Here is a 55,815-nt window from a genome sequence, read left to right as displayed (position 1 = left end):
CGGCTTGGTCGGGTAACGCGGCGGCGTCATGATCCGACACTAACGGTACCTGCAAGAAACAGCACAAGCCGGGCATATGCCGGCAATAGGCTGGGCCCGTGGACGACGAGCCGGAGCCGCGGACCCGGGACTGGCTACCCCGCACGGCGGCGCTGGTGCTCGGCACCCTCGCGCTGGCCAGCGCGTTCATCGCCGCCTACGTCGGCGCGCTGCACAAGCCGGACCCGAAGGACGTGCCGGTCGCTGTGGTCACCACCGACCAGCAGGCCCAGGCCGTGATGTCGGCCGTCCGCGCCCGCACCGACACCGTCAAACCCGTCGGGTACGACAGCCGGGCCCGCGCCGTCGACGGCCTGAACGACCGATCGGTGTACGCGGTGCTCAGCTCCGGCCCCGGCGGCCTCACCCTGGCCACGGCCAGCGCCGGCGCGCCCGCCGCCACGGAACTCGTCACCGACGTGTTCACGCAGGCCGCGCGGCAGGCCGGCATGCCGCTCCAGGTCACCGACGAGGTACCGGTCTCCGGCGGCGACCCGCGCGGCCTGGTCCCGTTCTACCTGGCGGTCGGCGTGGTGCTCGGCGGCTACCTGGCCTCCACGGCGCTCGGCATCTCGCTCGGCACCAGCCCGCGCGGGCTGCGTCAGGCCGGGTTGCGGATCGCCACCCTCGCGGTGCACTCCGTCCTGCTCGGCATCATCGGGGCAGTGCTGGTCGGCCCGGTGCTGGACGTGTTCCCGCACGACGTGGGAGCCATCGCGGTGGTCGGCGCGCTGGCCGCGTTCGCGGCCGGGACGGTCGCCGCGGCCGTGCAGGCGTGGCTCGGGCTGCTCGGCACCGGCATCGTCATCCTGCTGCTGGTGGTGCTGGGCAACCCCGGTTCCGGCGGCATCTACGCGCCCGAGTTCCTGCCCGCGTTCCTGCGCGGCATGCACCGCTGGAACGTGCCCGGGCTCGCCACCGACCTGCTCAAGTCGGCCGTCTACTTCGACTGGCGCGGCGGCGGGTGGGCGCTGACCGGGCTGCTGGTGTGGGTGGTCGCCGGCCTGGTCGGGCTGCTCACCGCGACGATGTTCCGGGCCCGCCGGCGGGCCGCGCCGACCGCTCCGGGACGGCACGCCGCCGCCCAGGGATGACCGGGCGGCCCGTCCCAGAGTGCAGATCATCACGTCGTCCCCCTCCTGCCGTCGGGGCGTACGCGGATACCATCCAGGGGAGTCGGACAGCGCTGTCCTTCGTCCTCGCGTAAGGAGCGCACCCGTGACCGACCAGCACGACCACGACGGCCCCGACGCCGCTCTCCGGGCCGACATCCGCCGCCTCGGCACGCTGCTCGGGCAGACCCTGGCCCGCCAGGAGGGTCGCCCGCTGCTCGACCTGGTCGAGGAGATCCGCGCCCAGGTCCGCTCCGACGCGCCGGCCGCGGCCCAACGCCTCGCCGGGCTCGACGTCACCACCGGCACGAAGCTGGCCCGTGCCTTCTCCACCTACTTCCACCTGGCCAACATCATCGAGCAGGTGCACCGCGCCCGCGACCTGCGCCGCCGCCGCGCCACCCACGGCGGCTGGCTGGACCAGGCCGCCAAGATGATCGCCGAGCGCGGCGTACCGGCCGAGGAGATCGCCGCCGCGGCCCGGCGGCTGGCCGTACGCCCGGTCTTCACCGCCCACCCCACCGAGGCGGCCCGCCGGTCCATCCTGTCCAAGCTGCGGGCGATCGCCGACGAACTGGACGCCGAGACCGCCAACGCGATCCTCTACGGCGCCAGCGACGAGGGCCCGGCCAACCGCCGCCTCGCCGAGCTGCTCGACCTCATGTGGCAGACCGACGAGCTGCGACTCGACCGGCCGGACCCGACCGACGAGGCCCGCAACGCCATCTACTACCTGCGCGACCTGCACGCCGAGGCCGCCCCGCAGGTCCTCGACGACCTCGCCGACACGCTGCGCACGCTCGGGGTGGAGACGTCACCGACGGCCCGCCCGCTCACGTTCGGCACCTGGATCGGCGGCGACCGCGACGGCAACCCGTTCGTCACCCCGACGGTCACCCGCGAGGTGCTGCGGATCCAGCACGAGCACGGCATCGAGGCCACCGAGAAGGCGATGGACGAGCTGATCAGCGAGGTCAGCGTCTCCCGCCGGCTGCGCGCCGTCTCGCTCGACCTCTCCGCCAGCCTGGCCAAGGACCTGGACGCGCTGCCCGAGGTGGCGCCCCGGTTCCGTCGGGTCAACGCCGAGGAGCCCTACCGGCTCAAGGCCCGGTGCGTGAAGGCGAAGCTGGCCAACACCCGGGAGCGGCTGCGCGCCGGCACCGGCCACGTGCCCGGGCGCGACTACCAGGGCGCGACCGAGCTGATCGCCGACCTGGAGCTGCTGCGCGCCTCGCTGGCCCGCAACTCCGGGCAGCTCACCGCCGTGGGGCGGCTGGCCTCCACCATCCGTACGCTCTCCGCGTTCGGGCTGCACCTGGCCACCATGGACATCCGGGAGCACGCCGAGAAGCACCACGAGGTGCTGGCGCAGCTCTACGAGGCGGTGGGCGAGGTGTCCGACTACCCGTCGCTGAGCCGGCTGGAGCGCACCAACCTGCTCGCCGACGAGCTGACCGGCCGCCGGCCGCTTTCCACCCAGGACAGCCCGCTCACCGAGTCGGCCCGCAAGACGTTCGACGTGTTCTCCGCGATTCGCGAGGCGCAGGACCGGTTCGGCCCCGAGGTCATCGAGTCGTACATCATCTCCATGACGCTGGGCGTGGACGACGTGCTCGCCGCCGTCGTGCTGGCCCGCGAGGCCGGCCTGGTCGACGTGCAGAGCGGGCGGGCCCGGGTCGGCATCGTGCCGCTGCTGGAGACGCCGGCCGAGCTGAACTCCGGCGGGGAGCTCCTCGACGAGCTGCTGTCGCTGCCGGCCTACCGGGCGCTGGTCGCGGCCCGGGGCGACGTGCAGGAGGTGATGCTGGGCTACTCCGACTCCAACAAGGAGGCCGGCATCACCACCAGCCAGTGGTCCATCCACCGGGCCCAGCGCGCGCTGCGCGACGTGGCCGCCCGGCACGGCGTACACCTTCGGCTGTTCCACGGTCGGGGCGGCACGGTCGGCCGGGGTGGCGGCCCGACCCACGAGGCGATCCTGGCCCAGCCCTACGGCACGCTGGACGGCGCGATCAAGGTGACCGAGCAGGGCGAGGTCATCTCCGACAAGTACACGCTGCCGGCGCTGGCCCGGGAGAACCTGGAGCTGACCGTGGCCGCCGTGCTCCAGGCCACGCTGCTGCACACCGCGCCCCGGCAGCCGGCCGAGATGCTGGAACGCTGGGACGCGGCGATGGACGTGGTGTCGGAGTCGGCGTTCCGGTCCTACCGGTCCCTGGTCGAGGACCCGGACCTGCCGGCCTACTTCTGGGCGTCCACCCCGACCGAGCTGCTCGGCGCGCTGAACATCGGCTCCCGGCCGGCGAAGCGGCCGAACACCGGCGCCGGCCTGTCCGGCCTGCGTGCCATCCCGTGGGTGTTCGGCTGGACGCAGACCCGGCAGATCGTGCCGGGCTGGTTCGGCGTCGGCTCCGGGCTGGCCGCCGCGCGGGAGGCGGGTCTGGCCGACGTGCTCGCCGAGATGAACCGCAACTGGCACTTCTTCCGCACGTTCCTGTCGAACGTCGAGATGATGCTGACCAAGACCGACCTGAGCATCGCCCGCCGCTACGTGGGGACCCTGGTCCCGAAGAAGCTGCACCCGATCTTCGCCAAGATCGAGGAGGAGTACGAGCTGACCAAGCGGGAGGTGCTGGCGGTGACCGCCTCGCCGGCCCTGCTGGAGAACTCGCCCGTCCTCCAGCGCACGCTCGCCGTGCGGGACACCTACCTGGAGCCGCTGCACCACCTTCAGGTGGCGTTGCTCCGGCAGTATCGCGAGTCCGGCGCGGCCGGGCGGGCGGTGGCGACCGCGCCGGGCGGCCGGCGCGCCCCGAACGACGGCACGGCGCTGGAGCGGGCGCTGCTGACCACGGTCAACGGGATCGCCGCTGGCATGCGCAACACCGGCTGAGGTGTAAGGAGGGGCCCCCGCTCAACGCATTCTGCATAGGCGGGGCCCCTTTTGACGCCTGGCTCCGGCTAGAAGTCTCCGCCGCCACCGAAGTCGCCACCACCGAAGTCGCCGCCGCCGAAGCCGCCGAAGTCCCCGCCGCCGCCGAAGTCCCCGCCGGCGTAGTCACCGCCGCCCTGGCCGCCGACGTCGCCCTGGCCGGTGAAGTCGCCGCCGCCCGGGTCGCCGTAGTCCTGGCCGTCGCCGAACCCGTCCTGGAAGCCCTCCTGGTAGCCGGAGTCGTAGCCGTAGCCCGGGTCGGCGAACGCGGGTGAGAAGAGCGCGTCCGCGATCAGCATGCCGCCGAGCACCCCGGCGCCCGCGCCCAGCGCGGTCTTCCACCACGGCGTGGAATACCAGCCGGCGGGCACCGGCCGGCCCTGCATGCGGCCGCCGGGGTAGTAGTAGGGCGTCCGGCTCCCCGGCTGCGGGCCGGCCCGGAACGTCTGACCCTGCACCGCGACCTCACGTTCCTTGGTGAGCATGCCGGCGCCGCGGGCGGCCGCCAGCGGCGGCAGCTCCGGACCCGGGTCGATGCCCATCGCCGTCCGCGCCGCCCGGATGTACGCCAACCCCTCCAGCGCGGTCTCCCGCGCGAGCGCGAACTGGTGCGTCGTACGCGCCTGCTCCAGCTGCGAGCCGGCCGCGTTGTAACGCTCACCCGCGTCGGCCAACGCCTGGCGGACCGCCGGCTCGTCACCGTGCAGATTCATCAGCTGGCCGCCGAGCCGCTCGTACCAGCGCTGCGCCTCGGCGCGGGCGTCCGCCAGCTCGTTCGCCCGCCGGGACCTGCTTCCCCACCGCCAGAACACCAGCGCACCTCCGAGCATCAGCACCAGGAACAGCCACAGGGCACCTTCCATGCCTCCGAACGTACCCACCGAGCGCACGTCGTACCCGTTTGGCAAGCTCTCAGGCATGAGCTTCTCGACGCTGGCCGTGGTGGTGCTCTGCCTCGCCGCGGGCGGCGCGGTCGGCTGGCTGGCGGCCCGGGCGCGCTCCGCGGCCGACGTGGCCCGGCTGGAGGCGACGCTGGCCGCCACCCGCGAGGGCGAGGGGCGGCTGGAGCAGTCCATGCGGGCGCTCAGCTACGAGGCGACCGCGCAGTCCCAGGAGGCGGTGGCGCGCGCGGTCGCGCCGCTGCACGACACGCTCCGCCGCTACGAGCAGCGCGTCGCCGAGCTGGAGCACGACCGGGTCGACGCGTACGCCGAGCTGCGCGAGCAGGTCCGCTCGATGAGCACGGTCTCCGGCGAGCTGCGCACCGAGACCAAGCAACTGGTCGCCGCGTTGCGTGCGCCCCAGGTGCGCGGCCGGTGGGGCGAGCACCAGCTCCGGCGGATCGTCGAGGCGGCCGGCATGCTGGAGCACTGCGACTTCGACGAGCAGGTCACCGCCGCCACCGACCACCAGGGCGTCCGCCCCGACCTGGTGGTGCGGCTGCACGGCGGGCGCTCGGTGGTGGTCGACGCGAAGGCGCCGTTCGACGCCTACCTGACCGCGATGGAGGCGCGCGACGAGCGCGGGCGGGACACCCAGCTCGACGCGCACGCCCGGCACCTGCGGGCGCACGTGGACAACCTGGCCGCCAAGTCCTACTGGGCCGCGTTCGACCAGACCCCCGATTTCGTGGTGCTGTTCGTGCCGGCCGACCCGTTCCTCGACGTCGCGTTGCAGCGCGACCCGGCGCTGCTGGAGCACGCGTTCGCCCGCAACGTGGTGCTGGCCACGCCGGCCACGCTGGTGGCGCTGCTGCGCACGGTCGCCTACTCGTGGCGGCAGGAGGCGCTGGCGCGCAACGCCGCGACCGTCCACTCGTTGGCCCGCGAGCTCTACACGCGGTTGTCCACGTTGGGTGACCACGTGGGCAAGCTGGGCAGTTCGTTGAGCGGGGCGGTGACGGCCTACAACCGGGCGGTCGGTTCGCTGGAGTCCCGGGTGTTGGTCAGCGCCCGCAAGCTGGCCGAGCTGGGCGTCTCCGGTGACGAGTTGGCCGCCCCGGCGCAGGTCGAGCTGGCGCCCCGGCAGCCGCAGGCGCCCGAGTTGCTGGGTGGTTCGTCCACATCGGCCGAACGGTCGGCGGATCCCGCCGTCCCACACGGCCGGTGTGACGATGACGGTCGATCCTTGTCACGGAGTGGTCACAAACACATCCCTGATAGTGACACGACTGGTCGTGACACGAAGGATCTGCGTCACACGCGCCCTGTCCCCTGAAGGGCCCTGTTCTCTGGAGGAAGAGAACGTGAGTCAACCCCGCAATCGGAGCCGGCGTCCCTCCGCCGCGCTCTTCGCCTCGGTCCTCGCGGCCGGGGCCATGACCGTCGGAGGTGGCGCCGCGACCGCGAGCGCGGCCCCCGCCGCTCCCCAGCCCTCGCCGCCGACCGCCGCGAAGGCCCTGGGCGCCCACGATGCCAAGCTGCTCGACGCGGCGGAGGCGAAGCACGCGCCCACCGTCACGATGATCATCGCGGCGAAGAAGGGTTCGGCCAAGAAAGTCGTCGACGGCCTCACCGGTCTCGGTGCCACCGTCAGCCAGCGGTACGACCAGGTCGGCTACGTGCTGGCCAAGGTGCCGACGGCCAAGGCCCTCAAGGCCGCCACGCTGCCCGGGGTCGCCGCCGTCGACCTCGACGAGACCATCAAGCTCCCCGATCCTGCGCCGGAGGCCGCCCCCAACGGCGCCAAGGCCGCCCAGCAGGGCGAGACGCTGGCCGGCCCCGGCGAGGACACCGGCGCGGTCAACCCGTACATGCCGACCAACGAGACCGGCGCGGAGGCGTTCAAGGCCGCCCACCCGGAGTGGGACGGCCGCGGCGTCACCATCGGCATCATGGACTCCGGTGTGGACCTCGACCAGCCGGCGCTCCAGAAGACCACCACCGGCGAGCGCAAGATCGTCGACTGGGTCACCGCGACCGACCCGCTGGAGGACGCGTCCTGGCGCCCGATGACCACACCGGCCGTCGGTCCGACGTTCACCACCACTTCCAGCACCGGGGTGGTGACCACCTGGACCGCTCCTGTCGGCACCTACCGCTTCGACCAGTTCAGCGAGTCGATCACCACGGGCAGCGACGCGGCAGGCGACGTCAACCGCGACGGTGACAAGACCGACACGTGGGGCATCCTCTACAACCCCACGAACGGCGACGTCCGCGTCGACGTGAACCAGAACCGCGACTTCACCGACGACGAGGTGATGCGGCCGTACAAGGAGAAGTTCCAGGTCGGCCACTTCGGCACGGACAACCCGGCCACTGCCGTGCGGGAGCAGATCCCGTTCGTGGTCGAGTACCGGCGCAACGTCAGGACCTCGAGCGGCCTGGTCGACTTCGTCAACATCGGCATCATCGAGAGCACCCACGGCACGCACGTCGCCGGCATCACCGCCGCCAACGACATGCTGGGCAACAGCGCCTTCGACGGTGCCGCCCCCGGCGCCAAGCTGGTCTCCGCCCGGGCCTGCTCCTGGGGCGGCGGCTGCACCGCCGCGGCGCTCACCACCGGCATGATCGACCTGGTGGTCAACCGCAGGGTCGACGTGGTCAACATGTCGATCGGCGGCCTGCCGGCGCTGAACGACGGCGCGAACGCCCGCGCCGTGCTCTACAACGATCTGATCAACACCTACGGTGTGCAGCTGTTCATCTCGGCCGGCAACTCCGGCCCGGGCCTGAACACGGTCGGCGACCCGTCGGTCGCCACCGACGTGGTCAGCGTCGCGGCGAACGTCAGCAAGGACACCTGGCTGGCCAACTACGGCTCGGTGGTCCGCAAGGACAACTGGCTGTTCAACTTCTCCTCCCGCGGCCCGCGTGAGGACGGCGGCTTCAAGCCGAACATCACCGCTCCCGGCTCGGCCATCTCCACCGCGCCGACCTGGCAGGCGGGCAACCCGGTGCCGGAGGCGGGCTACCCGCTGCCCCCGGGCTACCAGATGCTGAACGGCACCTCGATGGCCTCCCCGCAGGCCACCGGCGCCGCCGCGCTGCTGCTGTCGGCCGCGAAGGCGACCGGCACCGGGGTCACCCCGGCCGCGCTGCGCCGGGCCGTCTACACCTCGGCCAAGCCGATCGCGGACGTCCCGACGTACGCGCAGGGCTACGGCATGTTCAACGTGCCGGGCGCGTGGGACCTGCTCGCCAAGGGTGTGCAGACCCGCACCTACACCTCCGAGGCTGCGGTCTGCACCGAGCTGTCGCCGAACCTGACCCGCTACGACCGGGCCACCGGCACGTTCGTGCCGACCCCGAACGTCGGCACCGGCGTCTACAACCGCTGCGCCGCCGACCGGGGTGGCCAGAAGGTCAAGGAAGGCCGCCACTACGAGGTCAAGCTGACCCGGACCAGCGGCCCGAACAAGAGCATCAAGCACCTGGTCGACTTCCGTGGCAACGACGGCACCTGGACCTCCCCCAAGGAGGTGTGGCTGCCGTTGAACACGACCGTCACCGTCAAGGTGAAGGCCAAGCCGATGACCGCCGGCGCGCACGGCGCGATCATGACCGTCGACGACCCGGCCACCTCGGTGGTCGACTTCGAGGTCGCCACCGTCGTGGTCGCCTCGAACGCGGTTGCCGCCCCGACCTACTCGTACTCGGCCAACGGCTCGGTCCAGCGGAACGGGTTCAGGTCGTACTTCGTGACGGTTCCGCAGGGTACGGGCGCGCTCCAGGTCAACCTGGGCGGCATCGCCACCGGCTCGCAGACCCGGTTCATCGCCATCAACCCGTACGGCGTGCCGGTCGAAAGCACCGCGAGCACCGCCTGCTACACCAACTTCTCCGACGCCGCCGCCTGCAAGCCGCAGGAGCGGGACTACCAGAACCCGATCCCGGGTGTCTGGGAGATCGAGGTGGAGGCACGGCGCACGTCGCCGGCGCTGGACAACCCGTTCACGCTGCAGGCACGGGTGCAGGGTGTAAAGGTGGAACCGGCCGTGGTCCAGCTGCCGTCGGTCACCGCCGGCACGCCGACCGCGGTGAGCTGGAACCTGAAGAACACGTTCGGTCCGGTCCAGGTGACCGGCGTCGGCGGGCCGCTGTCCAGCGTCCGCGCCGAGCGGCCGACCATCACCGTCGGCACCACCCAGGAGTACACGGTGGAGATCCCGGCCGGGACCACCTCGTTCTCGGCCCGGATCGGCAACACCTCCGACCTCGGCGCCGACCTGGACCTGTTCGTCTTCCGGGGCGCCACCGAGGTGGGCCGGTCGGCCGACGGCGACTCGGAGGAGGCCGTCACCCTGACCAACCCGGTCGCCGGCACCTACCGGGTGGTCGTCGACGGCTACGCGGTCGCCGCGGGCGGCACGGCGTACGACTACCGTGACTCGTTCGCGTCGCCGGCGCTGGGCTCGCTCTCCGCGCCGAACACGCCGCTGTCCCTGGTCAACGGCGCCACCGCCACCCTGACCGGTTCGGTGACCGCCCTGTCCACCCCGTCCGCCGGGCGGGAGCTCTACGGCGACATGGCCGTCACCACCACCGAGGGCGCGGTCGTCGGCCGCGGTTCGGTGGAGATCAACGCGATCAACTGACCCGCTGGCACGACGGAGCCCCGTCCCCCGATCCGGGGGGCGGGGCTCCTGCCATGAGGCGGGGCGGCGGCGCGGCCGTCAGGCCGGCCGGGCGGACTCGACCACGAACGGGGTGCCCTGCTGGCAGGTGGTCATCATGCCCGGCTCGGGCCGGCCGGTGACCTCCACCTTGGCACCGGGCTTGAGCAGGTCGCGCGGGCCGCCGACCAGCAGGTGGTCGTCGAGCAGGAGGCAGTTCGGCTCGACCCCGGCGCGGATGGTGCCGCTGAGCATGGTGCCGCCGACGCCCGGCGGTGTCGACGCGCCGCCCTTCCAGGTCGGGTCCGGGCGGCTCGGGCTCGCGCTGGGCACGGGGTCGGGCTGGCTGGTCACCGGGGCGGCTCCCGTCGGGCTGGGGCCGGCGGGCTCGTCTCCCGGGCCGGCGCAGGCGGTCAGCGCGGCGGCGGCGAGCAGGGCTACGAGCACCGTCCGAGGGGTCTTCATGTCGGTTGGACGCGGTGGGCGGCTGATCCGTTCCCGGTCAGCCGCGGGCCGCGGCGGCCTTCATGTCGCGCTTGAGCTCCTGCGGCAGCGAGAAGGTCAGCCGCTCGTCCGCGGTGGTGATCTCCTCGACGTCGGCGAAGCCCCGCTCGGCGAGGTGCGCCAGCACCTCCTGGACCAGGTCGTCCGGCACGCTCGCGCCGGAGGTCAGGCCGACGGTGCGGGCCCCGGCCAGCCAGGCGTCGTCGATCTCGTGGGCGAAGTCGACGAGGTGGCCGGCGCGGGCGCCGGCGTCCAGCGCCACCTCGACCAGCCGGACCGAGTTCGAGGAGTTGCGCGAGCCGACGACGATCACCACATCGCACTCCGGGGCGATCTCCTTGACCACGTGCTGCCGGTTGGAGGTGGCGTAGCAGATGTCGTCGCTGGGCGGCGACTGGAGCAGCGGCAGCCGCTGCTTGAGCCGGGCCACCGTCTCCAGCGTCTCGTCGACCGACAGCGTGGTCTGGGAGAGCCAGACCACCTTCTCCGGGTCACGGACGGTGACCTGGTCGACGCTGTCCGGGCCGTCGACGAGCTGGATGTGCGCGGGTGCCTCCCCGGCGGTGCCGATGACCTCCTCGTGCCCCTCGTGGCCGATCAGCAGGATGTCGTAGTCCTGCTGGGCGAACCGCCGGGCCTCGTGGTGCACCTTGGTGACCAGCGGGCAGGTCGCGTCGATCGCCTTGAGCGAGCGCTCCTCGGCCTGGGCGTAGACCTCGGGGGCGACGCCGTGGGCGGAGAAGATCACGGTGGCGCCCTCCGGCACCTCCTCGTTCTCCTCCACGAAGATGGCGCCCTTGGCCTCCAGCGTCCGCACCACGTGCTTGTTGTGCACGATCTGCTTGCGGACGTAGATCGGCGCGCCGTAGAGCTTCAACGCCTCCTCGACGGTCTGAACCGCCCGGTCCACGCCCGCGCAGTAGCCGCGGGGCTTGGCCAGGAGCACGCGCTTGCCGGTCCGGGGAGTCGTCTGCGCATCAGTCACCCGACCATGGTACGTGCGCCGGCAGCGCCCTGCCCCGGGCTGTCGGCGCCGGGCCGTAGGGTGGGCGGGTGAGCGCGGGTGAGGTGGGGCGGAGCACATCCCAGGGGCAAAGCACGTCCCAGGAGCGGAGCACGTCCCAGGAGCGGAGCACGTCCGAGGAGCCGTGGCCGGTCCGGGTGGTCAGCCAGAAGGTCGGGGCCTGGATCGCCCGGCTCGGCTGGGTCTGGGTCGACGGTCAGGTGGCGCAGATCAGCCGCCGCCCCGGCGCCTCCACCGTCTTCCTCACCCTGCGTGACCCGTCGGCCGATCTCAGCCTGACCGTCACCACCAACCGTGACGTGCTCGACTCGGGCGCGCCGGAGCTGCGCGAGGGCGCCCGGGTGGTGCTGCACGCCAAGCCCGAGTTCTACGCCGCGCGGGGCACGCTCAGCCTGCGCGCCGACGAGATCCGCCAGGTCGGCCTGGGCGAGCTGCTGGCCCGGTTGGAGAAGCTGAAGAAGCTGCTGGCCGCCGAAGGGCTGTTCGACCGGTCCCGCAAGCGGCGGCTCCCGTTCCTGCCCGGCCGGGTGGGCCTGATCACCGGGCGGGCCTCGGCGGCCGAGCGCGACGTGCTGACCAACGCCCGGCGCCGCTGGCCGGCGGTCGAGTTCCGCACGGTCAACGTGGCGGTGCAGGGGCCGAGCGCGGTGCCCGACATCGTGGCCGCGCTCAAGGTGCTCGACGCCGACCCGGAGGTCGACGTGATCGTCATCGCCCGCGGCGGTGGCGGCCTGGAGGATCTGCTGCCCTTCTCGGACGAGGCGCTGTGCCGGGCGGTCTTCGCCTGCCGCACGCCGGTGGTCAGCGCGATCGGCCACGAGACCGACGCGCCGCTGCTCGACCACGTGGCCGACGTCCGCGCCTCCACGCCCACCGACGCGGCGAAACGGATCGTGCCCGATCTGACCGAGGAGGTCCGTCTCATCGGTCAGGCCCGCTCCCGCCTGGAACGGGCCGTGCGCCACCTCGTGGACCGGGAGCAGCACCGGATCGACCTGCTCCGCTCCCGTCCGGTGCTGGCCCGGCCGCAGGTGATGGTCGACCAGCGGGCCGTCGAGGTCACCGCGCTGCACGACCGCGCCGGCCGGTGCCTGGAGCACCGGCTGGGGGCCGCCACCGACGACCTGCGCCACACCCTGGCCCGGCTGCGTGCCCTCTCCCCGGCGGCCACGCTCGACCGCGGCTACGCCATCGTTCAGCGCGGCGACGGCCACGTGGTCCGCGCGGCGTCCGAGGTGGCCAAGGGCGATCCACTGCGGGTACGCCTCGCCGAGGGCGAGCTGACCGCCACCGTCGACGGCTGATGGAATGGGACCGATGACTGAAGCGACCAAGAACGAGCAGCTCAGCTACGAGCAGGCCCGCGCCGAACTGGCGTCGGTGGTGGAGCGGTTGGAGGCCGGCGGCACCTCGCTGGAGGAGTCGCTGGCCCTGTGGGAGCGGGGCGAGCAGCTGGCCGGCGTGTGCCAGCGCCTGCTGGACGGTGCCCGGGCCCGTATCGACGCCGCCCGGCAGCGCACCGAGGACTGACGCGACAGGCGGCCGGGCTCGACCGGCGACGAAACCCATGGCACCGGAAAGCCGTATACCTCAGAGGCACAAGAATGCCTCTGAGGTATACGGCAAAGAAGTGCTGTGCACTCGCGACGGGGGCGCCCGTCAGTTGAACAGGTTGTAGAGCGCCGGCGGCGCCTCGACGACCTGGTCGGCCGAGGGCTTCTGGGCCGCGGCGGCACTGCCGTAGTCGGTGTAGGTGATCTTCACGTCCTGGGCGGCGGTCTGACCGGCGGCCGGGATCTTGAGCACCAGCTCGCTGAGCCGACCCTGCGGGTCGACCTTGGCGGTGAACGGCACCGACTGCGCCTGCGCCCCGAGCGCGGTGATCACAGCGGGGTCGAGCGAGCCGGCCTCGGCCGCCTTCGACACGTCGACGGTGCCCTCGTACCCGCCGTCGCCGGTCTGCCGCACCTCGGTGACGCCCTGGGTGAGCACGGCGCTGCCGGCCGGGTCGACCTTCTCGAAGTCGAAGCCCAGCGACCGGTTGCCCTTGATCCGGCTCTGGTCGAGGTGCTGGTACTTGCCGGTGTTGATGTTCTTCACCCCGGGGATCTGGGCCGCGGCGGTGCCGCCCAGCTCCAGCTTGACCCAGCTGTCCGGCTTGGCGTGGATGAGGTCCAGCTTCATCATCAGGTCCGACGACGGGTCACCGATCGTCATCCGCATCTCGGCGCTCTGGCTGGGCTCGTGCACCTGCCCCTCGGCGGTGGAGCCGGCGCCCGTCATGGTGAACCGGAAGTTGCCGTCCCGGATCGCGTTGGTGGAGTCGAGCAGCGCCTGCTTGGCCGCGCTGTTGGACGCCGAGGCGCTGGGGGCGACGCTGCCGGAGGCGCTGGGGGTCGCGGAGGCGTCGGAGGTTCCGTTGCCGTTACATGCCGCCAGGCCGGGAATGAGCAGCGCCGCGGCGAACGCGGTGGCGCTGAAGCGTCGTATCTTCACGTCAACCTCTCCAGGTGGGTCGTCCGGGCTCGTGTCCCTTCTGTTCCCTGAAGCGGCGTTCCGCAATCCCGGTCACCCGAGGGGGGACGTCAGCGCAGCGAGGTGGCGAGCCGGCGCAGCTCGGTCTCCCCCGCGTCGCCGACCACGATCACCGTGCGGTTCGGCTCCAGCAGGACCAGCGCCTGCTCGTTGCCGCGGGCGGTGTACCGCTGCCAGCTCAACCCGTCGGGCAGGTCGACCGGGCCCTGCGGCTGCCCGTCGCTCAGTTCGGCCGGCAGCAGCTTCTCCGCCGGGACGTTGCTCTCCACGAGCTGCGCGCCCCGACCTTCGGGCGTCACGTATCCGATCCGCAGCGTCGCGCCGTCCGCGACGGTCTGGAAGCGGGCGTTGACCGTACGCCAGTCGTCGCCCAACCCGGTCGGTTGGGCGACCGGGAAGACGTTGGCCGACCGGGCCTGTTCCAGGGCGGGCGCCGGGTCGACGGTGACCGGCGAGTCACCGCCGAGGAAACCCCGGTAGAAGGCGATCAGCAGCGCGATCGGCACCAGCAGGATCAGCAGCGACAGCACCATGTCCTTCGGTGACCGCTCGGAGCGGGCCTTCTCCCGGCCCGGGGGCGGCGCCTGCCGCTCCCCCGCGTCCGCCACCGGCACGGGCGGCTCGACCAGCGCGGGCGGACCGTCCGGCGGCGTCTGGCCGGCGTCCGGGCGCACCGGCGGCTGGCCGCCGGGCGGGGTGGCGTCGAGCGGTACGCGATCGGCAGGCTGCGCGGGTTCCACCCGGCCATTGTCGCAGCCGCACGGGCGAGGTGATCCTGGCCTCCTCCGCCCCGCCGGGGCGGTGAACCTGAGATCGTGTGAGGATCAGCGACAAAACCGGCGGCGGCGACGGCCGCACTCCCGCCGGTCCACCCCGCAACGTCGCGAGGAGGAGGCCGCCATGACAACCACCAGGACGCGGACGCCCCAGGATCTCGACCGCAATCTCGCCCTCGATCTGGTCCGGGTCACCGAGGCCGCGGCCATGGCCGCAGGCCGTTGGGTCGGCCGGGGCGACAAGGAGGGCGGCGACGGCGCCGCCGTCGACGCCATGCGCAAGCTGATCAACTCGATCCCGATGCGCGGCGTCGTGGTGATCGGCGAGGGCGAGAAGGACAACGCCCCGATGCTCTTCAACGGTGAGGAGGTCGGCGACGGGACCGGCCCCGAGGTGGATGTGGCGGTCGACCCGATCGACGGCACCACCCTGATGAGCAAGGGCATGCCGAACGCGCTCGCGGTGCTCGCGGTCGCCGAGCGGGGCGCGATGTTCGACCCGAGCGCGGTCTTCTACATGGAGAAGCTGGCCGTCGGCCCGATGTACGCCGACGTGGTCGACATCAACGCCGGGGTGGCCGAGAACATCCGCCGGATCGCGAAGGTCAAGGGCACCGACACCGCCGACGTGACGGTCTGCGTGCTCGACCGGTCGCGCCACGACGACCTGGTGAAGCAGATCCGGCGGGCCGGCGCCGGCATCCGGCTGATCTCCGACGGTGACATCGCCGGCGCGATCGCGGCGGCCCGAGGCGAGTCGGACGTCGACGTGCTGATGGGCATCGGCGGCACTCCCGAGGGCATCACCGCGGCCTGCGCCCTCAAGTGCATGGGCGGCGTCATGCAGGCGAAGCTCTGGCCGAAGGACGAGCAGGAGCGGGAGAAAGCGCTGGCCGCCGGGCACGACCTGGACCGGGTGCTGTTCACCGACGACCTCGTCACCGGCGACAACTGTTTCTTCGTCGCCACCGGCGTCACCTCCGGTGACCTGCTGCGCGGGGTGCGGTACCGGGCCGGCGGGGCGTACACCCAGTCGATCGTGATGCGGTCGAAGAGCGGCACGATCCGGGTCATCGACTCGTACCACCGCCTGGAGAAGCTCGCTCTCTACTCGGCGGTCGACTTCGACGGGCGCCCGTTGGCCGAGCAGGAGTGACGACCGGGACGGCGGCGCCGCCGACGCTGTCGACCGGTCGGCGGATCGCCGGCGTCGGGCTGGCCACCGCCTCCGGCGTGCTGGTGGCCCTGCAGTCCCGGATCAACGGCGAGTTGGGCGTACGGCTGGCCGACGGGATCGCCGCCGCGGCGGTCTCGTTCGGCCTGGGGCTGCTGATCCTGCTGGTGCTGGTCCCCGCCACCCCCGGTGGCCGGCGGGGACTGGCCGCCCTGCGCGGCGCCCTGCGCACCGGCGCGCTGCGCCCCTGGCAGTGCCTCGGCGGGGTGTGCGGCGCGTTCCTGGTGGCGACCCAGGGGTTGACCATCGGCGCGCTCGGCGTGGCGGTGTTCACCGTCGCGGTGGTGGCCGGGCAGTCCGGCAGCAGCCTGCTGGTCGACCGCGCCGGCATCGGCCCGACCGGCCGGCGACCGGTCACCCCGAACCGGCTCGTCGGCGCGGTGCTCACCGTGCTGGCCGTGCTGCTGGCGGTGGGCGACCGGCTCGGCGACCCGGGCGCGCTGGCGCTGGCCCTGCTGCCGCTGGCCGCCGGCGTGGGCATCGCCTGGCAGCAGGCGGTGAACGGCCAGGTCCGGGCGGTGGCGGGCAGCGCGGTCATCGCGACGCTCGTCAACTTCACCGTCGGCACGGTGGCGCTGCTCGCCACGTTCGCGGTGGAGGTCGCCGTGCGGGGCCGGCCGGCCGGCGGCCTGCCGAGCGAGCCGTGGCTCTATCTGGGCGGCCCCATCGGCATCGTGTTCATCGCGCTGGCCGCCGCGCTCGTCCGGTTCACCGGGGTGCTGCTGCTCGGCCTGGCCACCATCGCCGGGCAGATCGTCGGCGCGGTGCTGCTGGACGTGGGGCTGCCGACCGCCGCCTCGCACCCGGGGGTGAACACCCTGCTCGGCGCCGCGCTGACCCTGGTGGCCGTCCTGGTCGCCGCCTTCGGTAAGGCGGGGCCCCCGCTCAACGCTTCCGGTAGAGGCGGGGCCCCCGCTTAACCACCCAGCCCCGCCTACCGTCCGGGGGCGGACGAGGCGGCGGGACGGCTGCGAAGGTCGGTGACGATCTCCTCGACGATCCGGTCCAGCGGGGTCGGGTCGATGCCGAGCGTGGCGGTGGCGGCGGTGGAGTCCAGCACGAACGGCCGGGCGAACTGGTGCGCCGTCTCGCGCACCTCCCGGGCGAACGGGTTGACCACGCCGGCCGCCCAGAGCACCGGGTAGGGCATCCGGGTCAGCCGCGGCGCGGGCGCGCCGGCCCGGGCCGACGCCAGGTCGGCCAGCTCGCGTACGGAGACCGCCGGCGCGCTGGGCACGTGCCAGGCCCGCCCCCAGGCCCGCGGGTCGGTCGCGGCGGCGACCAGGGTACGGGCGACGTCCGGGACGTACGTCCAGGTGTGCGGGGCGTCCCAGTCGACCGGGAGGAACACCCGCTGCCCGGCGAGCACCCGGGACAGCACCATCATGGCCAGCGAGGTGCCGCCGACGCCGATGTAGTCGGAGCCGCGTACCTCGGTGACCCGGGCCCGACCGGCGCGGTGCGCGGCCAGCGCGTCGGCCCACATCCGGTTGCGGACCCGGCCTTTGGTGCCGGTGGCGGCGAGCGGGGTCGCCTCGGTCATCGGCGCGTCGACCGGGCCGTAGCCGTAGAGGTTGCCGACGGTGGCGAGCACCGCGCCGCTGCGTTCGGCGGCGGTGAGCAGCGCGGCGGCCAGCGGCGGCCAGTCCGTCGCCCATCGGTGGTAGGCCGGGTTGGCGCAGTTGTGCAGCGCGACCGCGCCTTCGGTCAGCGCGGTGAGCCGGTCGGCGTCGCCGGCGTCCGCGGCGATCCGCTCGACCGCCGGGTGGTCCGGGCCGGTGCCGCGCCGGGTGACCACTCGCACCCGGTCGCCTCGCTCGGCGAGGAGGCGGGCGGTGGCGGTGCCGACGGGTCCGGCGCCGACGATCACGTGCAGGGCCATGGCTGGTCCACCTTTTCTGAAGCAGTAGTCCGAATGGAGAGCACCGCTCTCGAAGAAGAGCATGACTCAGGGAACGGTCGCCGTCAAGAGCAGTGCTCTCGCTTTTGATTGCTGCTCTCATTCGTGGCACAGTGAGGGCATGGTCGCTCCCTCGCTCCGCGCCCGGGTCCGCGCCGGCATGATCGAAGAGATCAAGGCGGTCGCCCGCCGCCACCTGGCCACCGACGGCGCCGACCTCTCGCTGCGCGCCGTCGCGCGGGACCTCGGCATGGTCTCCTCGGCGATCTACCGCTACTTCCCCAGCCGGGACGACCTGCTCACCGCGCTGATCCTGGAGGCGTACGACGCGCTCGGCGACGCGGTGGAGAGGGCCGACGCCGCCGCCGACCAGGACGACCTGCGCGGGCGCTGGCACGCCGCCTGCCGGGCGGCACGCACCTGGTCGCTGGCGCACCCCGCCGAGTACGCGCTGCTCTACGGCAGCCCGGTCCCCGGCTACGCGGCCCCGGACGACACGGTCGCGCCGGCCCAGCGTCCCCCGATGACGCTGATCGGCATCCTGCGCGACGGGGTGGACACCGGCCGCCTCGCCCCGCCGGACGCGGACCTGCCCGAGCCGCTCCGCGGCGACGTGGCCGACCTGGTCGACCAGACCGGCGTGGCGCTGCCGCCCGCGCTGATGGCGCGCGGGATGGCCGGCTGGACCCAGCTCTTCGGGCTGATCAGCTTCGAGCTGTTCGGCCGGATCAACCGGGCGTTGCCGCACCGCGACGAGTACTTCGACCACCAGATCGGCCTGATGGCCGACCTGCTCGGCCTGCCCTGACGGCGGTCAGCGGGCCGGGCCGGGCCACTGCCCCGCCGACGGCGGGTAGGGCGGATCCGCCGGGTGGGACGGGGGTGGCCAGTACGGCCAGGGCGCCTGCCAGGGCTCGATCAGCCGCGCCGCCCGCCAGCCGAGCACCAGCCCCGGCAACGTGGCCGGCAGGGTGAGCAGGACGGCGATCACGGCGTAAACCGGTCGGCCGTGGAGCCAGCCGGCGAGCGGCAGCGCGGTCAGCACCAGGGTGAGCGCGGCGGCCAGGAGCACCTCGGCGGTCCACCGGCCGGGGGCCCGCCGCGCCCAGTTCGGAATCAGCGCCAGCAACGTGCCGACCAGCAGCAGGAAGGCGCACCCGATGGCCGCCGTCGGCGCGAGGAGGTCGTCGGTGGTCCAGACCGGCAGCAGCGCCAGCGCGACGAGAGACAGCACCACCAGGAGCGGGGACGACAGCGACAGGCCGTAGCCGGTGGTGTGACCGGCCCGCATCCCCGACACGATCAGCACGAAGGCCGCCAGCGCGAACGCCAGCGTCACGGCCCGCAACGGGTCGTTGTGCCGATCCATCGGCGAGATGGTGTCCAGTGGCGGTGGGTTCGCCCCCCACTGCCCGCCGGTGAACCCGATCCGCTGCCACCGCCCGTCCGCGCCCCGCACCGCGAAGCCGTCCCGGCCGTTGGCGACCAGCACGACGTGCCCCCCGGCACCGATGTCCAGCACCGCCAGATCCTGACCGGCGATCCGTTCCCCGCGTGGTCCGGCCTCCTGGTAGCGGGCGTTCAGGAGGGCCCGCTGCTCCTCGGTGACCTGCCAGGACAGGTGCCAGTTCCGGCCGGCGTCGTCGCTGGCCTCCACCCGGATGCGGCCGGGCGTCAACCGGTAGCAGTGCTGCGGCGAAGCCGTCGAGCAGTCCTCCCGGGCGGGCGACGCCGGGTCTGCCGACCGGGACGTCAGGAGCGCCACCTCGCCGGCCGTGGCGTCCCGCCACGTCAGCCCGGCGTCCTCGCTGATCCGCCACTGCGAGGCGACGGGACGGCTGTCGGGCCCCCGGCTGTCCGCGATACCGGCCACGAGCCGGCCGTCGACCACGGCCGCGTCGACCGCGTCGGGAGAGTGGAGCGCGCTGGTGGCCGCCACCGCGAACGTCGCCGCCGGCAGCAGCACGAGCAGGCGGACCAGCCGGGCGGAGCGACGCCCCACCGGGTCGTGCCGGGCCTGGTGCCCCGCCCAGCCGGCCACCGCGAGCGCCGGCAGGGCGAGCAGGTCGGTCCGGTCGGCGCGGACCAACGACGGCCCGCTGACCATGCCCCAGAGGTCCGAGGCGGCCGTCGCGGCGTACCCGCTCGTCTTGACCACGGCGAACCCGACGCCGACCGAGCCGAGCGCGACCAAGGCGGCGACCCGGGCCCGCAGCCGGGGCGCGACCAGCGTGACCAGCACGGCCACCAGAGGCGGCGCGAGCACCAGACCGGCGACGTCGCTCAGCTTGCCGGTGACCGGCCCGGGCCACGCGGCCTTGAGCACGTGGTCGTTGAGCAGCAGGACGATCAGCGCGAGCACGGTCACCGGCTGGCCCAGCCAGGCCAGCGCCACCCGGGCGCCGTCGGGCGCGGTCGAGTCGGGACGGGTCATCCGTCCATCGTGGGCACCGACGGTCTCGGTGCGGCCACACGGTGGTGAGGATCCGGCCTCAGGTGCCGTCGGAGGAGTGGCCGGGGAAGAGGTGCGCGGTCGGGTCGATGGCGACCGCCGCGTTGTTGACCGCGGTCGCCGCCTCGCCGAAGCCGGTGGCGATCAGGCGGACCTTGCCCGGGTACTCGGTGATGTCGCCGGCCGCGAAAACCCGGGGCAGGTTGGTGGCCATCGCGCTGTCCACCAGGATGTGCCGCCGGTCGAGCTGGAGACCCCACTCGGCGAGCGGGCCCAGGTCGGCGGTGAAGCCGAGCGCGGCCACGACGGTGTCCACCGGCAGCGTCTCCGCGGCGCCGCCGCGTACGGTCAGCTCGGCGCCGGTGACGCGTTCCTCCCCGTACAGCCGGCTCACCTCGGCGTTGACCACGACCCGCACCGGCAGCTCGCGGACCCGCTCGACGGTCGCGGCGTGCGCGCGGAAGCGGTCCCGCCGGTGCGCCAGGGTCACCGACCGGGCCAGCGGGGCGAGCGTGGCCGCCCAGTCGAAGGCCGAGTCGCCGCCACCGACGATGAGCACGTGCCGGTCGGTCAGCTCGGTCGGCTGGGGCACGAAGTAGACGATCCCGGTGCCGGTGAAGCTCTCCGCCACCGGCAGCGGCCGGGGCGAGAAGCTGCCCAGCCCGCCGGTCACCACCACCGCGCCGCAGCCCAACTGCTCACCGCCGGCCAGCCCGAGCACCGGCCGCCCGTCGAGGTAGGACAGCTTCTCCGCGCGTACGCCGAGCAGGTATTCGGGATGGAACGGCGCGGCCTGGGCGACCAGGTTCGCGACCAGCTCCCGGCCCTTCACCGCGGGGAAGCCCGCGACGTCGAGGATCAGCTTCTCCGGGTACATCGCGGTGACCTGCCCGCCCGGCTCGGGCAGCGCGTCGATCACGGCCACCGAGAGCCCACGGAACCCGGCGTAGTAGGCGGCGAAGAGCCCGGCCGGGCCGGCACCGATCACGGCGACATCGACCTCGCGCATGGCGTACCGTCACTTTCCGCCCGGGGGTGGATCAACGTGTGCTGATGCCGACGGTAGGCGGACGGACGGCCGTGGGCAAGCACGTCCCGCTGATGGACGGACGCGTCGTCAGGGCAGGGTGACGGGCGGTGATCCGAGGCGGTCCGGTGCGCCGGTGTTGCCACGGCGGCGGAACAGGATCGCCGCGACCACGCCGCCGAGCAGCCCGAACAGGTGGCCCTGCCAGGAGATCCGCTCGTCGGTGGGGAGGATGCCCAACAGCTGCCAGCCGTAGAGCAGGCCGACCAGCAGCACGACGGCGAAGTTCCACCAGCTCCGCTCCACCACGCCCCGGGTGATCAGAATGCCGAGGTAGCCGAAGATCACCCCGCTCGCGCCGACCACCACGGAGGTGGGCGAGCCGGTGAACCACACGCCGAGGCCGCTGACCACGATGATCACCGCGGTGGACCAGAGGAACCGGCGGGTGCCGGCGGCCAGCACGAACGTGCCGAGCAGGATCAGCGGGATGCTGTTGCTGTAGAGGTGGTTCCAGCCGGCGTGCAGGAACGGCGAGAAGAAGACGCCGTCCAGGCCCTGGATCCGGTGCGGGATGATGCCGGCGGTGACGTCGAGGTTGAGTCGCAGGCCGACGTCGAGCGCCTCGATGAGGAACAGCACCGGCACGACCGCGCACATCGCGACGAAGGCCCGGCCGAGCGACGCGTAGAAGGCGTCGGTGCCGAACCGGTTGGGGTCTCCGCCGCGAGGGCTGTCCTGCCAGGTCACCCACCAAGAGCTATCAGTAAATGCGGCCGGCCGCCAGTCGGGGGCGAGACGACGGCGGCGGGACACGCGGATCTCCGCGCGTCCCGCCGTCGATCAGGCTGTCAGTACCAGCCTTCGCTCTGCGACTGCTGCCACGCGCCGCACGGGGTGTCGTAGCGGCCCTTGATGTAGCCGAGGCCCCACTTGATCTGGGTGGCGGGGTTGGTCCGCCAGTCGTCGGCCACCGAGCTCATCTTGCTGCCCGGCACGGCCTGCGGAATCCCGTACGCGCCGGAGCTGCTGTTGGAGGCCTTCGGGTTCCAGCCGCTCTCCTTGTTCCAGAGCTTGTCCAGACAGGGGAACTGGTCGATGCCGAAGCCCTTGTCGAGCATGATGGCGCAACCGACCTTCCGGTTGCCGCTGTACTCCGCGCACGAGGCGGGGATCGGCCCGTCGTACGGCTTGGCCTTGGTCTCGGCTGTCACCTTGGCCTCGGCCTCCGCCGCGTCCCGCTCCTTCTTGCGGTTCGCGGCTGCCTTCTCGGCCGCCTTGGCCCGTTCGGCGGCTTCCTTCGCCGCCGCCGCGGCACGCAGCTTGGCCTGGTATTCCGCGGCCCGCTGCTTCGACGACCGCAGGCGATGGTCGGCCTGCCGTTCGCGCTGGTAGGTGTATTCGGTCTGGTCGACCTGGCGGCCGACCTGCGCGGTCAGACCCTGCTGCTGGGTCTGACGATCCTCGCCCAGGTAGAAACCGCCGGCAACGCCCACGGAGAGCAGTGCGACAGCGGCCGTACGGGCGCCGAACCGGCTCCACAGCCGACTCACGAAGTTTCCCTTCGTCGGAGACAGGGACACGACACCATGCGTGGCCGGGGTCGGCCGCGCCCGGGTGCCGTGAGCGCCCCGCCCCGACGGTCTCGGCCGCCGCACCGGGCCTCGTGGCTCCCGCCGTCCGTGGCGGAGAATGCTCGACGAGCCGTCCGGTGCGTATGGGGCTCCAGGCACTGTCTCGGCACTGGAGTTGTCGGTGGCGCTCGATGGACACCATCGCGCACGGTGAGGCTGGTGGGAAACCGCGGAGGACAAAAGTGATCTGCGCCACATAAAGAATGCGCATGAATTAGGACAAATATCCGCCTCAGCTCGGGATGTCCTCCAGCAGGTCGGTGACCATCGCGGCGATCGGAGATCGCTCCGATCGGCTGAGGGTGACGTGCGCGAAGAGTGGATGCCCCTTCAGCGCCTCGATCACCGCGGTCACACCGTCGTGCCGGCCGACCCGGAGGTTGTCGCGTTGCGCCACGTCGTGGGTGAGCACCACCCGCGAGCCCTGGCCGATCCGGGAGAGCACGGTGAGCAGGACCCCTCGCTCCAACGACTGGGCCTCGTCGACGATGACGAACGCGTCGTGCAGGCTCCGACCCCGGATGTGGGTGAGCGGCAGCACCTCCAGCAGCCCGCGCGAGGTGACCTCATCCAGCACGTTCTCGTGCACCACCGCGCCCAGCGTGTCGAAGACGGCCTGGGCCCAGGGCGACATCTTCTCCGACTCCGAGCCGGGCAGATAGCCGAGTTCCTGGCCGCCGACCGCGTACAGCGGGCGGAAGACGATCACCTTCTTGTGCCGGCGGCGCTCCATCACCGCCTCCAGGCCGGCGCAGAGGGCCAGCGCCGACTTGCCGGTGCCGGCCCGGCCACCCATCGAGACGATACCGATCGACTCGTCCAGCAGCAGGTCGAGCGCGATCCGCTGCTCCGCCGAACGCCCGTGCAGGCCGAACGCCTCCCGGTCGCCACGGACCAGCCGCACCGTCTTGTCGGGCTGCACCCGGCCGAGCGCCGAACCCCGCGCCGAGTGCAGCACCAACCCGGTGTGGCAGGGCAGGCCCGCGGCGGCGTCGGAGTCCAGCGCGTCGCCCGCATACAGCCGGCCGATCTCCTCCTCGGCCAGCTCCAGCTCGGCCATCCCGGTCCAGGTCGGGTCGCTGGCCTGGCCGTGCCGGTACTCGTCCGCGCGCAGGCCGACCGACGCCGCCTTCACCCGCAGCGGCATGTCCTTGCTGACCAGGGTCACCTCACGCCCCTCGGCGGCGAGGTTGAGCGCCACCGAGAGGATCCGGGCGTCGTTCGACTCGTTGCGGAAGCCGGGCGGCAGCACGCCGTCGTCGGTGTGGTTGAGCTCCACCCGCAACGTGCCGCCCTGGTCGTTGGCGGGCACCGGCCGGTCCAGCCGGCCGTGCCGCACCCGCAGCTCGTCAAGCATGCGCAGCGACTGGCGGGCGAACCACCCGAGTTCGGGATGGTGCCGCTTGCCCTCCAACTCGGAGATGACCACCAGCGGCAGCACCACCTCGTGCTCGGCGAAGCGGTGGAACGCCGCCGAGTCGGAGAGCAGGACGGAGGTGTCCAGCACGAATGCCGGGCCCGCTGGTCGAGGCTCCTCGGTGGCGGCAGCGGCGGCGGTGCGCCGGCTGCGGGTGGTCCGACGGGCGGTGGCGGTCGCGGCCGGGGTCTGGTCGGCACCGGCGGGGGTACGGCGAGTGGTCACAGGCCTGCTCCGCGGATGGGCACCCGGCCACCCGAGTTCCGCCTCTTCCGGTGCCCGGCGGACACGGGGTCGGATGCGGGCCCCGTGCGCGAGGTCGCAGGTCCGGGCTGTCCGGCTGGCCCGGGAAAACCCCGCGCCATGCCTAGACGCTAATCCCCGTGGGCCCGCGCGGCTAGGGGTCCGGGTGGATCATCGATGAACACGTGAGAAAGCGGCCGGGATGCATGCCCCCTGCGCGCATCCCGGCCGGTCAGGTGGGGCCTCAGCCGGAACGGCGGACCAGGGTCCCGGCCCTCGGCCCGGCGGTCGCCGCGGTGAACGAGGACCCGGTGTACGTGGTGCCCGCGCGGACGGCCGGCCCACCGAGCTGAGCGGTCGCGGTGACCCGTACCGCCGGGGCGCCGGGCCGGGCGGTGACCGCGGCCGGCACGGCGGTGCCGTCGAACGGCGTGGTCGCCCGCCCGACCGACGTCACCACGGTCGGGGCGGGGCCGGACAGCGCCGAGGCGATGGCGGCCTGGGCGTCCCGACGCCGGCGGTTCCAGGCGCCCCGGTCGCCGTCGAAGTAGCCCTGCCGGTAGCCGAACCGGTAGCCGATCCGGTAGCTGAGCTGGCCGTGCAGCCGGCCGGCGGCGTAGCAGGTGGAGCCGAGCACCAGGACGAGGACGACGGCGAGAAAGGGGCTCATCGCTCGTCCGCCCCGGGTAGCGGGTCGACCACCAGCAGCCGCTCCAGGTCGTCGGTGCTGACCTCCTCGACCAACTCGACGCTGATCCGGCACCCGTCCAGGATCACCTCGGCGACGGACGCCCGGCGGATCTCGCCACCGGAGTCGTAGACGCGCACGCTCAGTTCGGGACAGCCGAGATGGGTACGCCAGGCGTCCCACTCCGCCCGGTCACCGACGCTCATCGAGAGGTAGCGGCAGCCTCGGGCGAGGTAGAGGCGCCACGGGGCGCTCAATCCGGCGGAGACTCCGTCCGCAATCAACCGGAACGCCTGGGCGCGGGTCGCGAGCTCGGTCACGAGACCCCCTCCGCAACCGCGGAGTGACGCATGTGAGCACTCGTCGTCTCAAACACGTGACACACCGTAAGTTGTCTCATGAGCGTGACAGTATCAGCTTTTCGTCCGTTTGCCGCCGTACTCGTGTCTATCTATTCTGCCCGGGTGACACCCCTCAGGAGCAGCTCTGGATCGTTTACCGGACAAGCCGGATCAGCGTCACGTCGGCGTGACAACAGCGTGCCGAGTCACCCTGGAACGACCGACTGGTCGTACCGTCACGGGGTGAGTGAGACGACCAATGCACGGAAGATCGCTTTCGCCACCTTCGTCCGGCGGGCGCTGGACGACGCCCGGGCCATGCGGGCCTGGAGCGGCACCGAGGTCTCCCGGCGCACCGGCGTCTCCCGCCAGACCATCAACCGCTGGGTCCGCGGCGACTGGGCCAGCGACCCCGAGGCCGAACGCGTGGTCGCGTTCTGCGAGGGGCTCGGGCTCGACCCGACCACCGGGTTCACGGCGCTCGGCTGGGACCGGGCGACCGGCCCCCGCGCCGCACCCACCCCGCCGCCGATGGACCCGGACGTCGAGGCGCTGCTGCGTCGGCTGGTCGACCCGAACGTGTCCGACGCGGAGAAGTTCCACATTCGAGAAACCATTCGTTACCTCGCATATCGCCCGACTCTTCCGGCGAATGTCCGGAATAGGGGTAAACAAGCCGGGTAGTTCCTCAGATGGCGAAAGAACGGAAGGTCAGTCCCGATCGTTTCGCCTCGGGGACGGACCGGACCCGCTAGCGTCCACGTTTGTACTGCTAAGGGCCGTCGTCGGCGGGGGGACGGAACACAGCCGAATCCAGCCCTGCGGGACAGAAGGAGGGGTCTGTCCATGACCCTGAAATGGTTGGCAGTCGTGGTCGCGGTGGTGTCGGTGACATCCTGCGTGACCGGCAACGTGGTGGTCGGCGTGCTGAACGGCGGGCAGCTTCCCCTGGTCGTCAATCTCCTCGCGCTCACCACGGCCGGCACAGCGGTGATCCTCGCCGTCGTCGCCGAGTTGCACGACCGGCTCAACGACCGGGTCAGCGCGCTCACCGAGTTCCTGGTGGCGCGGCTCAACGAGATCGAGGCGCACACCGGCGACCGGAACACCGGCTTCGTGGAGGGCTACCTGCTCAGTCACGGGCAGGAGGCGGCCGTGGTGCCGTTCGGGCGCCGGGGACGAGGAACCGCCGAACGCTGACTCCCACGTCGCCCCGACGTCACATCTCGGCCACGAATACGCCGCCCGGCGCGGGGTACGCTGTCGCGCGTGCCGCCGTTGAATCTGGGCAACCAGCAGCCGAAGACTCCGTTGGACGCCGAGCACGCCTGGCGTGCCACCGCCGCCCGCGCGGGTGACGTCGTGCTCTTCTTCGACTTCGACGGCACACTCGCGCCGGTCGACGACGACCCCACCGCGGTCCGGCCCGCGCCGAAGGTGCTGGCCGCGCTGGAGGCGCTCGCCCCACGCGTACGCCGGATCGCCATCGTCTCCGCGCGCCCGGTGGAGTTCCTCCGCGACCAACTGAGCGGCCTCGCCGGCGTCGACCTGTACGGGCTCTACGGCCTGGAGCACAGCCACTCCGGCGGCGAGACGGTCACCGAGCCGGCCGCCCTGCCCTGGGTGCCGACCATGGCCGAGCTGGCCGAACAGGCCGAGGCCGAGCTGCCGCCCGGCGCCCTGGTCGAGTTCAAGCGGCTCTCCGTCGCGCTGCACTGGCGTACCGCCCCGCAGCTCGGTGACGTGGTGCAGGAGTGGGGCCGGGCCCGCGCCGAACGGCTGGGCCTGCGCTGCCAGGCCGGTCGCATGGTGCTGGAGCTGAAGCCGCCGGTCGACCGGGACAAGGGCATGGTCATCGGCGAGACGGTCCGGGACGCCGGCGGCGCCTGGTATTTCGGCGACGACGTCTCCGACATCAAGGCGTTCGCCGCGCTGCGCGCCCGCGCCGCCACCGACCCCGACTTCCTCGGTGTCTGCGTGGCCGTCGCCAACCCGGAGACCGGGCACGAGGTGGCCGACGCCGCCGACCTCACGCTCGACTCCCCGGCCGCCCTCGGCGACTTCCTCACCGCCGCCCTGCCCCACCTGACCTGAGCCCCGCCGCCCTCCCGTCGGTCCTGCGCTCGCCACCCTCCTCGTTGATCTTGCGCTTACCGCCCCGACAAAGGGGGTGGAAGCCCCGTGCGCGGGGCCGAATCTGCAAGATCAGCGTGAGGGGCGGGCTCAGACGCCGTAGCGGCGTTGGCGGGTGGCGTAGGAGCGCAGGGCCCGGAGGAAGTCGACCTTGCGGAAGTCGGGCCAGTTCAGCTCGCAGAAGTAGAACTCCGAGTGCGCGCTCTGCCAGAGCATGAAGCCGGAGAGCCGCTGCTCGCCGCTGGTCCGGATGATCAGATCGGGGTCGGGCAGCCCCTTGGTGTAGAGATGCTCCGAGATGTGCTCGACGTCGATCGTGGTGGCCAACTCCTCGAGCGTGCCGCCCTGCGCCGCGTGCTCCAGCAGCAGCGAGCGGACCGCGTCGGCGATCTCGCGCCGGCCGCCGTACCCCACCGCGATGTTGACCTGGGCCCCGCCGTCGCGGTCCCGGGTGCGCTCCGCGGCGCCCTTCAACGCGGCCGCGTGCTGCGCCGGCAGCACGTCGAGCGCGCCCACCATGCGCAGTCGCCAGGGGTTGCCCTCCTCGGCCAGCTCGCTGGTGAGGTCCGCGATGATCTGGAGCAGCGGGTCCAGCTCGCCGGCCGGTCGGGAGAGATTGTCGGTGGAGAGCAGCCAGAGCGTGACGTGCCCGACGCCGGCCGCGTCGCACCAGCGGAGCAGCTCCTTGATCCGCTCGGCACCCATCCGGTGGCCGTCGTTCGGATCGACCAGGCCCATCTCCCGGGCCCACCTGCGGTTGCCGTCGCACATCACGCCGACGTGCGCGGGCACGGGCCGGCCCGCGAGCTTCGCCGTCAGCCGGCGCTCGTACACGGAGTAGAGGAGTTTCCGCAGAGTCATCACCTTGCAGGGTAGCGACCCGCGCGAGAGATCAGTGCCGCGGTGGCGCATCGCGGGACGGCCGGTCGTTTCCGGGCCGCCGCGGACGCGGCACACCGGCGGCGATCACGGCCAGCGTGCGCGCGTCCAGCCGGCCGTCGCCGAGCCCCAGCTCCACCACCGTCCGGTAGACCCGCTCGTCCCGGCCGGCCGCGCCGACCACCGCGTCCACCACCCACCGCCGCCGGGCCAGCCAGGCCGCCGCCGAGCTGTGCCGCAGGTGGGCGCCGAGCCGGTCGCGCAGCGCGGCCGCGTACCGGCGGGCCGCCTCGGCGGGCGCGCCGGCCGCCGCCGCCCCGGCCAGCGCGCCGGAGCGCAGCGCGTAGAAGATGCCCTCGCCGGTGAACGGGTTGATCAACGACAGCGCGTCGCCGGCCAGCACAATCCGGCCCCGGCCCGGCGTCGGCCGGTGGGTGGAGAGCGGCAGGTGGTGCGCCCGCAGGTCGGTCACCGTGGTCGGGTCGGTGCCGGGCAGCAGCGCGGCCATCCGGGCCAGCAGGTGCGCGCGGGTCAGCGGCTCGCCGCGCAGCACCTCCCCGTACCCGACGTTCGCGCGCCCGTCACCGATCGGGAAGGCCCAGGCGTACGCGGGCCAGCGCGCCGCCGAGGTGACGATGAGCTGCTCGGGCGGGCCGGGCGGCGCGGGCGCGTAGCCCCGGATGGCGAGCGCGAGGTGCCGGTCCGGGTTCACCGGGCAGCCGAGTGCCCGCCGCAGCACCGAACCGGCGCCGTCCGCCCCGACCACCGCCCGGGCGGCCAGTTCGCCGTCGAGCACCACCCGGTCGGCGGTCACCTCCACCCGGCGTACGGTGTGCCGCCGCAGTTCGGCCCCGCCCTCGACCGCGGCCCGGACCAGGCGCGCGTCGAACACCCGCCGAGGCACCGTGTAGGCGGGCCGGGGCAGGGTCCGGGCCACCGTGCCGCCGCCCGGCCCGACCAGGCGCAGCGCCGGCAGGGGCGGGTACCCGTCGACGGCGCCGGTCACCCCCAGCTCGGCGAGGACGTCCACCGCGTGCGCGGCGATGCCGTCCCCGCACGCCTTGTCGCGCGGGAAGTCGTACCGGTCGAGCAGCAGCACCCGCGCCGCCCCGGCCCGCCGGGCGCCGAGCGCCGCCGCCGCCCCGGCCGGCCCCGCCCCCACCACCACGACGTCCCACACCGCACCACCCACTGCCTCATCCTCCCCCCTGCCGCCGGTGATCAAGGGGTTTGCGTCGGGAGGCGCGCCCGCGGTGACGCGAACTCCTTGATCAGCGCGGTGAGGTGGGGTGGGTGGGCGGGTTGGCGGGGCGGGCGGCACGGTGCAGGGACCAGAGGCAGAGCGCGGCGGCGCTGACCAGGGGGGCGCCGTCGCGGATCAGGCCGTCGACGCCGAGCAGCCACCAGCAGAGCGGGAGGTCGAGCGCGAGCACGCCGAGCGTCACCACCACAAGCGCCCGGCGGGCCCAGCCCTTTCCGCGCAGCAGGAACGCGGTGCAGAACAGCACCGCGTAGCTGGCCGCGATGCCGGCGGCGAGCCAGCACAGCACCGCCGGCACGGCCGCGAGCCCGCCGTCCAGCAGCGAGCCGGTCGCCACCAGCGCCGGCACCAGCATCAGCGGGCTGTAGGTGAACGCCGCGACCCGGGCGGTGAGCAGCCACCCGTTCGCCTGCGGGCGCCTCGGCGTCACCTCGCGCCAGGAGATCGTCCCGCCCTCGACCACGAGACCCTTGCGGTGCCGGACCAGGTGGGCGCGGACCGTGTCGGAGCGGTAGAGCAGCACCACCACGGCGACGCAGAGCGCGGTGAGCGCGGCGAAGCCGAGCAGGCCGGGCAGCGCGGGCACGCCGGCCCGCGGCACGACCAAGCGGCCCACCGCGAAGATCGTGGTCACGGCCAGGATCAGCCCGAACGGCCGGGCCGCCACCCGGCCGGCGTTGACGTGCCCGATCAGCAACAGGAAGCCGAGCGACCGGAGCATCGCCCAGCCGGTGCGTACGGCGAGGCCGAACTCCTGCTCCGGTGCGTACCAGTAATTGAGCAGCTCGACCACGACGGTCGCCCCCGCCGTCACGGCGAGCAACGTGGTCAGCGCCCGGACGGCGGACGGCCGCCGGACCTCGACAGGTTCGGCGGCCGTCCTCATGGCATCCGGTCTTGCCCGGTGCGGGCAGTCGGCACACCTGCTACTTCTGCGGCTCCGCGTCCAGCCGGGCGCGCAGCGCGTCCAGCTCGGCCCAGAGCACGCCGGGGAGCTTGTCCCCGAACTTCTCGAACCACTCGGTGACCAGCGGAAGCTCCTTGCGCCACTCCTCCGGGTCGACCTTCAGGGCGATCCGGACGTCCTCCGGGGTCATGTCGAGGCCCTCGATGTCCAGCGCGTCCTGCGCCGGAACCATGCCGATCGGGGTCTCCACCGCCTCCGCCCGGCCCTCCAGCCGCTCGATGACCCACTTGAGCACGCGGGAGTTCTCGCCGAAGCCCGGCCAGAGGAAGCTGCCCTCGGCGTCCTTGCGGAACCAGTTCACGTAGTAGATCTTGGGCAGCTTGGCCTCGTCGCCGTCGGTGCCCTTGCCCATCTCGATCCAGTGCCGGAAGTAGTCACCGGCGTGGTAGCCGATGAACGGCAGCATGGCCATCGGGTCGCGGCGCACCACACCGACCGCCCCGGACGCGGCGGCGGTGGTCTCCGAGGAGAGCGTGGCGCCCATGTAGACGCCGTGCACCCAGTCCCGCGCCTCGGTGACCAGCGGAACCGTGTCCCGGCGCCGGCCGCCGAACAGGATCGCGTCGATCGGCACGCCGTTCGGGTCGAAGTAGTCGTCGGCCAGGATCGGGCACTGGGTGATCGGGGTGCAGAACCGGCTGTTCGCGTGCGAGGAGAGGTGCTCGCTCTCCGGCGTCCAGTCGTTGCCCTTCCAGTCGATCAGGTGCGCCGGCGGCTCACCCATGCCCTCCCACCAGATGTCGCCGTCGTCGGTGAGGGCCACGTTGGTGAAGACGGAGTTGCCGCGGTCGAGCGTCCGCATGGCGTTGGCGTTGGTCTTCCAGTCGGTGCCGGGCGCGACGCCGAACAGGCCGTACTCCGGGTTGATCGCGTAGAGGCGGCCGTCCTGACCGAACCGCATCCAGGCGATGTCGTCGCCGATGGTCTCGACCTTCCAGCCCGGGATGGTCGGCTCCAGCATGGCGAGGTTGGTCTTGCCGCAGGCCGACGGGAAGGCGCCGGCGATGTGGTAGACCTTGCCCTCGGGAGAGGTGATCTTGAGGATCAGCATGTGCTCGGCGAGCCAGCCCTCGTCGCGGCCCATGACGCTGGCGATCCGCAGCGAGTAGCACTTCTTGCCGAGCAGCGAGTTGCCGCCGTAGCCGGAGCCGTAGGACCAGATCTCCCGGCTCTCCGGGAAGTGCGAGATGTACTTGGTTTCGTTGCACGGCCAGGCCACGTCCTGCTGACCCGGGGCCAGCGGGGCGCCGATGGAGTGCAGCGCGTGCACGAAGTCGGCGTCGTCACCCATCGCCTCCAGGACCGCCGACCCCATCCGGGTCATGATCCGCATCGAGGCGACCACGTACGGGCTGTCGGTGATCTCGACGCCGAACATGGGGCTCTCCGCCTCGACCGGACCCATGCAGAACGGGATGACGTACATGGTGCGACCGCGCATGCTGCCGCGGTAGAGCTGCGTCATCGTCCGCTTCATCTCGGCCGGCGCCATCCAGTTGTTGGTGGGGCCGGCGTCCGCCTCGTCGACGGAGCAGATGAAGGTGCGCTCCTCGACCCGGGCGACGTCCGTCGGGTCCGTCCGCGCGTAGAACGAGTTGGGCTTCTTCTCGGGGTTCAGCCGGATCAGGGTGCCGTTCTCGACGAGCTCGTCGGTGAGGCGACGCCACTCCTCGTCGGACCCGTCCACCCAGACCACCCGCTCCGGGGTGGTCAGTTCCGCGACCTCACGAACCCAGGCGAGCAGTTTGGGGTGGGACGTCGGGGCCTGATCGATACCCCGAACAGCAGCCGGAGCAACCATGTCACATCTCCTTGTGGTCGACGCTGACCGATCTATGGGATGCACGAGTTCTGGCGAGCGAGTGCGCCGCCGTCGTGGAAACCTGGGATTGGGCTCAGCGTAAACCGGGCTGCCTCCCCAGTCAGTGGGACTGGTTGTGAAGAACTGCACAAGGTGCGGCCACGCTGCGGCATCGCGATCTGATACCCGCTTTCGCGCGCAGTTTCACGCAAATCCTGCGGTCAACCTCCCACGCCCCGGCCGACGGAAGCGCGATTCCGTGACCGGCTCCACACATTCGTACAGCCGGTTACGCTGTGCTCACGGATATCCGGAACGGACCACGTTCCGCCACCCGGCGGCCGATCCCGGCGGCCGGGCGTCGAAGTTGCGGTGAGCGACTCGCCGTTGCAGTCGGCCCGGGTTGGGCGTAACCGGTATTCTCGGCGAGTGGCCGCGACGATGACCGGGGACCAACCGGAGGCTCCGGAGACCCGTCGGGGTCCGATCGGAGCCCTGATCGACCGCTTCGGCCACCTCGTCCACGAGCTGAGCAAGTTCGCCACCGTCGGTGGTGTCGCCTTCCTCGTCGACTTCACGCTCTTCAACTACCTGTCGAGCGGTCGCGGCATGCCACCGCTGGTGGCGAAGACGATCTCCACCGTGATCGCGGCGACCGTCGCCTTCCTGGGCAACCGGTTCTGGACCTGGCGGCACCGGCAGCGCTCCCACCCCGCCCGCGAGTACGCGCTGTTCTTCTTCTTCAACGGGGTGGGTCTCGGCATCGCGGTGGCCTGCCTGGCGATCAGCCGCTACGGCCTCGGCGCGCTCTGGCCGCAGGTGTTCCAGACGCCGCTGGCCGACAACATCGCCAGCTTCGTCGTCGGCACCGGCCTGGGCACGCTGTTCCGGTTCTGGTCGTACCGACGGTTCGTCTTCGTCGAGGCGGGAACACTCCCCGTCTCGGCACCGAGCCACGACCGAGAGTCCGGGGCGTGACGCACCGCCCATCCCGATCCGCCGGGCCCAGCCGGCCCTGCCCACTGCCCTAAGGTGTTTCGCATGCCTGGAGTCCGTCTGCTGCCCGAGCGCTGGCAGAAGTTCATCCACGAGGCGCTCAAATTCGGCATCGTCGGCGGCATCAACACCGTCATCAATTACGCGGTGTTCAATGCGCTCGCACTCACGGTTTTCCGGGACGGCCAGCTCAAGGCGACCGTGATCGCGACCGTCGTCGCGACGATCACGTCGTATCTGATGAATCGGCACTGGACGTACCGGGATCGACCGAAAGCCGCGCTAAGGCGCGAATACATCCTTTTCTTCCTGTTCAACGGCGCGGGCCTGGTCATCGAACTCGGCGTCCTGGCCCTGGCCAAGTACGGCCTCGGCGTACACGGCCTGCTGGCCCTGAACGTGGCGAAGACGATAGGTGTCCTGCTGGCCACCCTGTTCCGCTTCTGGTCCTACCGGACGTTCGTCTTCCAGCCGGTGCCGAAGCACGCCGAGGAGACCTGGCACGCCGTCCCCCGCGACGAATGGGACAACGTCGCCGAGATGGACCCGGTGGCCGAGCTGGCCGAGTCCGTCAGCGAGCTGGAGGAGGAAGAGCCGCCCCTGGGCGCGAACCGCCCCGGGGGCGACTACACCCCGCCGCAGGGCCGTACGGCGCCGGCGGACGCCGCCCTGGGCGGCGCGCTCGGAGCCGACCTGGACGCCGAACTCGCCGCCGAGCTGCGCCCCCGCCGCGCCCGCCGCTGATCCCCCGCTCAGCGGCGTCGGTGGTGGTCGGTCAGGAAGGGTCGCGTAGGGACTTGCCCTCGGCCATGTCGGCCAGGATCTCGCGCATCTCGCCGTCGCCCAGGCTGTGCTTGTCGTGGTGCGCCTCGACCAGCTCGTAGAGCTTCGTCTGCACCCGGTCCACGTGCGGCACGTCGGCGAGCACCGACTGGCCCCGCTCGCCGGCCGACTCGATGGTCAGCGTGCCGCAGCCGAGGATCCGCTCCACGAACTTCTGGTGCATGGCGTGGTCGTTGATCCGGGTCAGTGGCAGGTCCCGCCGGTTGCGGGAGAACACCCCCTCCTGCAGCAACACCCGCTCGTTGGTGAAGAGGTAGTGCGTGGTGCGCCAGACCAGGAACGGCCACAGGCCCAGCCACAACGCCAGCACCAGGCCGAGCCCGGCGATGACGTAGAGCGCGATCGTGCCGCCGTCACCGTCGGGCAGCAGGAGCCAGCCGGCGACCACCGCCGCGACGGTGAGCGCCAGCACCAGGATCGGCCGGATCAGGGCCTTCCAGTGCGGGTGCAGGTGCAGCACGACGTGCTCGTCCTCGGTGAGCACGTCTTCGGGGAACGCCACTTCGAACCTCCTCGCAGAACCGGACGCGCTGACCGTAACCGGTCAGGGCACCCCGGCGACATCGGCCGCGCGGGCGGCTGCCGGCGAGGCGGCCGGTTGCCGGCGACGCGGCCGGTTGCCGGCGACGCGGCCGGTTGCCGGCGACGCGGGCGTCAGAGAGGCGCGTTGTCGAGAAGGGGCCCGCCTTTCACCGGAGGTGCAGGACGTCGCCGGCGGCCAGCCGGAGCGTCTCGCCGGACGCGTCGACCAGCAGCTGCCCGTCCGGGTCGACGCCGGTCGCGGTGCCGTGCACCTCGCGACCGTCCGGGAGCAGCACCCGCACCCGGCGACCGATCGTGGCGCAGCCGGCCAGGTACGCGTCGCGCAGCCCGCTGGCCACCGCGTCACCCCCGGCGTCGCGCCAGCGCTCGTACCAGTCGGCGAGCGAGCGCAGCAGCGACCGCAGCAGCGGATCACGGTCGGTGGCGGTCGCGCCGGCGAGCTGGAGCGAGGTGGCCGGCAACCCGGTCGGGTTCTCCGGCAGCTCGTCGGCGCGCAGGGTCACGTTCAGCCCGACGCCGACCACGATCGCGGGTGGCTGGGCGTCACCGTCGCCCGGCACCACCTCGGCCAGCACCCCGGCGCACTTCGCGCCGTCCACCAGCAGGTCGTTGGGCCACTTCAGTCGGGCGTCCAGCTCGGCCAGCAGGCGTACCGCCTCGACCAGCGCGACGCCGGCGAGCAGCGGCAGCCAGCCGTACCCGGTGACCGGCACCGGTGACCAGCCACGCTCGGCGACCGCCTCGCCGGGCCGGAGCAGGACGCTGGCCGCGATGCCGGCGCGCGGCGGGGACTGCCAGACCCGGCCCCGCCGGCCCCGGCCGGCGCTCTGCCGCTCGGCGACCACCACCAGGCCCTCCGGTTCACCGGCCCGTGCCGCGGCCACCACGTCCGCGTTGGTCGAGCCGGTCTCCGCCAGCAGCTCCAACCGGTGCCAGGGCCCGTTCGGCGCGACCAGCGCGCGGCGCAGCCGGGCCGCCGACAGCGGCGGGCGATCCAGATCGGTGTACGGGGAGCCCGGCATCGGACCAGCCTACGGCCCGGGTGAGGCGTACTGCACAGCGTCACCCGCCTGAACCATCGTTATATTCCCTGGGTGACTACCGAGACCGGGATCAACATCCACACGACCGCCGGCAAGCTGGCGGACCTGGAGCGACGGCTCGACGAGGCGGTGAACGCCGGGTCGGCGCGCGCGGTCGAGAAGCAGCACGCGCGGGGCAAGAAGACCGCCCGGGAGCGGATCGGGATGCTCCTCGACGAGGGTTCCTTCGTCGAACTGGACGAGTTCGCCCGGCACCGCTCCACCAACTTCGGGCTGGAGCGGACCCGCCCGTACGGCGACGGCGTGCTGACCGGCTACGGCACCGTGGACGGCCGGCAGGTCTGCGTCTTCGCGCAGGACTTCACCGTCTTCGGCGGTTCCCTCGGCGAGGTCTTCGGCGAGAAGATCGTCAAGCTGATGGACCTCGCCATGAAGATCGGCTGCCCGGTCGTCGGCATCAACGACTCCGGCGGCGCGCGGATCCAGGAGGGCGTCGCCTCGCTCGGCCTCTACGGCGAGATCTTCTTCCGCAACGTGCGGGCCAGCGGCGTCATCCCGCAGATCTCCCTGATCATGGGCCCGTGCGCGGGTGGCGCGGTCTACTCCCCGGCGGTCACCGACTTCACCGTGATGGTCGACCAGACCTCGCACATGTTCATCACCGGCCCCGACGTGATCAAGACGGTCACCGGGGAGGACGTCGGCATGGAGGAGCTGGGCGGCGCCCGCACCCACAACGCCCGCAGCGGCAACGCGCACTACCTCGGCACGGACGAAGAAGATGCGATCTCCTACGTCAAGGCGCTGCTGTCCTACCTGCCGTCGAACAACCTGGACGAGCCGGTCGTGTTCGACGCGCCGGCGATCCTCGACGTGACCGACGAGGACCGGGAGCTGGACACGCTGATCCCCGACTCGGCCAACCAGCCGTACGACATGCACCGGGTCATCGAGCACGTGCTCGACGACGGCGAGTTCCTCGAGGTGCAGCCGCTGTACGCGCAGAACATGGTGGTCGGCTTCGGTCGGGTCGAGGGCCGCCCGGTGGGCGTGGTGGCCAACCAACCGATGCAGTTCGCCGGCACGCTCGACATCGCCGCCTCGGAGAAGGCGGCCCGCTTCGTGCGCACCTGCGACGCGTTCAACGTGCCGGTGCTGACCTTCGTGGACGTGCCCGGCTTCCTCCCGGGCACCGGGCAGGAGTGGGACGGCATCATCCGCCGGGGCGCGAAGCTCATCTACGCGTACGCCGAGGCCACCGTCCCGAAGGTCACCGTCATCACCCGCAAGGCGTACGGCGGCGCGTACGACGTGATGGGCTCCAAGCACCTCGGCGCGGACCTCAACTTCGCCTGGCCGACCGCGCAGATCGCGGTGATGGGCGCGCAGGGTGCGGTGAACATCCTCTACCGCTCCGAGCTGGCCGCCGCCGAGGACCCGGCGGCGGTGCGGGCCGAGAAGATCGCCGAGTACGAGGACACGCTCGCCAACCCGTACATCGCCGCCGAGCGCGGCTACGTCGACGGGGTGATCCCGCCGCACGAGACGCGGACCCAGATCGTCCGGGCGCTGCGGGTGCTGCGCACCAAGCGCGAGACGTTGCCGCCGAAGAAGCACGGCAACATCCCGCTGTGACCCGTGCGGTGTCCCCGCCGCACGGCGGGGACACCGCCGAGCCGGACGGTCGGTCACGGTCGCCGACGTGCTCCCGATGGTCGAGCCGCACCTGCCGTCGCTGGTCCGGGTCGGGCCGGATGCGGCGTCGAGTTCGTCCGCACACTACTGAGCGTGGTCACCGGTGCGATCCCCACCCCTGCCGCCTTTGCTCTGCAACCCTCGACGCAGCAGTCACGTATCGTGAAACGCTGCGTCGGTGGCTGCAGAGCAAAGGCAATCAGAGCCTCATCCCCGCCCGACCCGCTTTCGACCGAATGAGCTGGTCAGCGCGTTCCATCGAGTATGAGCGATGACCTTACCGCCGGCCGGTTACCTACCCGCAGTGAGCAGCCTCGTGGCGAGTGCTACATCACCCTCCGTGCACGAACCAGCGACGGCGCCAGTCAACGAGCCGTTCCGTCAGCAGCCCGGATTGGCGGCGACGCACAGGTACTCGGCCCCGGCCCGGGCCGTGTCCAGGAGTTGCGCCTCGGCCATCTCGGCGTCGGGGATGCCGGGGCGGAGGGCGCCCGCCGGCACCAGGACCGTCACCAGGTCACCCACCCGGACGACCACCCGGTCCTCGGGCGGAGGTCCGACGCCCCGCGGGCGACCGGTCCCCGGGTCCGGTGGCACGGTGACGTCGTGCCGCAACAGCACCGACTGGTCGCCGGCGAAGCCGCTCGCGGCGACGCGCCAGCGGTGCACGACATCGACGGTGACCATTTTCCGGTCGACGTAGACCTGGCCGGGGGTCCGCCACGCGCCGCAGGCCGTCACGACGCGCTCAAGGTCGCCGAGGAACCGGCCGGCCGTTCCGGCATCCAACCGGTAGACGTCCTGGGTGACGACCGCCGTGGGCGTGGTCGGCGGGGCACCGTCGGGAGCACCCAACATGGTCAGTGACCGGGAGTAGCGCGAACGCGGCTCCTGCACCGGCAACCCCTGGGCGCGGGCGCACACCTGGAGAAAGTCGTCGACCCGGACCGGCTCGTCGAGGTCCGTATCGCTGAGCACGTCGCCGGTCCGCACCGGGACGTCGGCGGCGGTCAGCATGGCCTCCACCGGGATCTCCGTGTTGCCGCCCGCCGCGTCACCGGCGGGCGGTGACGCGCCGGTCCGGTCCATGAACGTGGCACCGAGCGCGGCGACCAGCACCACCGACACGGCGGCCAACGCGGCGGTCCGCCGGCTGCGTCGCCGGGCCGTGGCCCGGATCTCCGCCGGCTCTGCCCACCGGACGTCCCGCAGGTCCCGGTGCAGCACCTCCACCAGGATGACGTCGTCAGGCATCTGCCACCTCCTCCTCCAGATCCACGACGGCGAGCAGCCCGGCGAGCGCGGTCCGCCCCCGGGACAGCCGGGCCTTGACGGTGCCGACCGGCGCCTCGGTCTCCCGGGCCACCTCGGCGACCGGCATGCCGAGCAGGTAGTGCATCGCGATGGCGGTGCGTTGGGCCTCGGGCAGCCGGCGCAGCGCGGCGACCACGTCCATCGTCTCGGTGCTCGGCGCCGGCACGTCGTCCACCGCACCGTGCCGCAGGTAGGCCCGGGCACGGCTGCGCAGGCTGCGCCACCGGCTCACCGCGATCCGGCTGGCCACCACCCGCACCCAGGACTCCGGGTCGTCGTAGGCGCGCACCGTCGACCACCGCTGCCAGGCCCGGATGTACGCCTCCTGCACGGCGTCCTGCGCCTCGGCCCGGTCACCGGTGAGCACGTAGACGAAGCCGAGCAGCCGTTGCCGGCTGCCCCGGTAGAAGTCGTCGAAGTCGTCGCCGTCGGGCACTGTCACCTCCCGTGTTCGCCAGGGACACGCCTGGCGGCACGGTCCGGGTTGCCCGGTCAGCCGATCATTTTCTCCAGCTCGCCCACGTCGAAGCCGCCGGCCGGGATCCGGTCGTGGACGGCCCGGCGCACGGCGGCCTGCACCGCCGCGTTGACCGGGGTGGGTACGCCGTGCAGGCGGCCGAGCAGCACGATCTCGCCGTTGAGGTGGTCGGCCTCGGCCGAGCCGGCGCCCCGGGCCAGGCTCTGCCAGGTGGAGCCGCCGGACCGGGGCTCGCCGTCGACCGGCCGGTGCGACACCAGGTCACCGCGTTCGGCGGCCTCCTCCTCGCGGGTGGTGTGCGGGATGCCGGCGGCGGCCAGCGCCGCCTCGCCCTCGGCGCGTACCCGCTGCGACAGGTGCTCGGGCACCTCCGGGCCGAGCAGCGCCTGGAGGCCGTTGCCGAGGTTTGCCAGCAGCTTGCCGTACTTCCAGCGCATCACGTCGTCGCGGACCGGGGCGACGAAACCGGCGGCGGTCAGGTCGGCCGCGACCGCCCGGCTGGTGTCGTCGGCGCCGGTCGGGTAGCGCCCGAGGTGCAGCATGCCCGGATGCGGATGCCCGTTGGCGACCACCACGCCCGGCTCTAGGTGGGTGGCGGGCAGCCACACGCAGACCGGGTGCACCCGGGCGAAGAGCCGCAACGCGGCCGGCTCGTTCGCCACGCCGTTCTGGGCCAGCACGACCGGCAGCCGCTCACCCGCCGTACCGCCGCCCTCGACCGGCGCGTCCACCCAGCCGGCCAGCGCGGCGGCGGTGTCCTGCGACTTCACGGTCAGCACCAGCACGGTGTCGGCCGGCAGCGGCGGACCGTCCGGCCCGGCCACCGCCGGCAGCCGGCGGGTCACCGTGCCGTCGGGCCGCCGCAGCGTCAGCCCCCGCTCGCGCAACGCGTCCAGGTGCGCGCCGCGGGCCACCAGCGTCACGTCCCGGTTGGCCTCGGCGAGGAGTACGCCGATGGTGCCGCCGACCGCGCCCGCTCCGATGATCAGGTATCGCATCCGTCCGATTCTGCCTCGCCAGGGCGCCTGCCGCTGGAGTGTCGCGGCGGGGCGGCGCGTGCCGCCGGGGACGGCGAGGTGGCGCGGGACGGGTCAGCCGGTGAGGCCGGCGTCGGCGAGGATCGGGCCGGCGAGCAGCAGCCCGCCGGCGACCAGGGCGCCGAGGGCGATCAGCAGGAACACCCCCACCCAGCCCAGCGGCGGGACCGGCGTGAGCCGGGCGAGCTGGTCGGCGTCCGACTCGGGCATCCGGCCCCGGCTGCGCTGGCGCCGCAGCTCGAAGACCGGCCGCACGCCACCGAACAGCAGGAACCAGACCGAGGTCCAGGCGAACGCGGCCTGGACCTGGGGCGAGGTGTACCAGGAGACGGCGAGCACGACGCCGCCGGTGACCAGCAGCGACAGCGCGCCGAAGAGGTTGCGGATCAGCACCAGCATGGCCAGCAGCAGCGCCACCGCCAGCCAGAGCAGCAACGTGATCCGGTTGCCGGCCAGCAGCCACGCGCCGCAGAGACCGAGCAGCGACGGCGCCACGTAGCCGGCGAGCAGCGTGAGGATCATGCCGGGACCGCTGGGACGGCCGGCCGAGAGCGTCAGCCCGGAGGTGTCCGAGTGCAGCCGGATGCCGTGCAGCCGGCGGCCGGTGAGCAGCGCCACCAGCGCGTGGCCGCCCTCGTGCGCGATGGTCACCGCGTTGCGGGCGATCCGCCAGGGCAGCCGGGTGGCGACCACGGCGAGCGCGACCACGGCGGTGAGCACCACCAGCAGCGGCGGCGGGTCCGGCTGGGCGCTCAGCAGCGTGTCCCAGAGCGTGGTGAGGCCGTCGATCAGGGGCATGGGCGGGGAGCCTACCGGCCCGAGTCGTGTCGTTCGACCGGCCGTGTCTCATAGAGTGTGAGACTGATCGGACGAGGTGCCCGAACGGAGGTGAGGTCGGTGAGCGCAGCCCCCTGGGAGCCGTACCGCTCGCACGTTGAGCCGTGGACCGAGGCCGACTATCTCGCACTGGGTGACAGCCACGACCGCATCGAACTGCTCGACGGGAGCCTGATCGTGAGCCCTGCCCCGAGCAAGAGGCATCAACTGGTGTCGTGGAATCTCGTGGACAGTCTGCGCCGGGTCGCTCGACCACTAGGGTTGCTGGTTTTCGAAGCGGTCAACGTCCGGCTCGGCCTCGATCGCATGGTGATCCCCGACGTGGTCGTCGCCGACACGGACGACGAGGGCACCGTGATCGAGGCCGGCGAAATCTGCCTGATCTGCGAGATCGTCTCGCCCGGCAACGCCGCCGCCGACCGGGTGCTCAAGATGCAGCTCTACGCGATCGCCCGCATCCCGTTCTACCTGCTGGTCGAGCAGGACGGGGACAGCCATTCGCTGCGGCTGCACCGGCTCGACGGTGGGCACTACGTCGAGGACGCGGTGGCGAAGGCCGGGGAGATGCTGAGCGTGACCGAGCCATTCCGCTGGGCGATGGATCCGGGCGATCTCCGCTGACTTCGATGAAAGTTTCCTTGCGTCCTATTGCGATCTAGGGCAGTAATCTCCAAAGATGGGCGTCAATCAGTTGACGTCCTCTGGAGGCACACCATGGCCCGTACCAGACTCTCCGTACGCCGGCTTCTCGCCGCCGGCCTGACCGTCGCCGCCACCGCGGCCGCGGCCCTCGTGGCGACCGCCGGACCGGCCGCCGCCGCGACCACCCCCGGCATCGACGTCTCCCGCTACCAGGGCAGCATCAACTGGACCAGCGTGCGCAACGCCGGCATCCAGTTCGCCTTCATCAAGGCCACCGAGGGCACCAGCTTCAAGGACGCGAACTTCAACACGAACTACGTGAACGCCTACAACGCCGGGGTGATCCGGGGGGCGTACCACTTCGCCCGGCCGAACATCTCCGCCGGCTCCACCCAGGCCAACTACCTGGCCAGCAACGGCGGCGCCTGGTCCGCCGACAGCCGCACGCTGCCCGCCGCGCTGGACATCGAGGGCAACCCGTACAGCGGCGGCTACTGCTACGGCCTGAGCACCACCGGCATGCGCAACTGGATCCAGGACTTCCTCAACACCTACCGCTCCCGCACCGGCCGGTACGCGGTCATCTACACCACGACGAGCTGGTGGAACCAGTGCACCGGCAGCTGGACCGGGCCGTGGGCCAACCACCCGCTCTGGCTCGCCCGCTGGGCCAGCGCCCCGGGCACCCTGCCGGCCGGCGCCCCGGTCTGGAGCTTCTGGCAGTACACCAGCACCGGCAGCGTCTCCGGGATCAGCGGCAACGTCGACCGCAACTACTGGAACGGTGACCGGAGCCGGCTGATCGCCCTGGCGAACAACACCTGACGTACGGCAACGGCAGCGGGACCGCCTCGAACCGGGGCGGTCCCGCTGCCGTCGTACCGTCTGGTTCGGCCCGGTCAGGCCCGGCGTCGCGCGGCGGCCGCCATGGGCACGGTCGCGGGTCGACGGGTCCAGCGCCACGCCGCCACTCCGGCGACGGTCAGGGTGAGCACACCGAGGACCGCGACCGGCGCGGACAGGCCGGCGGCGACCAGCAGCAGGACGGCGTCGCCGAGCGCGACCAGCATCCACAGTGCCAGCCGGGGACCGGTGTCCCTGTGTCGGTAGCCCATGTCGCACCTCCTTCGTCGTCGGGGTGTTCATACCCCCGACTACGGAAAGTCATGCGAATCAGTTTCGCGGCGGTGGGACTTCCGGGTCAGTTCTGCCGGTCGGGCACGAAGCCCTTGGTGATGATGTCGAAGTTGGCCAGGTTGGCCTGCCAGTCCTTCGCCGGGACCTCCCAGCGCAGCGCGTAGCCCCGGTTGCTGGCCGTCGCCACACCCCGGTTACGCACGTGGAACCGGGTGCCACCGTTGCGCGTCTCCAGCCAGTCCCAGTCGGCGCAGGTGCGGTAGTAGCCGTCGCACCGGGTGATGCCGACCAGCTTGTAGTTGTCGACGCGCGAGCGCCGGTCCTGCTCCTTGCTCTGCCAGTCGGCGTACGCGTCCTTCTCCGGCCGGTCCGTCCACTGCATGAACAGCACCCGGCGGGCGCCGCCGACCTCGTAGAGCACGACCTGGTTGTTGCCGGGCCGGGCCTCGAAGCCCTTCGGGATCGGCACCTTGAAGCCGTTCGAGCCGGTGTAGTAGCTCCAGCCGGCCGGCAGCACGAACCCGGTCGGCGACGGGCTCACCGACGGCGTCGGGCTGGCCGACGGGCTGGCCGACGACGCGCTCGGGCTAGGCGGGGCGCTGGCGGTCGGCGCGGGCGGACCCGCCGACCCCACCGAGGAGCCGGCGTTCGGCCGGCCACCGTCACCGTCGTCGTCGCCGTTGTTCAGCAGCGGCACCGCCACCACCAGACCGACCAGCAGCACCAGGACCAGCGCGCCGATCAGCAGGTTGCGCCGGTTCGGCGCCGCCTTGGCCCCCGGCAGCACGGTCGCCCGGCCGGTCGAGGGCGCGGGGCTGACCGGATCGGAACTGACCGGAGCCGGACTGACCGGCGCGGACCCGGACGGGGCCGGGCTGACCGGCACCGGGGCCGAGCGCGGCGCCGGAGCGGCGGGGACCGGCTCACCGTCGAGCCGGGTCTCGTCGAGCGCCGCGCCGGCGTCGTCCACCCGGGTCTCGTCGACCGGCGGGTCGGCGTCGAGCTTGGTCGTCGGCTCGGCGACCGGCGGCGCCACCTTCGCGGTCGGACCCGCGTCGGAGGTGGGCGCCGGCACCTTCGCGGTCGGGTCGGCTGCCACCGCCGTACCCCCGGCGGCGGCGACCCCGGATGCCCCGGTGGCCGCGCGTTCGACCTGGTCGTCGGCGGGGCGCGGCGCCGGCACCAGCGGCGGTCGCGGCGCGCGCGGACCGTTCGGCCCCGGCCGGCGTACGCCGTCCAGCAGCGAGATGCCCTTGGCCCGCCGCCCGGCGGCCTTGCGCAACATGCGCTCCGCCACCTCGGCGGTGATCCGCTCCTCCGGGTCCTTGCGCAGCAGGCCCTGAAGCACCGGCTTGAGCGGCCCGGCGTTGCGCGGCGGCGGCATCGGCTCGGTGGCGAGCGCGGCCAACGTGGCGATGGCCGACGGACGCGCGTACGGCGACTTGCCCTCGACGGCGGCGTAGAGCGTGGCGCCCAGCGACCACAGGTCGGCCTCCGGCCCGGCCGTGCCGTCCCGCGCCCGCTCCGGCGAGATGTACGCAGGCGAGCCCAGCACCATGCCGGTGCGGGTCACGTTCGGGTCGCCGGGGATGGTCGCCAGGCCGAAGTCGGTGAGCACCACCCGGCCGTCCTCGCCGAGCAGCACGTTGCCCGGCTTGACGTCGCGGTGCATGATGCCGGCCTTGTGCGCGGCCTTCAGCGCGCCCAGCACGCCGAGGCCGATCTCGACCGCCTTGGCCACCGAGACCGGGCCGTCCTCGGCGATCGTGTCCTGCAACGACTTCGACGCGACGTACTCCATGACGATCCACGGGTCGCCGTCGGTGCGCAGCACGTCGAAGATGCGGACCACGTTCACGTTGTTGAGCCGGGCGATCGCCCGCGCCTCGCGCAGCGAGCGTTCCCGCATCTCGCGGCGCTCGTCCGGGGTGAGGCCCGGCGGCGGGACCAGCTCCTTGATCGCGACGTCGCGGTGCAGCACCTCGTCCCGCGCCTTCCAGACGCGACCCATGCCGCCCTGACCGAGCGGCGTGAGGAGCCGGTATCGGTCAGCGACGAGTTGGGGAAGTGCGTTCGACATCGCAGAAACGGTACCCGGCCGCTCCGACGCTCACACCGCCGGCACGCCACTGTATGCCGAAGGTCGAGTTCGCGACGCGTACCCTTGGCCCATGTCTGCCGAAGAGCCGATGTTCCGGGTCGTCCGTGGCGTGCCCACCGCCGAGGAGCTGGCCGCTCTGGTCGGCGCGATCGTGGTCCGCACCCGGCCCGTCGCCGCCGCCGCGCCCCCCGCCGTGTCCCGGTGGGCGCACCGCGCCCGCCCGGCTGCGGCGCTCGCCGCCGGTCCCGGCGCGTGGCGCGCCTCCGGCCTTCCCCGCTGAAACCTTCCCCGCGTACGCGAGCCGGGCTGGGGCTGCCGGTATCCCCGTGGAGCCATTAACCTCACTCAGGGAAACCGTGCGGTGACGGGCAGGGAGGTCCGATGATCCCGGAGGACAACCGGCCAGCCGGCTGGCTGCGCGACTACGGCGGCATCGAGGCCGACATCCGACAGATGAGGGAGTTCGCCGACCGGCTCCAGGACGAGGTCACGCGCAACTACGCCCCCCACCTGTCCTACATCGCCGACGACATGAAGGCCCCGGTGCCCAACCCGGCCGACGCCTTCATCGAGCTGGTCCAGTTCATGCAGGCCCACCACGAGACGCAGAAGGCCGCGGTCAGCGCGGTGTGGGACCTGGCGCCCGCCACCGGCCGGCTCGCCGACGCCGCCGGCCGGATCGCCGCCCGCTACGACGACTCGGACGCCTTCTCGTCCGCCCGCGTCGCCGACGTCGAACGGGCACTCGCCGCACCCGGCACCGCCGTCGCACGCCCGACCCCGCCGCTGGCCGATCCCACCGGCCCCGACCAGGGGCGGGTGGTCCTGCCGTGATCGAACGGGGCGGCGGACGCACCTCCGGGCTCACCGACTGGCGGCTGATGGACGTGCTCAGCATGTGGGCGTGCCTGCACGACCAGGACACCGCCGGCCAGTGGAAGCAGGTCGCCGGCTGGCGCAAGGTCTGCGACCTCGCCCTGGCGCACCTCGGCCGGCTCCGGGAATACCGCCGCGGGCTCGCCGAGGCGTGGCCACCCGAGACCAACGCCGCCGCGCGGGCGTACGTGGGCGAACTCGACCAGCTCATCGACCGGGTGCAACGCACCCACGACGCGGCCGCCGCGAACTACGACGCGCTCGCCGCCGCCGCCCGCGCCATCGGCAGCGCTCGCACCGAACTGCAGCCGCTCTACGACGAGTACGCGACCAAGCTGCGGCAGAAGCGGGCGTACGAGGCGACGATCGCCGACCCGAAGGCGGTGGCGGGCAGCCGGTTGCCGGAACGGCCCCCGGTCACGGACGACGACCTGGAGCAGTTGAACGTACGGGCGCGCGGGTTGATGACGGGGTTGAGCGGAGAACTCCAGCAGGCCCAGGTAATGCTTCGCCAACCTCCACCGAGGCCTATTCCAAAGATGGACGAGGTGCTCCCTGGAGCTGATGGCCCTGTGCCAACGATCCCTCCTGTCATCCCTGTCCCGGTTTCAATCATGCCTGTCAGCAAGCCAACCGATTCCCGGACAGCGACCCGAACAGTGCCAGTCGCTCCGGCGGCCGGCCCTGGCCCAATCCTTGGCGGTGCGGGTACCGCTCTCAACCCGCCGCCACCACCGCTACCGCCACCAACGTCCGTCTCAGGCGGGCCACCAACGGTGGGCGCAAACCCAATCCTTCCCCCAGCGTCGCGGCCGCTCAGGCCCACCCCGACGTCGCGACCTTTTCAAAACGGCGAGTCAACTCGTGGGGGCATCAGTGGGGGCCCGGTCCCTCCCGGCACTTCTCCGCGCCCAGCGCCTTTCGGAGGGCTCATCGGAGGAAATCCTCACTCAGGGCTGACGCAGCCTGTTGGCGGCGGCGCTCCTCGCAGGGTGAATCCCCCTGGCGGCGTAATTGGTGGTGGCTCAGCTGGAACTGCTCCCGCTGGAGGAGCAGGTTCTCGGCCAGGCACAGGCCGCCAACCTCAACAGGGAAATCTTTCAGGGCTTCATCCACTCGGCGGCAGCCCAGCGTCAGCAGGGCCCAGCGCTCTCGGTCCATCGAGCCGATTCGCCCAGCGCCGCAGCCAGGAGTCTGCCCCCACCTGGGACCCCGATAATCCTTGGAAGACTGACGAGGGCGTTGACCCTGTCGTCCAAGCCCCCGACGATGAGGGGCCAATCGACCCAGGACCGGCCATCGGATTTTCCCGGTGAGGTTGACGTGGGCCTGCGTGCTAATAGCGGCAATCGTCCTCACACCGGGAATAAGTGCGACCGCTAGCGACTCAAAGGCGATTTTTGCATTAAATGAACGGCAATGGCACCTTATTTACTTAAAAGCATTAAATGCTCATGCCATAAGTCGGGGCGAGGGCGTACTCGTCGCCGTCCTCGACAGCGGTGTCGATCCACACCCCGACTTATCCGAAAATCTAGTTCCCGGCACCGATATTATCCCAGGAGGATCCGGCAACGGCTTGGGTGACCGAGACGGACACGGAACTGGTATGGCTGGATTAATTGCCGCCAAAAGCAAAGACCCCGCACGCGGCGCACTCGGCATCGCGCCGAAAGCAAAGATTTTGCCGATCTATGCCTCCCCCGCCCATCAGGATGGAACCTCGGAAGCGCTCGCAAAGGGCATCGATTACGCAGTCTCCCATCACGCCCAGGTAATCAGCATCTCGGCCGCCGGTAGCGCTGACGCTCAATTACAACGAGCCATTAGATCCGCCATCAACGCGAATATCGTTGTCGTGGCTGCTGCGGGCAACGCAAGCAGGTCTCCGCTCGTTGGCTATCCAGCGAGCGAACCAGGCGTTGTCGCCGTCGGTGGCTCCGACCAGCGAGGGAGTCACGCTACCGTCTCGGTTGCTGGTCCGGAGATCGACGTCGTTGCGCCTGCCGTCGACATCTACAGCACCGGCCTCAACGGAGGCTACCGAGTCGGCACCGGCACGTCGGATGCCGCCGCGATCGTGGCTGGGGCCGCTGCCTTGATCCGCTCCAAATACCCCCACCTCCCCGCTGCGGAGGTCGCGCACCGGCTCACCGCGACCGCCATCGACAAGGGCCCGCCCGGCCGGGACAACGAGTACGGCTACGGGGTCATCGACCTGGTCGCCGCGCTCACCGCCGACGTACCCCCGATCGGTTTCGAATCCACCGGGGTGACCCCGCCGGCCTCGACGGCGGCCGGGCCCGACACCGGCGACGGGGGAAGCACCGCTCGGGGTTTCGCGACCCTCGGCGTGCTGCTGGCCGCGGGCGGCGGCTATCTGGTCTGGCGTCGTCGTCGACGTGCCGGCGACTCGCCGCCGAGGATCAGCCGGTAGCGTCGGCAGGGTGTCGACCTCCGTGCCGTTGCGCCTCGTCCTGGCCTCGCAGAGTCCCGCCCGCCGCAAGCTGCTCCAGGCTGCCGGGATCGAACCCGACGTGCTGGTCAGCGGCGTCGACGAGTCGCAGGTGGTCGCTGAGCGGGCCGAGGATCTGTGCCTCGAACTCGCGCGGCTGAAGGCGCAGGCGGTGCTCGGCCGGCTGCGTCCCGGCGTGGACGAGCGCACGCTGGTGCTCGGGTGCGACTCGGTGCTCGCGTTCGACGGGGAGATCCTGGGCAAGCCGGCCGACGCGGCCGACGCCACCCGGCGGTGGGAGCGGATGCGTGGACGCAGCGGCGTCCTGCACACCGGGCACTGCCTGATCGACGTGACGCGCGAGGCCCACGCGGAGGCGGTCGCGTCAACCACCGTGCACTTCGCGGACATCAACGACGAGGAGGTCGCCGCGTACGTGGCGACGGGTGAGCCGCTGGCGGTGGCCGGCGCGTTCACCATCGACGGGCTGGGAGGCGCGTTCCTGACCGGTATCGAGGGCGACCCGGGCACGGTGGTGGGGCTCTCCCTGCCGCTGCTGCGCCGGCTGCTCGGCGAGTTGGAGCTGCGCCTCGTCGACCTGTGGACGAAGGTCGCGCCGGGGGGCCAGGAGATCGAGCATCTCGGCTAACGTCCGGGCATGACCACGAAGCCGTTGCCGCTGACCCCGGAACTGCACGCCTACCTGGTGGCCCACGGGTCCGCCCCGGACGAGGTCGTCCGGGAGTTGGCCGAGGAGACCCGGTCGGCCCTGCCGGCCGAGGCCGACATGCAGGTCGCGCCGGAGCAGGCGGCGTTCCTGACCTTCCTGACCCGGCTGCTCGGCGTGCGGCAGGCGGTGGAGGTGGGCACGTTCACCGGCCTGTCCTCGCTGGCGATCGCCCGCGGGCTGGCCGAGGGCGGCCGGCTGACCTGCTTCGACATCTCCGAGGAGTACACCGGCGTGGCCCGACGCTACTGGGCCCGGGCGGGCGTCCAGGACCGGATCGAGCTGCGTATCGGGCCGGCCACGGAGACGCTGCGTGAGCTGCCCAACGAGCGCTACCTCGACTTCGCGTTCATCGACGCGGACAAGGTCGGTTACCCGGTCTACTGGGACGAGTTGGTGCCGCGCATGCGCCCCGGCGGGGTCATCGCGGTGGACAACACGCTCCGCGCCGGCCGGGTACTCGCCCCGCGCAACGCGGACGACCGGGCCATCGCCGCCTTCAACGACGAGGTCGTCGCGGACGTCCGGGTCGAGGCCGTCATGCTGCCGATCGCCGACGGGGTCACGCTCGCCCGGGTCCGCTGAACCAGTTCGCCGAGGTGGCGGGGTCCGAGGCGGTCGGATACCGCCACCTCGCCGAGGTGGTGTCGATCAGGCGAGCGCTCGCCCCAGCCGCACGGTCAGCAGCACCGCCACCGCGATGAACGCGGGCAGCAGCAGGAAGGCCAGATGCGGTCCGACGCCGTCGGCCACCCGGCCGAGCGCGACCGGCGCGATCCCGAAACCAACAGCCATCGAGTACGACGACCAGCCCGCCGCCCGATCGGCGGCCCGACCGGCCACCGCGAGCGCGATGGAGATCGCCAGGGGGTAGTGCAGCGCGTTGCCCAGGCCGAGCACGACCAGACCGGTGACCGCGAGCCAGCCGACCGTGCTCGCCCAGAACAGCGTGAACCCGGCGAGTGAGACGGTGAGCGCGCCGAGCAGCAGCGGCACCGGTGGCCAGCGCAGCGCGGCCCGGCCGCCGGCGAGCCGCCCGGCGAACATGCCGCAGACGATCGCCGCCACGGCCGCCGACGCCCCGCCGGCGCTCAGTCCGGCGTGCGTCCGGAGCACGTCGGCGGTCCACAGCGACAGGCAGACCTCGATCGAGCCGGTGACCGACATCAACACCCAGGCGATCCAGTACGCCCGGGGCAGCCGCCCCGAGCCCGCCCGTGCGCCGGGTTCGAGAGCTGGGACAGTCTCCGTTCCGCTCGAACGGAAACCGCCGGCAGTGGCGGCGACCGGCGCGACGGCCGGGCCGGCGGCTACGGGGACGGGTACGGCAGCCGGGACCCCGGCGGGGAGGGCGGCAGCCGCGGCAGCGGGAGCGCCCTTCGGCAGGCGTACCCGCAAGGTCATGGCGGCGAGCGCGACCAGCGTGATCAGCCCGACCTCGACGGCCATCACGGGCCGCCAGCCGAGGCCGGCGTCGACGGTGGCGCCGATGGTCAGCGGCGCCAGGATGCCCATGCCGGCGCAGGCGGCGTTGGCCTCGGTGAGCGCGGCGGGGGCGGCGGGGCCGTGCCGGGCGGTGAGCACCACGTTGACGCCGCTGATCACCATCATGCCGAAGGTGGCGACGACCGCGACGGCGGCGATGGTGGCGGGCAGCGGGCGGAGCAGGCCGAGCGCGGTGACGCCGGCGGCGACGCCGGCCAGGCCGAGCCAGACGGCCGGGCCGCGGCCGAAGCGGCGGGCGACCGGGGCGAAGAGCGCGCCGCCGGCCAGGGCGCCGACCGCGATGCCGGTGCTGTGCAGGCCGGCCACCGCGGCGCTGGTGCCCTGCTCGTCGCGGAGCAGCGGTACGACGGGGCCGAACCCGTAGAGGAAGAAGCCCCAGAGGCCCAGCTGAGCGTAGGTCAGCCAGGTGGTCCGGTCACGGGTGAGGCGAGGCACCGGCCCGACGCTACGCGCGCGTGACCGGCACCCCGCCAGGAGTGAGAGGCAGCTCTCGTGGTGTTAGGAGGGGCCCCCTCCTCTACCGGATGCGTTAACAGGGGGCCCCGCCTTTCATCTGACGCTGCGGGCGAACTGGCGGGCGGCCCAGACGACACCGGCGACGGCGAGCACGGCGATGATGCCGAGCCCCTGCCAGACGTTGTCGTTGCCCAGGTCGCCGTCGAAGAGGGCGCGGGTGCCGTCGACCGCCCAGGAGAACGGGTTCCACTTGGCCACGCCCTGCAACCAGCCGGGCGCGAAGGTGAGCGGCAGCAGGATGCCGGAGAGCAGCAGCACCGGCTGGGCGACGGTGTTCATCAGCGGGGCGAGCGCGTCCTCGCTCTTGACCTTGAGGGCGACGCCGTACGAGACGGCCGAGGTCATCAGCGCGATGAGGGCGAGCATCAGGTAGGCCAGGAGCAGGTAGCCGATGAAGACGCGCAGGTCGAACAGGAGCGCGAGCACGGTGATGATGACGGCCTGCGAGATCAGCGAGACCACGTCGCGCAGGGAGCGGCCGAGCAGCAGGGCGAGCCGGCTGACCGGGGTGACCCGGGAGCGTTCGATCACGCCGGCGCGCAGCTCGGCGATCAGGCCGAAGCCCTGGAACAGGCCGCCGAAGATGGCCAGCAGCACCAGCAGGCCGGGCACGAAGATCTTGTAGGCGGCGGCCTGGGTCGGCGCGTTCAGTGCCGGCTTGAGCAGCGGGGCGAAGAGCAGCAGGTACATCACCGGCTGGAAGACGCCGACGAAGACCCAGACCGGGTTGCGCAGCAGCAGCTGCGCCTGGCGCTGGAAGATCAACCAGGTGTCGCGGGCGAGTTTCATGACAGCTTCTCCGGGGGTCAGGACTCGCGCAGCGAGCGGCCGGTCTTGGTGAGGAAGACGTCGTCGAGGCTGGGGCGGTGCAGCTCGATCGAGCGCAGCTCCAGCCCGGCGTGGTCGAGGCGGCGCAGCACCTGCGGGATGGCGACGGCGCCCTCGTCGACGTAGAGGCGCAGCCCGCCCTCGTCGACGGTTTCCAGCTTGCTCACGTACGCCTCGGTGTCGAGCAGCTCGGCGGCGCGCGGGGTCGTCGCGGTGTCCAGGCCGACGATCACCACCTCGCCGGAGATCTCGCGCTTCAGCTCGGTCGGGGTGCCCTCCGCGACCACCTCGCCGTGATCCATGATCGCGATCCGGTCGCAGAGCGCGTCGGCCTCGTCCAGGTAGTGCGTGGTGATGAAGACGGTCATCCCCTCGGTGCGCAGCCGGCGGATCTCGTCCCACATGTGCGCGCGGCTCTGCGGGTCGAGGCCGGTGGTCGGCTCGTCCAGGAAGACGATCTTCGGCTCGTGGATGATGCCGAGCGCGATCTCGACCCGCCGGCGCTGGCCGCCGGAGTAGGTCTTGCACTTGCGGTCGGCGTAGTCGCTGAGCTGGAAGGCGTCCAGCGCGCGGGTGGCGCGCCGATTGGCGTCGGCCTTGGAGATGCCGTAGAGGCGGGCCTGGAGCACCAGCTCCTCGCGGGCGCTGGACTCGTCCCAGGTGCTGCCGCCCTGGGGCACGTAGCCGATCCGGCGGCGCACCCCGGCCGGGTCCCCCCGCAGGTCGGCGCCCGCGATGGTGGCCTCGCCGCCGTCCGGCTCGATGAGGGTGGCGAGCATCCGCAGGGTGGTGGTCTTGCCGGCGCCGTTGGGCCCGAGGAAGCCGAAGATCTCCCCCGCGGCGACGTCGAGGTTGACGCCGCGCACCGCGTCCACGGTCTTCGTCTCGCGACCCGCGCGGGAGCGGAACGACTTCCGCAGCCCCCTGGTCTCGATCATCTCTGCTCCTGGTCGTCCGGGCCGGAGTTGCCCCGGCCACCGGTCAGCGGTTCGCGTCGAGGCTAACGCGATATAGCTCTTGTGGTCAACGTTGATTATTTCGTGTCACCGTCGGGCCAGCCCTCCCCCGGCTCCATCCCAGCGGGCAGGTACGACACCCCGGACTCGATCCGGTGCGCGATCCGCTCGCACCAGGCCGTCTCGGCCTCCGCCCGGGCCAGCCACAGCTCGAACATCCAGCCCACGTGCACCGGCTTGCGGGTGCGTACCCAGTCGGAGTCCAACGACGCGCGCATCGACTCGACGCCGGCGCGCAGCAGGTTCGCCCGGTTGCGCAGCGCCGCCGCGGCCTCGTCGCGGGGCATCGCCGGCAGGAACGAGAACGCCACCGCGAACGGGTCCGGCGACTCGTGGATCTGCCACCACTGCGCCCGCAGCAACGTCTCGAACTCGTCCTCGCCCTTCGCCGTCACCTCGTACGTGGTCCGGGCCGGACGCGCCCCCACCTGCTCGACCGAAACCGTACGCAGCAGCCCCTCGTCGGTGAGCTTGCGCAGCGCGTGGTAGATCGAACCGGGCTGCACGTTGGCCCACTTGTCCGCGCTCCAACTCAGCAACTCGCGGCGCACGTCGTAGCCGTGCACCGGCTGCATCCACCTGACCAGGCCCAGAATCATCATCCGCGTCGCCGACACGGGACAAGCGTAATAACCAAGTTTGACTACAGTGCGGCATCCCACACTGAGCGATCGTTAGGGCCAGCAACCCGGCCGATACACTCCCGGCATCGACCTCCCGGGAGGAGCCCCCAAGGTGCGCAAGGTTCTCATCGCCAACCGCGGCGAGATCGCCGTCCGCGTCATCCGCGCCTGCCGTGACGCCGGGTTGGCCAGCGTCGCCGTCTACGCGGACTCCGACCGGGACGCCCTGCACGCCACCCTCGCCGACGAGGCGTACGCCCTCGGCGGCGACACCGCGGCCGACAGCTACCTGCGCATCGACAAGCTGATCGACGTGGCCGCCCGGGCCGGCGCGGACGCCGTGCACCCCGGCTACGGCTTCCTCTCCGAGAACGCCGACTTCGCCCAGGCCGTCATCGACGCGGGCCTGACCTGGATCGGCCCCACCCCGCAGGCGATCCGCGACCTGGGTGACAAGGTGACCGCCCGGCACATCGCGCAGCGCGCCGGCGCTCCGCTGGTCCCCGGCACGCCGGACCCGGTGGCCGACGCCGACGAGGTGACCGCGTTCGCCGCCGAGCACGGCCTTCCGGTCGCCATCAAGGCGGCCTTCGGCGGCGGCGGGCGCGGCCTCAAGGTGGCCCGCACCATGGAGGAGATCCCGCACCTGTTCGAGTCGGCCACCCGCGAGGCGGTCGCCGCGTTCGGCCGGGGCGAGTGCTTCGTCGAGCGCTACCTGGACCAGCCCCGCCACGTCGAGGCGCAGGTGCTGGCGGACCAGCACGGCAACGTGATCGTCGTCGGCACCCGGGACTGCTCGCTCCAGCGCCGGCACCAGAAGCTGGTCGAGGAGGCGCCCGCGCCGTTCCTCACCGCCGCCCAGCGCGCCCAGATCCACGACAGCGCCAAGGCGATCTGCCGGGAGGCCGGCTACCACGGCGCCGGCACGGTGGAATACCTGGTCGGCGCGGACGGCACCATCTCCTTCCTGGAGGTCAACACGCGGCTCCAGGTCGAGCACCCGGTCACCGAGGAGACCGCCGGCATCGACCTGGTCCGCGAGCAGTTCCGCATCGCCGACGGCGAGAAGCTGCGCATCACCGAGGACCCGACGCCGCGCGGGCACGCCATCGAGTTCCGCATCAACGGCGAGGACCCCGGCCGGAACTTCCTGCCCGCCCCGGGCACCGTCACCGAGCTGCGGCTGCCCACCGGCCCCGGCGTCCGGGTGGACACCGGCATCTCGGCCGGCGACGTGATCGGCGGCAACTTCGACTCGCTGCTGGCCAAGGTGATCATCGTCGGTGAGACGCGTACCGAGGCGTTGGAGCGGGCCCGCCGCGCGCTCGACGAGATGGTGGTCGAGGGCATGGCCACCGCGCTGCCCTTCCACCGCCTGGTGGTCCGCGACGAGGCGTTCACCACCGAGCCGTTCACCGTGCACACCCGGTGGATCGAGACCGGGTGGGACAACACCGTCCCGGCCTTCACCGCCGCCGCCGGCACCGCCGAGGGCCCGGCCGAGCGCGAGACCGTCGTGGTCGAGGTGGCCGGCAAGCGGCTCGAGGTCGTCCTCCCCGCCGGCCTCGGCGCGGGTACGGCGACCGCCGCGCCCGCCGCACGGAAGCCCGCCCGCCGTGGCGGCGCGGGCAAGGCCGGCGGCGCGGTCGGCGGGGACACGCTCGCCTCCCCCATGCAGGGCACCATCGTGAAGATCGCCGTGGTCGACGGTGACGCGGTCGCCGAGGGTGACCTGGTGGTGGTGCTGGAGGCGATGAAGATGGAGCAGCCGCTGCACGCGCACAAGGCCGGCACGGTGAGCGGGCTGGCCGCCGAGGTGGGCGCCGTCATCACCGCAGGCGCCCCCATCTGCACCATCGAGGGTTGAGGAAGGGCCCCCTCTTTAACGCCTCCGGCAGAGGCGGGGCCCCTTCTTCACACCTCGCGCGACGGGTGGTCTGGGCCACCAGCGGCGGCGGGGAGCGCGGGGAGCAGGAATGATGGCCGGGTGCGGTTCCTTCATGGCGCGGTCCCCGCGCACGACCTGACCTACAACGACGTCTTCATGGCGCCCAACCGTTCGGAGGTGGGCTCCCGGCTCGACGTCGACCTGTCCTCCGGCGACGGCACCGGCACCACGGTTCCCCTGGTGGTGGCGAACATG

General features: G+C 72.3%; 54 protein-coding genes and 1 pseudogene (2 of these 55 only partly in view). 24 read left to right on the top strand and 31 right to left on the bottom strand.

The genetic code is table 11. The features are described from left to right. A protein-coding gene (locus tag ACGFI2_RS09275; protein ID WP_393513097.1) for a S66 peptidase family protein crosses the window boundary here: on the bottom strand, positions 1-30 show its 5' end (the start). Its footprint begins 1,011 nt before the window's first position; 30 of the gene's 1,041 nt are visible here — the first part of the coding sequence; the start codon lies at positions 28-30; its stop codon lies off the left edge, out of view. A gap of 68 nt (positions 31-98) precedes the next feature. Between ACGFI2_RS09275 and ACGFI2_RS09270 the strand changes: the two genes are divergently transcribed. Beyond that, positions 99-1,133 carry a hypothetical protein gene (locus ACGFI2_RS09270; protein ID WP_393513094.1) on the top strand — a complete coding sequence of 345 codons (1,035 nt, stop codon included), beginning with the start codon at positions 99-101 and terminating at the stop codon, positions 1,131-1,133. A gap of 124 nt (positions 1,134-1,257) precedes the next feature. Then, on the top strand, positions 1,258-4,044 hold the full coding sequence (ppc, locus tag ACGFI2_RS09265; RefSeq protein ID WP_393513091.1) for a phosphoenolpyruvate carboxylase: 2,787 nt from the start codon (positions 1,258-1,260) through the stop codon (positions 4,042-4,044). A gap of 68 nt (positions 4,045-4,112) precedes the next feature. On the opposite strand, the gene ACGFI2_RS09260 is transcribed toward ppc, so the two are convergent. Further along, a complete protein-coding gene (locus ACGFI2_RS09260) occupies positions 4,113-4,946 on the bottom strand; it encodes a hypothetical protein (protein ID WP_393513088.1) in 834 nt (277 codons plus the stop codon). 55 nt (positions 4,947-5,001) lie between these two features. Between ACGFI2_RS09260 and ACGFI2_RS09255 the strand changes: the two are divergent. Together ACGFI2_RS09255 and ACGFI2_RS09250 are read left to right on the top strand one after the other, a co-directional pair. Next, positions 5,002-6,132, top strand: a pseudogene (locus ACGFI2_RS09255) (DNA recombination protein RmuC); the annotation flags it as partial. 196 nt (positions 6,133-6,328) lie between these two features. Then, positions 6,329-9,625, top strand: a complete 3,297-nt coding sequence (locus tag ACGFI2_RS09250; RefSeq protein WP_393513086.1) for a S8 family serine peptidase — start codon at positions 6,329-6,331, stop codon at positions 9,623-9,625. 78 nt (positions 9,626-9,703) lie between these two features. Here ACGFI2_RS09250 and ACGFI2_RS09245 read toward each other — a convergent pair whose 3' ends face one another. Both ACGFI2_RS09245 and ACGFI2_RS09240 read right to left on the bottom strand, forming a co-directional pair. Next, positions 9,704-10,108: a hypothetical protein gene (locus tag ACGFI2_RS09245; RefSeq protein ID WP_393513083.1), complete on the bottom strand. Its 405-nt coding sequence runs from the start codon at positions 10,106-10,108 to the stop codon at positions 9,704-9,706. 37 nt (positions 10,109-10,145) lie between these two features. After that, the gene (locus ACGFI2_RS09240) at positions 10,146-11,132 is read right to left on the bottom strand and encodes a 4-hydroxy-3-methylbut-2-enyl diphosphate reductase (RefSeq protein WP_393513080.1); all 987 of its coding nucleotides are present in this window, start codon (positions 11,130-11,132) and stop codon (positions 10,146-10,148) included. 83 nt (positions 11,133-11,215) lie between these two features. On the opposite strand from ACGFI2_RS09240, the gene xseA reads away from it, so the two are divergent. Together xseA and ACGFI2_RS09230 are read left to right on the top strand one after the other, a co-directional pair. After that, positions 11,216-12,475: an exodeoxyribonuclease VII large subunit gene (gene xseA / locus ACGFI2_RS09235; RefSeq protein WP_393513185.1), complete on the top strand. Its 1,260-nt coding sequence runs from the start codon at positions 11,216-11,218 to the stop codon at positions 12,473-12,475. Between the two features lie 13 nt (positions 12,476-12,488). Beyond that, positions 12,489-12,701: an exodeoxyribonuclease VII small subunit gene (locus ACGFI2_RS09230; protein ID WP_393513077.1), complete on the top strand. Its 213-nt coding sequence runs from the start codon at positions 12,489-12,491 to the stop codon at positions 12,699-12,701. Positions 12,702-12,830: 129 nt separating this feature from the next. On the opposite strand, the gene ACGFI2_RS09225 is transcribed toward ACGFI2_RS09230, so the two are convergent. Further along, positions 12,831-13,667 (bottom strand): hypothetical protein, encoded by an 837-nt coding sequence (locus ACGFI2_RS09225; RefSeq protein ID WP_393513074.1) that lies wholly within the window; start codon positions 13,665-13,667, stop codon positions 12,831-12,833. An 89-nt stretch (positions 13,668-13,756) separates the two neighbouring features. Then, entirely contained in the window at positions 13,757-14,446 is a 690-nt protein-coding gene (locus ACGFI2_RS09220) for a DUF4245 family protein (RefSeq protein ID WP_393513072.1), read from the bottom strand. Between the two features lie 160 nt (positions 14,447-14,606). Between ACGFI2_RS09220 and glpX the strand changes: the two genes are divergently transcribed. Together glpX and ACGFI2_RS09210 are read left to right on the top strand one after the other, a co-directional pair. Then, complete coding sequence (gene glpX / locus ACGFI2_RS09215) at positions 14,607-15,638, top strand: class II fructose-bisphosphatase (RefSeq protein WP_393513069.1); 1,032 nt, start codon at positions 14,607-14,609, stop codon at positions 15,636-15,638. A gap of 26 nt (positions 15,639-15,664) precedes the next feature. Further along, positions 15,665-16,636: a DMT family transporter gene (locus ACGFI2_RS09210; protein ID WP_393513182.1), complete on the top strand. Its 972-nt coding sequence runs from the start codon at positions 15,665-15,667 to the stop codon at positions 16,634-16,636. A gap of 14 nt (positions 16,637-16,650) precedes the next feature. Here the strand turns inward: ACGFI2_RS09210 and ACGFI2_RS09205 are convergent, their stop codons facing one another. Beyond that, positions 16,651-17,598, bottom strand: a complete 948-nt coding sequence (locus ACGFI2_RS09205; RefSeq protein WP_393513066.1) for an NAD-dependent epimerase/dehydratase family protein — start codon at positions 17,596-17,598, stop codon at positions 16,651-16,653. A 139-nt stretch (positions 17,599-17,737) separates the two neighbouring features. On the opposite strand from ACGFI2_RS09205, the gene ACGFI2_RS09200 reads away from it, so the two are divergent. Beyond that, positions 17,738-18,424, top strand: coding sequence for a TetR/AcrR family transcriptional regulator (locus tag ACGFI2_RS09200; protein ID WP_393513063.1), 687 nt, complete (start codon positions 17,738-17,740; stop codon positions 18,422-18,424). Between the two features lie 6 nt (positions 18,425-18,430). Here the strand turns inward: ACGFI2_RS09200 and ACGFI2_RS09195 are convergent, their stop codons facing one another. The 7 genes from ACGFI2_RS09195 to ACGFI2_RS09165 all read right to left on the bottom strand — a co-directional run bounded on the left by ACGFI2_RS09195 (position 18,431) and on the right by ACGFI2_RS09165 (position 25,397). Continuing rightward, positions 18,431-20,050 (bottom strand): hypothetical protein, encoded by a 1,620-nt coding sequence (locus ACGFI2_RS09195; RefSeq protein ID WP_393513060.1) that lies wholly within the window; start codon positions 20,048-20,050, stop codon positions 18,431-18,433. Between the two features lie 58 nt (positions 20,051-20,108). Next, positions 20,109-21,077: an NAD(P)/FAD-dependent oxidoreductase gene (locus ACGFI2_RS09190; protein WP_393513057.1), complete on the bottom strand. Its 969-nt coding sequence runs from the start codon at positions 21,075-21,077 to the stop codon at positions 20,109-20,111. A gap of 108 nt (positions 21,078-21,185) precedes the next feature. Beyond that, positions 21,186-21,845: a rhomboid family intramembrane serine protease gene (locus ACGFI2_RS09185; RefSeq protein ID WP_393513054.1), complete on the bottom strand. Its 660-nt coding sequence runs from the start codon at positions 21,843-21,845 to the stop codon at positions 21,186-21,188. 101 nt (positions 21,846-21,946) lie between these two features. Next, positions 21,947-22,648, bottom strand: a complete 702-nt coding sequence (locus ACGFI2_RS09180) for a transglycosylase SLT domain-containing protein (protein WP_393513051.1) — start codon at positions 22,646-22,648, stop codon at positions 21,947-21,949. Between the two features lie 313 nt (positions 22,649-22,961). After that, entirely contained in the window at positions 22,962-24,371 is a 1,410-nt protein-coding gene (locus ACGFI2_RS09175) for a PhoH family protein (RefSeq protein WP_393513048.1), read from the bottom strand. Positions 24,372-24,633: 262 nt separating this feature from the next. Next, a complete protein-coding gene (locus tag ACGFI2_RS09170) occupies positions 24,634-25,059 on the bottom strand; it encodes a hypothetical protein (RefSeq protein ID WP_393513045.1) in 426 nt (141 codons plus the stop codon). Beyond that, positions 25,056-25,397, bottom strand: coding sequence for a hypothetical protein (locus ACGFI2_RS09165; protein WP_393513042.1), 342 nt, complete (start codon positions 25,395-25,397; stop codon positions 25,056-25,058). Before ACGFI2_RS09165 ends, ACGFI2_RS09170 begins: the two co-directional genes overlap by 4 nt. 264 nt (positions 25,398-25,661) lie before the next feature. Here ACGFI2_RS09165 and ACGFI2_RS09160 point away from each other — a divergent pair, with 264 nt between their 5' ends. From ACGFI2_RS09160 to otsB, 3 genes are all read left to right on the top strand, one after another. Next, a complete protein-coding gene (locus ACGFI2_RS09160; protein ID WP_393513040.1) occupies positions 25,662-26,102 on the top strand; it encodes an XRE family transcriptional regulator in 441 nt (146 codons plus the stop codon). 162 nt (positions 26,103-26,264) lie between these two features. Then, the gene (locus ACGFI2_RS09155) at positions 26,265-26,618 is read left to right on the top strand and encodes a hypothetical protein (protein ID WP_393513037.1); all 354 of its coding nucleotides are present in this window, start codon (positions 26,265-26,267) and stop codon (positions 26,616-26,618) included. A 69-nt stretch (positions 26,619-26,687) separates the two neighbouring features. Further along, entirely contained in the window at positions 26,688-27,512 is an 825-nt protein-coding gene (gene otsB / locus ACGFI2_RS09150) for a trehalose-phosphatase (protein WP_393513035.1), read from the top strand. Positions 27,513-27,641: 129 nt separating this feature from the next. Here the strand turns inward: otsB and ACGFI2_RS09145 are convergent, their stop codons facing one another. From ACGFI2_RS09145 to ACGFI2_RS09130, 4 genes are all read right to left on the bottom strand, one after another. Next, positions 27,642-28,412, bottom strand: a complete 771-nt coding sequence (locus tag ACGFI2_RS09145; RefSeq protein WP_393513032.1) for an isoprenyl transferase — start codon at positions 28,410-28,412, stop codon at positions 27,642-27,644. A 31-nt stretch (positions 28,413-28,443) separates the two neighbouring features. Beyond that, the gene (locus ACGFI2_RS09140) at positions 28,444-29,610 is read right to left on the bottom strand and encodes a geranylgeranyl reductase family protein (protein WP_393513179.1); all 1,167 of its coding nucleotides are present in this window, start codon (positions 29,608-29,610) and stop codon (positions 28,444-28,446) included. Between the two features lie 91 nt (positions 29,611-29,701). Beyond that, positions 29,702-30,577 carry a hypothetical protein gene (locus ACGFI2_RS09135; protein ID WP_393513030.1) on the bottom strand — a complete coding sequence of 292 codons (876 nt, stop codon included), beginning with the start codon at positions 30,575-30,577 and terminating at the stop codon, positions 29,702-29,704. 40 nt (positions 30,578-30,617) lie between these two features. Further along, entirely contained in the window at positions 30,618-32,459 is a 1,842-nt protein-coding gene (locus ACGFI2_RS09130) for a phosphoenolpyruvate carboxykinase (GTP) (protein WP_393513027.1), read from the bottom strand. 441 nt (positions 32,460-32,900) lie between these two features. On the opposite strand from ACGFI2_RS09130, the gene ACGFI2_RS09125 reads away from it, so the two are divergent. After that, entirely contained in the window at positions 32,901-33,437 is a 537-nt protein-coding gene (locus tag ACGFI2_RS09125; RefSeq protein WP_393513176.1) for a GtrA family protein, read from the top strand. 63 nt (positions 33,438-33,500) lie between these two features. Further along, positions 33,501-34,199: a GtrA family protein gene (locus ACGFI2_RS09120; RefSeq protein WP_393513024.1), complete on the top strand. Its 699-nt coding sequence runs from the start codon at positions 33,501-33,503 to the stop codon at positions 34,197-34,199. Positions 34,200-34,230: 31 nt separating this feature from the next. Here the strand turns inward: ACGFI2_RS09120 and ACGFI2_RS09115 are convergent, their stop codons facing one another. Both ACGFI2_RS09115 and ACGFI2_RS09110 read right to left on the bottom strand, forming a co-directional pair. Beyond that, positions 34,231-34,800, bottom strand: a complete 570-nt coding sequence (locus ACGFI2_RS09115) for a PH domain-containing protein (RefSeq protein ID WP_393513021.1) — start codon at positions 34,798-34,800, stop codon at positions 34,231-34,233. A 187-nt stretch (positions 34,801-34,987) separates the two neighbouring features. After that, on the bottom strand, positions 34,988-35,863 hold the full coding sequence (locus ACGFI2_RS09110) for a biotin--[acetyl-CoA-carboxylase] ligase (RefSeq protein WP_393513018.1): 876 nt from the start codon (positions 35,861-35,863) through the stop codon (positions 34,988-34,990). 72 nt (positions 35,864-35,935) lie between these two features. Here ACGFI2_RS09110 and ACGFI2_RS09105 point away from each other — a divergent pair, with 72 nt between their 5' ends. After that, on the top strand, positions 35,936-37,519 hold the full coding sequence (locus ACGFI2_RS09105) for an acyl-CoA carboxylase subunit beta (RefSeq protein ID WP_393513015.1): 1,584 nt from the start codon (positions 35,936-35,938) through the stop codon (positions 37,517-37,519). A 441-nt stretch (positions 37,520-37,960) separates the two neighbouring features. Here the strand turns inward: ACGFI2_RS09105 and ACGFI2_RS09100 are convergent, their stop codons facing one another. The 4 genes from ACGFI2_RS09100 to ACGFI2_RS09085 all read right to left on the bottom strand — a co-directional run bounded on the left by ACGFI2_RS09100 (position 37,961) and on the right by ACGFI2_RS09085 (position 41,206). After that, complete coding sequence (locus ACGFI2_RS09100) at positions 37,961-38,833, bottom strand: hypothetical protein (RefSeq protein WP_393513013.1); 873 nt, start codon at positions 38,831-38,833, stop codon at positions 37,961-37,963. Further along, complete coding sequence (locus ACGFI2_RS09095) at positions 38,826-39,329, bottom strand: SigE family RNA polymerase sigma factor (RefSeq protein ID WP_393513010.1); 504 nt, start codon at positions 39,327-39,329, stop codon at positions 38,826-38,828. Before ACGFI2_RS09095 ends, ACGFI2_RS09100 begins: the two co-directional genes overlap by 8 nt. A gap of 56 nt (positions 39,330-39,385) precedes the next feature. Further along, positions 39,386-40,369 carry a ketopantoate reductase family protein gene (locus tag ACGFI2_RS09090; RefSeq protein ID WP_393513008.1) on the bottom strand — a complete coding sequence of 328 codons (984 nt, stop codon included), beginning with the start codon at positions 40,367-40,369 and terminating at the stop codon, positions 39,386-39,388. Between the two features lie 93 nt (positions 40,370-40,462). Continuing rightward, on the bottom strand, positions 40,463-41,206 hold the full coding sequence (locus ACGFI2_RS09085; RefSeq protein WP_393513006.1) for a M50 family metallopeptidase: 744 nt from the start codon (positions 41,204-41,206) through the stop codon (positions 40,463-40,465). A 99-nt stretch (positions 41,207-41,305) separates the two neighbouring features. Here ACGFI2_RS09085 and ACGFI2_RS09080 point away from each other — a divergent pair, with 99 nt between their 5' ends. Next, complete coding sequence (locus ACGFI2_RS09080; RefSeq protein ID WP_393513003.1) at positions 41,306-41,866, top strand: Uma2 family endonuclease; 561 nt, start codon at positions 41,306-41,308, stop codon at positions 41,864-41,866. Positions 41,867-41,959: 93 nt separating this feature from the next. Next, positions 41,960-42,712, top strand: a complete 753-nt coding sequence (locus ACGFI2_RS09075; RefSeq protein WP_393513000.1) for a GH25 family lysozyme — start codon at positions 41,960-41,962, stop codon at positions 42,710-42,712. 74 nt (positions 42,713-42,786) lie between these two features. Here ACGFI2_RS09075 and ACGFI2_RS09070 read toward each other — a convergent pair whose 3' ends face one another. Together ACGFI2_RS09070 and ACGFI2_RS09065 are read right to left on the bottom strand one after the other, a co-directional pair. Then, entirely contained in the window at positions 42,787-43,002 is a 216-nt protein-coding gene (locus ACGFI2_RS09070; protein WP_393512997.1) for a hypothetical protein, read from the bottom strand. Between the two features lie 86 nt (positions 43,003-43,088). Further along, entirely contained in the window at positions 43,089-45,104 is a 2,016-nt protein-coding gene (locus ACGFI2_RS09065) for a protein kinase (protein WP_393512994.1), read from the bottom strand. Positions 45,105-45,195: 91 nt separating this feature from the next. On the opposite strand from ACGFI2_RS09065, the gene ACGFI2_RS09060 reads away from it, so the two are divergent. Next, entirely contained in the window at positions 45,196-45,405 is a 210-nt protein-coding gene (locus ACGFI2_RS09060; protein WP_393512991.1) for an acyl-CoA carboxylase epsilon subunit, read from the top strand. Positions 45,406-45,506: 101 nt separating this feature from the next. After that, positions 45,507-45,959, top strand: coding sequence for a hypothetical protein (locus tag ACGFI2_RS09055; protein WP_393512988.1), 453 nt, complete (start codon positions 45,507-45,509; stop codon positions 45,957-45,959). Positions 45,960-46,931: 972 nt separating this feature from the next. Here the strand turns inward: ACGFI2_RS09055 and ACGFI2_RS09050 are convergent. Beyond that, positions 46,932-47,162 (bottom strand): hypothetical protein, encoded by a 231-nt coding sequence (locus tag ACGFI2_RS09050; RefSeq protein ID WP_393512985.1) that lies wholly within the window; start codon positions 47,160-47,162, stop codon positions 46,932-46,934. Positions 47,163-47,319: 157 nt separating this feature from the next. Here ACGFI2_RS09050 and ACGFI2_RS09045 point away from each other — a divergent pair, with 157 nt between their 5' ends. From ACGFI2_RS09045 to ACGFI2_RS09035, 3 genes are read left to right on the top strand one after another with little or no spacing between them, the layout of a single operon-like run. After that, positions 47,320-48,438: a S8 family serine peptidase gene (locus ACGFI2_RS09045; protein WP_393513173.1), complete on the top strand. Its 1,119-nt coding sequence runs from the start codon at positions 47,320-47,322 to the stop codon at positions 48,436-48,438. Between the two features lie 10 nt (positions 48,439-48,448). Continuing rightward, positions 48,449-49,105 carry a Maf family protein gene (locus ACGFI2_RS09040; protein ID WP_393512982.1) on the top strand — a complete coding sequence of 219 codons (657 nt, stop codon included), beginning with the start codon at positions 48,449-48,451 and terminating at the stop codon, positions 49,103-49,105. Between the two features lie 9 nt (positions 49,106-49,114). After that, complete coding sequence (locus ACGFI2_RS09035) at positions 49,115-49,768, top strand: O-methyltransferase (protein ID WP_393512979.1); 654 nt, start codon at positions 49,115-49,117, stop codon at positions 49,766-49,768. A 66-nt stretch (positions 49,769-49,834) separates the two neighbouring features. On the opposite strand, the gene ACGFI2_RS09030 is transcribed toward ACGFI2_RS09035, so the two are convergent. The 4 genes from ACGFI2_RS09030 to ACGFI2_RS09015 form a co-directional block, all read right to left on the bottom strand. Then, positions 49,835-51,124, bottom strand: coding sequence for an MFS transporter (locus ACGFI2_RS09030; protein WP_393512976.1), 1,290 nt, complete (start codon positions 51,122-51,124; stop codon positions 49,835-49,837). Between the two features lie 114 nt (positions 51,125-51,238). Beyond that, positions 51,239-51,994 carry an ABC transporter permease gene (locus ACGFI2_RS09025; RefSeq protein ID WP_393512973.1) on the bottom strand — a complete coding sequence of 252 codons (756 nt, stop codon included), beginning with the start codon at positions 51,992-51,994 and terminating at the stop codon, positions 51,239-51,241. Between the two features lie 17 nt (positions 51,995-52,011). After that, the gene (locus ACGFI2_RS09020) at positions 52,012-52,971 is read right to left on the bottom strand and encodes an ATP-binding cassette domain-containing protein (protein WP_393512970.1); all 960 of its coding nucleotides are present in this window, start codon (positions 52,969-52,971) and stop codon (positions 52,012-52,014) included. 95 nt (positions 52,972-53,066) lie between these two features. Continuing rightward, complete coding sequence (locus tag ACGFI2_RS09015) at positions 53,067-53,651, bottom strand: PadR family transcriptional regulator (RefSeq protein WP_393513171.1); 585 nt, start codon at positions 53,649-53,651, stop codon at positions 53,067-53,069. Between the two features lie 133 nt (positions 53,652-53,784). Between ACGFI2_RS09015 and ACGFI2_RS09010 the strand changes: the two genes are divergently transcribed. Beyond that, entirely contained in the window at positions 53,785-55,539 is a 1,755-nt protein-coding gene (locus tag ACGFI2_RS09010) for an acetyl/propionyl/methylcrotonyl-CoA carboxylase subunit alpha (protein ID WP_393512968.1), read from the top strand. Positions 55,540-55,659: 120 nt separating this feature from the next. Next, positions 55,660-55,815 carry the 5' portion of a GuaB1 family IMP dehydrogenase-related protein gene (locus ACGFI2_RS09005; protein WP_393512965.1) on the top strand. It continues 1,284 nt past the right edge of the window, so the window shows 156 of its 1,440 coding nt (coding positions 1-156); the start codon lies at positions 55,660-55,662; its stop codon lies beyond the right edge, outside the window.

Source organism: Micromonospora sp. NPDC049282 (assembly GCF_043197045.1).
Classification (GTDB): domain Bacteria; phylum Actinomycetota; class Actinomycetes; order Mycobacteriales; family Micromonosporaceae; genus Micromonospora.
This window is presented reverse-complemented; position numbering and strand designations above follow the sequence as displayed.

Excerpts from the sequence above, each read along its gene's own strand:
- ACGFI2_RS09110 (WP_393513018.1), bottom strand. The coding sequence starts at position 35,863 with ATGCCGGGCTCCCCGTACACCGATCTGGATCGCCCGCCGCTGTCGGCG.
- ACGFI2_RS09055 (WP_393512988.1), top strand. The coding sequence starts at position 45,507 with ATGATCCCGGAGGACAACCGGCCAGCCGGCTGGCTGCGCGACTACGGC.
- ACGFI2_RS09060 (WP_393512991.1), top strand. The coding sequence starts at position 45,196 with ATGTCTGCCGAAGAGCCGATGTTCCGGGTCGTCCGTGGCGTGCCCACC.
- ACGFI2_RS09070 (WP_393512997.1), bottom strand. The coding sequence starts at position 43,002 with ATGGGCTACCGACACAGGGACACCGGTCCCCGGCTGGCACTGTGGATG.
- ACGFI2_RS09090 (WP_393513008.1), bottom strand. The coding sequence starts at position 40,369 with ATGCGATACCTGATCATCGGAGCGGGCGCGGTCGGCGGCACCATCGGC.
- ACGFI2_RS09020 (WP_393512970.1), bottom strand. The coding sequence starts at position 52,971 with ATGATCGAGACCAGGGGGCTGCGGAAGTCGTTCCGCTCCCGCGCGGGT.
- ACGFI2_RS09245 (WP_393513083.1), bottom strand. The coding sequence starts at position 10,108 with ATGAAGACCCCTCGGACGGTGCTCGTAGCCCTGCTCGCCGCCGCCGCG.
- ACGFI2_RS09015 (WP_393513171.1), bottom strand. The coding sequence starts at position 53,651 with ATGATGATTCTGGGCCTGGTCAGGTGGATGCAGCCGGTGCACGGCTAC.
- glpX (WP_393513069.1), top strand. The coding sequence starts at position 14,607 with ATGACAACCACCAGGACGCGGACGCCCCAGGATCTCGACCGCAATCTC.
- ACGFI2_RS09230 (WP_393513077.1), top strand. The coding sequence starts at position 12,489 with ATGACTGAAGCGACCAAGAACGAGCAGCTCAGCTACGAGCAGGCCCGC.
- ACGFI2_RS09035 (WP_393512979.1), top strand. The coding sequence starts at position 49,115 with ATGACCACGAAGCCGTTGCCGCTGACCCCGGAACTGCACGCCTACCTG.
- ACGFI2_RS09065 (WP_393512994.1), bottom strand. The coding sequence starts at position 45,104 with ATGTCGAACGCACTTCCCCAACTCGTCGCTGACCGATACCGGCTCCTC.
- ACGFI2_RS09085 (WP_393513006.1), bottom strand. The coding sequence starts at position 41,206 with ATGCCCCTGATCGACGGCCTCACCACGCTCTGGGACACGCTGCTGAGC.
- ACGFI2_RS09145 (WP_393513032.1), bottom strand. The coding sequence starts at position 28,412 with ATGACTCTGCGGAAACTCCTCTACTCCGTGTACGAGCGCCGGCTGACG.
- ACGFI2_RS09190 (WP_393513057.1), bottom strand. The coding sequence starts at position 21,077 with ATGCGCGAGGTCGATGTCGCCGTGATCGGTGCCGGCCCGGCCGGGCTC.
- ACGFI2_RS09100 (WP_393513013.1), bottom strand. The coding sequence starts at position 38,833 with ATGCCTGACGACGTCATCCTGGTGGAGGTGCTGCACCGGGACCTGCGG.
- ACGFI2_RS09050 (WP_393512985.1), bottom strand. The coding sequence starts at position 47,162 with ATGGACCGAGAGCGCTGGGCCCTGCTGACGCTGGGCTGCCGCCGAGTG.
- ACGFI2_RS09200 (WP_393513063.1), top strand. The coding sequence starts at position 17,738 with ATGGTCGCTCCCTCGCTCCGCGCCCGGGTCCGCGCCGGCATGATCGAA.
- ACGFI2_RS09075 (WP_393513000.1), top strand. The coding sequence starts at position 41,960 with ATGGCCCGTACCAGACTCTCCGTACGCCGGCTTCTCGCCGCCGGCCTG.
- ACGFI2_RS09170 (WP_393513045.1), bottom strand. The coding sequence starts at position 25,059 with ATGAGCCCCTTTCTCGCCGTCGTCCTCGTCCTGGTGCTCGGCTCCACC.
- ACGFI2_RS09125 (WP_393513176.1), top strand. The coding sequence starts at position 32,901 with ATGACCGGGGACCAACCGGAGGCTCCGGAGACCCGTCGGGGTCCGATC.
- ACGFI2_RS09260 (WP_393513088.1), bottom strand. The coding sequence starts at position 4,946 with ATGGAAGGTGCCCTGTGGCTGTTCCTGGTGCTGATGCTCGGAGGTGCG.
- ACGFI2_RS09130 (WP_393513027.1), bottom strand. The coding sequence starts at position 32,459 with ATGGTTGCTCCGGCTGCTGTTCGGGGTATCGATCAGGCCCCGACGTCC.
- ACGFI2_RS09025 (WP_393512973.1), bottom strand. The coding sequence starts at position 51,994 with ATGAAACTCGCCCGCGACACCTGGTTGATCTTCCAGCGCCAGGCGCAG.
- ACGFI2_RS09205 (WP_393513066.1), bottom strand. The coding sequence starts at position 17,598 with ATGGCCCTGCACGTGATCGTCGGCGCCGGACCCGTCGGCACCGCCACC.
- ACGFI2_RS09195 (WP_393513060.1), bottom strand. The coding sequence starts at position 20,050 with ATGACCCGTCCCGACTCGACCGCGCCCGACGGCGCCCGGGTGGCGCTG.
- ACGFI2_RS09120 (WP_393513024.1), top strand. The coding sequence starts at position 33,501 with ATGCCTGGAGTCCGTCTGCTGCCCGAGCGCTGGCAGAAGTTCATCCAC.
- ACGFI2_RS09135 (WP_393513030.1), bottom strand. The coding sequence starts at position 30,577 with ATGAGGACGGCCGCCGAACCTGTCGAGGTCCGGCGGCCGTCCGCCGTC.
- ACGFI2_RS09155 (WP_393513037.1), top strand. The coding sequence starts at position 26,265 with ATGACCCTGAAATGGTTGGCAGTCGTGGTCGCGGTGGTGTCGGTGACA.